The 57,671-nt window shown below is 35.3% G+C and carries 45 protein-coding genes (2 of these 45 running past the window's edge); 28 read left to right on the top strand and 17 right to left on the bottom strand.

The window, feature by feature from the left end; genetic code table 11:
• The 13 genes from F1003_RS14665 to F1003_RS14605 all read left to right on the top strand — a co-directional run.
• On the top strand, nucleotides 1-2,840 hold the 3' portion of the coding sequence (locus tag F1003_RS14665) for a SusC/RagA family TonB-linked outer membrane protein (RefSeq protein ID WP_155090185.1). Its footprint begins 178 nt before the window's first position; 2,840 of the gene's 3,018 nt are visible here — the last part of the coding sequence; its start codon lies off the left edge, out of view; its stop codon occupies nucleotides 2,838-2,840.
• A 7-nt stretch (nucleotides 2,841-2,847) separates the two neighbouring features.
• A complete protein-coding gene (locus tag F1003_RS14660; protein WP_155090184.1) occupies nucleotides 2,848-4,311 on the top strand; it encodes a RagB/SusD family nutrient uptake outer membrane protein in 1,464 nt (487 codons plus the stop codon).
• Between the two features lie 11 nt (nucleotides 4,312-4,322).
• Nucleotides 4,323-6,374: a PKD domain protein gene (locus F1003_RS14655; protein ID WP_155090183.1), complete on the top strand. Its 2,052-nt coding sequence runs from the start codon at nucleotides 4,323-4,325 to the stop codon at nucleotides 6,372-6,374.
• 30 nt (nucleotides 6,375-6,404) lie between these two features.
• Entirely contained in the window at nucleotides 6,405-7,319 is a 915-nt protein-coding gene (locus tag F1003_RS14650; protein ID WP_155090182.1) for a glucan endo-1,3-beta-D-glucosidase, read from the top strand.
• A gap of 14 nt (nucleotides 7,320-7,333) precedes the next feature.
• Nucleotides 7,334-8,722, top strand: a complete 1,389-nt coding sequence (locus F1003_RS14645) for a glycoside hydrolase family 16 protein (RefSeq protein WP_155090181.1) — start codon at nucleotides 7,334-7,336, stop codon at nucleotides 8,720-8,722.
• Between the two features lie 137 nt (nucleotides 8,723-8,859).
• Nucleotides 8,860-12,324 (top strand): 1,3-beta-D-glucan phosphorylase, GH149 family, encoded by a 3,465-nt coding sequence (locus F1003_RS14640; RefSeq protein WP_155090225.1) that lies wholly within the window; start codon nucleotides 8,860-8,862, stop codon nucleotides 12,322-12,324.
• A gap of 13 nt (nucleotides 12,325-12,337) precedes the next feature.
• Nucleotides 12,338-13,627, top strand: coding sequence for a glycosyl hydrolase family 17 protein (locus F1003_RS14635; RefSeq protein WP_155090180.1), 1,290 nt, complete (start codon nucleotides 12,338-12,340; stop codon nucleotides 13,625-13,627).
• The gene (locus tag F1003_RS14630) at nucleotides 13,624-14,643 is read left to right on the top strand and encodes a glycoside hydrolase family 2 TIM barrel-domain containing protein (RefSeq protein ID WP_368732367.1); all 1,020 of its coding nucleotides are present in this window, start codon (nucleotides 13,624-13,626) and stop codon (nucleotides 14,641-14,643) included. Before F1003_RS14635 ends, F1003_RS14630 begins: the two co-directional genes overlap by 4 nt.
• Nucleotides 14,644-14,654: 11 nt before the next feature.
• Nucleotides 14,655-16,157, top strand: a complete 1,503-nt coding sequence (locus F1003_RS14625) for a glycoside hydrolase family 30 protein (RefSeq protein WP_155090179.1) — start codon at nucleotides 14,655-14,657, stop codon at nucleotides 16,155-16,157.
• Nucleotides 16,158-16,159: 2 nt separating this feature from the next.
• Nucleotides 16,160-17,800 (top strand): MFS transporter, encoded by a 1,641-nt coding sequence (locus F1003_RS14620; RefSeq protein ID WP_155090178.1) that lies wholly within the window; start codon nucleotides 16,160-16,162, stop codon nucleotides 17,798-17,800.
• Between the two features lie 17 nt (nucleotides 17,801-17,817).
• On the top strand, nucleotides 17,818-18,702 hold the full coding sequence (locus F1003_RS14615; RefSeq protein ID WP_155090177.1) for a glycoside hydrolase family 17 protein: 885 nt from the start codon (nucleotides 17,818-17,820) through the stop codon (nucleotides 18,700-18,702).
• A 172-nt stretch (nucleotides 18,703-18,874) separates the two neighbouring features.
• On the top strand, nucleotides 18,875-19,780 hold the full coding sequence (locus F1003_RS14610) for a T9SS type A sorting domain-containing protein (protein WP_155090176.1): 906 nt from the start codon (nucleotides 18,875-18,877) through the stop codon (nucleotides 19,778-19,780).
• Nucleotides 19,781-19,846: 66 nt separating this feature from the next.
• Entirely contained in the window at nucleotides 19,847-20,848 is a 1,002-nt protein-coding gene (locus F1003_RS14605; protein ID WP_155090175.1) for a LacI family DNA-binding transcriptional regulator, read from the top strand.
• An 89-nt stretch (nucleotides 20,849-20,937) separates the two neighbouring features.
• Here F1003_RS14605 and F1003_RS14600 read toward each other — a convergent pair whose 3' ends face one another.
• From F1003_RS14600 to F1003_RS14590, 3 genes are all read right to left on the bottom strand, one after another.
• On the bottom strand, nucleotides 20,938-21,171 hold the full coding sequence (locus tag F1003_RS14600) for a hypothetical protein (protein ID WP_155090174.1): 234 nt from the start codon (nucleotides 21,169-21,171) through the stop codon (nucleotides 20,938-20,940).
• 37 nt (nucleotides 21,172-21,208) lie between these two features.
• Entirely contained in the window at nucleotides 21,209-21,439 is a 231-nt protein-coding gene (locus F1003_RS14595) for a hypothetical protein (protein WP_155090173.1), read from the bottom strand.
• Nucleotides 21,440-21,538: 99 nt separating this feature from the next.
• Nucleotides 21,539-22,774 carry a 3-deoxy-D-manno-octulosonic acid transferase gene (locus F1003_RS14590; RefSeq protein ID WP_155090172.1) on the bottom strand — a complete coding sequence of 412 codons (1,236 nt, stop codon included), beginning with the start codon at nucleotides 22,772-22,774 and terminating at the stop codon, nucleotides 21,539-21,541.
• A gap of 121 nt (nucleotides 22,775-22,895) precedes the next feature.
• Here F1003_RS14590 and F1003_RS14585 point away from each other — a divergent pair, with 121 nt between their 5' ends.
• The 4 genes from F1003_RS14585 to F1003_RS14570 all read left to right on the top strand — a co-directional run bounded on the left by F1003_RS14585 (nucleotide 22,896) and on the right by F1003_RS14570 (nucleotide 26,736).
• Entirely contained in the window at nucleotides 22,896-24,056 is a 1,161-nt protein-coding gene (locus tag F1003_RS14585) for a DegT/DnrJ/EryC1/StrS family aminotransferase (RefSeq protein WP_155090171.1), read from the top strand.
• Nucleotides 24,057-24,058: 2 nt separating this feature from the next.
• Nucleotides 24,059-25,081 (top strand): UDP-glucose 4-epimerase GalE, encoded by a 1,023-nt coding sequence (gene galE, locus F1003_RS14580; protein WP_155090170.1) that lies wholly within the window; start codon nucleotides 24,059-24,061, stop codon nucleotides 25,079-25,081.
• A 6-nt stretch (nucleotides 25,082-25,087) separates the two neighbouring features.
• The gene (locus tag F1003_RS14575) at nucleotides 25,088-26,368 is read left to right on the top strand and encodes a metal-dependent hydrolase family protein (protein WP_155090169.1); all 1,281 of its coding nucleotides are present in this window, start codon (nucleotides 25,088-25,090) and stop codon (nucleotides 26,366-26,368) included.
• 176 nt (nucleotides 26,369-26,544) lie between these two features.
• Nucleotides 26,545-26,736, top strand: coding sequence for a hypothetical protein (locus F1003_RS14570; protein WP_155090168.1), 192 nt, complete (start codon nucleotides 26,545-26,547; stop codon nucleotides 26,734-26,736).
• Here the strand turns inward: F1003_RS14570 and lspA are convergent.
• From lspA to F1003_RS14555, 3 genes are read right to left on the bottom strand one after another with little or no spacing between them, the layout of a single operon-like run.
• Nucleotides 26,733-27,239: a signal peptidase II gene (gene lspA / locus F1003_RS14565; RefSeq protein ID WP_155090167.1), complete on the bottom strand. Its 507-nt coding sequence runs from the start codon at nucleotides 27,237-27,239 to the stop codon at nucleotides 26,733-26,735. The genes F1003_RS14570 and lspA overlap by 4 nt on opposite strands.
• 10 nt (nucleotides 27,240-27,249) lie before the next feature.
• The gene (gene fabD, locus F1003_RS14560) at nucleotides 27,250-28,143 is read right to left on the bottom strand and encodes an ACP S-malonyltransferase (protein WP_155090166.1); all 894 of its coding nucleotides are present in this window, start codon (nucleotides 28,141-28,143) and stop codon (nucleotides 27,250-27,252) included.
• 35 nt (nucleotides 28,144-28,178) lie between these two features.
• Nucleotides 28,179-29,111 carry a dihydrofolate reductase gene (locus tag F1003_RS14555; protein WP_155090165.1) on the bottom strand — a complete coding sequence of 311 codons (933 nt, stop codon included), beginning with the start codon at nucleotides 29,109-29,111 and terminating at the stop codon, nucleotides 28,179-28,181.
• 285 nt (nucleotides 29,112-29,396) lie between these two features.
• Between F1003_RS14555 and F1003_RS14550 the strand changes: the two genes are divergently transcribed.
• Complete coding sequence (locus F1003_RS14550; protein ID WP_155090164.1) at nucleotides 29,397-29,693, top strand: isoamylase early set domain-containing protein; 297 nt, start codon at nucleotides 29,397-29,399, stop codon at nucleotides 29,691-29,693.
• An 80-nt stretch (nucleotides 29,694-29,773) separates the two neighbouring features.
• Here F1003_RS14550 and F1003_RS14545 read toward each other — a convergent pair whose 3' ends face one another.
• The 5 genes from F1003_RS14545 to F1003_RS14525 form a co-directional block, all read right to left on the bottom strand.
• Nucleotides 29,774-30,598: a thymidylate synthase gene (locus tag F1003_RS14545; RefSeq protein WP_155090163.1), complete on the bottom strand. Its 825-nt coding sequence runs from the start codon at nucleotides 30,596-30,598 to the stop codon at nucleotides 29,774-29,776.
• Between the two features lie 180 nt (nucleotides 30,599-30,778).
• Nucleotides 30,779-32,491: a nucleoside transporter C-terminal domain-containing protein gene (locus F1003_RS14540; protein WP_155090162.1), complete on the bottom strand. Its 1,713-nt coding sequence runs from the start codon at nucleotides 32,489-32,491 to the stop codon at nucleotides 30,779-30,781.
• Nucleotides 32,492-32,505: 14 nt separating this feature from the next.
• Nucleotides 32,506-33,120 carry a bifunctional nuclease family protein gene (locus F1003_RS14535; protein WP_155090161.1) on the bottom strand — a complete coding sequence of 205 codons (615 nt, stop codon included), beginning with the start codon at nucleotides 33,118-33,120 and terminating at the stop codon, nucleotides 32,506-32,508.
• A 112-nt stretch (nucleotides 33,121-33,232) separates the two neighbouring features.
• Nucleotides 33,233-34,195, bottom strand: a complete 963-nt coding sequence (locus F1003_RS14530; protein ID WP_155090160.1) for an electron transfer flavoprotein subunit alpha/FixB family protein — start codon at nucleotides 34,193-34,195, stop codon at nucleotides 33,233-33,235.
• An 84-nt stretch (nucleotides 34,196-34,279) separates the two neighbouring features.
• The gene (locus F1003_RS14525; RefSeq protein WP_155090159.1) at nucleotides 34,280-35,026 is read right to left on the bottom strand and encodes an electron transfer flavoprotein subunit beta/FixA family protein; all 747 of its coding nucleotides are present in this window, start codon (nucleotides 35,024-35,026) and stop codon (nucleotides 34,280-34,282) included.
• Between the two features lie 245 nt (nucleotides 35,027-35,271).
• Between F1003_RS14525 and F1003_RS14520 the strand changes: the two genes are divergently transcribed.
• From F1003_RS14520 to F1003_RS14500, 5 genes are all read left to right on the top strand, one after another.
• Nucleotides 35,272-36,249, top strand: coding sequence for a pyruvate dehydrogenase complex E1 component subunit beta (locus tag F1003_RS14520; RefSeq protein ID WP_155090158.1), 978 nt, complete (start codon nucleotides 35,272-35,274; stop codon nucleotides 36,247-36,249).
• A 78-nt stretch (nucleotides 36,250-36,327) separates the two neighbouring features.
• On the top strand, nucleotides 36,328-38,838 hold the full coding sequence (locus F1003_RS14515; protein ID WP_155090157.1) for a DUF5686 and carboxypeptidase-like regulatory domain-containing protein: 2,511 nt from the start codon (nucleotides 36,328-36,330) through the stop codon (nucleotides 38,836-38,838).
• An 80-nt stretch (nucleotides 38,839-38,918) separates the two neighbouring features.
• Entirely contained in the window at nucleotides 38,919-39,446 is a 528-nt protein-coding gene (locus tag F1003_RS14510; protein WP_155090156.1) for an inorganic diphosphatase, read from the top strand.
• A 126-nt stretch (nucleotides 39,447-39,572) separates the two neighbouring features.
• Nucleotides 39,573-41,987 (top strand): sodium-translocating pyrophosphatase, encoded by a 2,415-nt coding sequence (locus F1003_RS14505; protein ID WP_155090155.1) that lies wholly within the window; start codon nucleotides 39,573-39,575, stop codon nucleotides 41,985-41,987.
• A 161-nt stretch (nucleotides 41,988-42,148) separates the two neighbouring features.
• The gene (locus F1003_RS14500; protein WP_155090154.1) at nucleotides 42,149-43,417 is read left to right on the top strand and encodes an MgtC/SapB family protein; all 1,269 of its coding nucleotides are present in this window, start codon (nucleotides 42,149-42,151) and stop codon (nucleotides 43,415-43,417) included.
• Nucleotides 43,418-43,419: 2 nt separating this feature from the next.
• On the opposite strand, the gene F1003_RS14495 is transcribed toward F1003_RS14500, so the two are convergent.
• On the bottom strand, nucleotides 43,420-45,960 hold the full coding sequence (locus F1003_RS14495) for a S9 family peptidase (protein WP_155090153.1): 2,541 nt from the start codon (nucleotides 45,958-45,960) through the stop codon (nucleotides 43,420-43,422).
• Between the two features lie 175 nt (nucleotides 45,961-46,135).
• Here F1003_RS14495 and F1003_RS14490 point away from each other — a divergent pair, with 175 nt between their 5' ends.
• Nucleotides 46,136-47,140: an App1 family protein phosphatidate phosphatase gene (locus tag F1003_RS14490; RefSeq protein ID WP_155090152.1), complete on the top strand. Its 1,005-nt coding sequence runs from the start codon at nucleotides 46,136-46,138 to the stop codon at nucleotides 47,138-47,140.
• Between the two features lie 8 nt (nucleotides 47,141-47,148).
• Here F1003_RS14490 and ppk1 read toward each other — a convergent pair whose 3' ends face one another.
• The 5 genes from ppk1 to F1003_RS14465 form a co-directional block, all read right to left on the bottom strand.
• Nucleotides 47,149-49,173: a polyphosphate kinase 1 gene (ppk1, locus tag F1003_RS14485; RefSeq protein WP_155090151.1), complete on the bottom strand. Its 2,025-nt coding sequence runs from the start codon at nucleotides 49,171-49,173 to the stop codon at nucleotides 47,149-47,151.
• Nucleotides 49,174-49,226: 53 nt separating this feature from the next.
• Nucleotides 49,227-49,841, bottom strand: coding sequence for a deoxynucleoside kinase (locus tag F1003_RS14480; protein ID WP_155090150.1), 615 nt, complete (start codon nucleotides 49,839-49,841; stop codon nucleotides 49,227-49,229).
• A gap of 3 nt (nucleotides 49,842-49,844) precedes the next feature.
• Nucleotides 49,845-50,552, bottom strand: a complete 708-nt coding sequence (locus tag F1003_RS14475) for a hypothetical protein (RefSeq protein WP_235898390.1) — start codon at nucleotides 50,550-50,552, stop codon at nucleotides 49,845-49,847.
• Between the two features lie 154 nt (nucleotides 50,553-50,706).
• Nucleotides 50,707-51,390 (bottom strand): response regulator transcription factor, encoded by a 684-nt coding sequence (locus F1003_RS14470; RefSeq protein WP_155090148.1) that lies wholly within the window; start codon nucleotides 51,388-51,390, stop codon nucleotides 50,707-50,709.
• Nucleotides 51,383-52,912 carry a sensor histidine kinase gene (locus tag F1003_RS14465; protein WP_155090147.1) on the bottom strand — a complete coding sequence of 510 codons (1,530 nt, stop codon included), beginning with the start codon at nucleotides 52,910-52,912 and terminating at the stop codon, nucleotides 51,383-51,385. The genes F1003_RS14470 and F1003_RS14465 overlap by 8 nt, the downstream gene beginning before the upstream one ends.
• A gap of 125 nt (nucleotides 52,913-53,037) precedes the next feature.
• On the opposite strand from F1003_RS14465, the gene F1003_RS14460 reads away from it, so the two are divergent.
• The 4 genes from F1003_RS14460 to F1003_RS14445 form a co-directional block, all read left to right on the top strand.
• A complete protein-coding gene (locus F1003_RS14460) occupies nucleotides 53,038-53,895 on the top strand; it encodes a GLPGLI family protein (protein WP_155090146.1) in 858 nt (285 codons plus the stop codon).
• Between the two features lie 97 nt (nucleotides 53,896-53,992).
• Nucleotides 53,993-54,874 carry a GLPGLI family protein gene (locus F1003_RS14455; protein ID WP_155090145.1) on the top strand — a complete coding sequence of 294 codons (882 nt, stop codon included), beginning with the start codon at nucleotides 53,993-53,995 and terminating at the stop codon, nucleotides 54,872-54,874.
• A gap of 161 nt (nucleotides 54,875-55,035) precedes the next feature.
• Nucleotides 55,036-55,938: a GLPGLI family protein gene (locus tag F1003_RS14450; RefSeq protein WP_155090144.1), complete on the top strand. Its 903-nt coding sequence runs from the start codon at nucleotides 55,036-55,038 to the stop codon at nucleotides 55,936-55,938.
• Between the two features lie 80 nt (nucleotides 55,939-56,018).
• On the top strand, nucleotides 56,019-57,671 hold the 5' portion of the coding sequence (locus F1003_RS14445; protein ID WP_155090143.1) for a TonB-dependent receptor. The gene runs 1,137 nt beyond the window's last position; 1,653 of the gene's 2,790 nt are visible here — the first part of the coding sequence; it begins with the start codon at nucleotides 56,019-56,021; its stop codon lies off the right edge, out of view.

The following is a 57,671-nucleotide window of genomic DNA, read 5'->3' as shown; positions in this document are numbered from 1 at the left end:
CTTTTAATGATGTGCCCCTAAATTCAGTTTTAGTAATTTCTTATCTTGGATTTGTATCCCAAGAAGTTACCATAACAAATAATCAACCGATTAATATTGCGCTTCAAGAGGATACCGAATCTTTGAACGAAGTTGTAGTAATAGGTTATGGTACACAAAAGAAAAAGGAAATTACAGGAGCTGTTTCTGTAGTTTCTAGTGAAACCATTGAAACTTTAAAGCCAACAAGAATAGAGCAAGCCTTACAAGGGCAAGTTGCAGGTGTTAATATTGTATCCAATTCTGGTTCGCCTGGTGCGTCTTCTACCATTAGTATTAGAGGGATTTCAACCAATGGTGATAACAGACCATTAATATTGGTAGACGGAACGGTAGTGGAGGATTTGAGTGTAATCAATCCTAATGATATAGAATCTGTAAATGTTTTAAAAGATGCAACGGCAGGTATCTATGGTGTAAGAGCAGCAAATGGTGTAATACTTATTACTACAAAATCTGGTAGAAAGGAGATGCCACTAACCATTGAATATAATGCCTACGGTGGAGTTCAGGAAACAACAAGAAAATTGCCAATGCTCAATGCAACAGAATATGCATTGTTATTGAACGAAGCTTTTGCTGCAAATGGCGAGAGTTTACCATTTCCAGATGTTTCTGGTTTAGGTCAAGGCACAGATTGGCAAGATCAGGTTTTTCAAAATGCACCAATTTTCAGTAACGCCTTAACTCTTAAGGGTGGTGGTAAAGAATCAACTTATGCTTTTGGTAGTTCCTTCCTAACTCAAGATGGTATAGTTGGTGGTAATAAAGCAAAGTTTACTAGATTAACAAAGCGATTGAGCTATGGACTAGATTTCTTAGAGAACTTTAAGTTAAACTCGGGTATTACTTGGACGCACACTGTAAGAAGAACACTTCCTGAAACAGGTATTGGTTCAGTATTGTTTAATGCACTTAATATGGCGCCAACAATTAGACCTAATGGAGCAGCTGAAAATCTTGGATTTGAAGTTGTAAACCCAAATAAACAAATCGATAACACCTATAATAGAGGATTAGTAGATAAGATTAACGGAAATATAAACCTATCATATAACTTCTTAGAAAACTTTACGGCCCAGGCTAGTTATCAATTCAACTATGCACAAACAACAGGAAGAACATTTTCACCAATTGTAGATTATGGTATTCAAGGTACTGTTGATAAGGTATTTGATATTGAGCGTAACCAGGTTGTAGAGAGTAGAAACTATTTTAGAGACTATACGTTTGATGCTTTTATTAAGTATGAAAACAGTTTCAACGATGCACATAACCTAAATTTGCTTTTGGGTACATCTGTATTTAAGACTACAGGGAACTTCACAGGTTCTGTAGGATTTGAAATTCCAGATAACTACGTTGGAAACGCTACAATAGAAAATTCAACGGGTGTTCAGAATATTGTTCCATTTGAGTCAACATTTGACTCTAGACTTTTGTCTTACTTTGCCAGATTACAATATGATTATAAAGGAAAGTACTTGTTGTCTGCCGTTGTAAGACGAGATGGATCAAGTAACTTCGGTCCTCAAAACAAGTTTGGTATTTTCCCATCAGGCTCAATAGGCTGGATTGCTTCAGAAGAAGCATTTCTCGAAGATAGTTCACTTATTAATTTTTTAAAGTTCAGAGCTTCCTATGGTATATTGGGTAATGATAGAATTGGTTCATTTAGATTCGTTTCTCTGTTAACAGGAGAAGGAGCATATGTGTTTGACGATGTATTGACTTTTGGCACAACACCAGGTGCTATAGCTAACCCACAAATTAAATGGGAAAAGCAAAAAACATTTGACGTAGGTTTAGATGTGCGTTTTTGGGATAACAGGTTCGACTTAACCGTAGATTATTTCAAAAGAAGAACAGAGGATTTATTAGTGTCTCCACCAGTATCCGGAATTTTAGGTGCGGCAGCACCAGGTTCTGGTTCACCTTTCATTAACGCTGGTATAGTTGAAAACAAAGGTTTTGAATTTGCTATTGGTTATACAGAAGAGTTGAGTGATAATTTTAAAATGAATCTTAAGTATAACCTAACAATGTTAGATAATAATGTCATCTCAGTAAGTAGTTCTGGTGATTTTATTCCAGGAGGTGCATTTGGTATAGGGCAAGATCCACCTGCAAGAATGGAAGCTGGTCAGCCTATAGGTTATTTTAGAGGTTTTAGAACCAATGGGATTTTCCAAAATCAGGCACAAATAGACAATTCGCCAGTTCTTAATAACAACACACAACCTGGTGATTTAATATTTGTGGATATAAACGGTGATGGTGTTATAAATGATGATGACAGAACTAATATTGGTGATCCTATTCCTGATGCTACAATGGGTCTTAATCTTACATTTGATTATAAAAACTTCGATTTTGGTGCTTATGCATTCGCCTCAGTAGGTAATGACATTGTAAGGAATTACGAAAGAAACCTACCACGTACTAATAGAACAGTACAGTATTTAAACCGTTGGACGGGAGAAGGTACAAGTAATACGTTCCCAAGAGTAACAACTGGCGCAACTAACAATACGTTATTCTCAGACTTCTATGTAGAGGATGGTTCTTTTGTTAGGTTACAGAATGTACAAATAGGGTATTCTATTTCGCCAGAAACGGCAGAAAAATGGGGAATACATAAATTGAGATTATATGTGTCCGCTAGTAATTTGGTCACATTAACTGAGTACAGTGGCTATGACCCAACGGCTTCTACAGGAGAGGCTATTGGCGGAGGTATAGATTACGGATTCTATCCTAATCCAAGAACATATTTAATAGGAATGAACTTAAAATTTTAAATAGACCATGAAAAATTTAAAAATCACATACATTTTTATTGCATTATTTATCATGGCTTCATGCAGTGATGATTTTGTAGATGTCGAATCAAATGCAGAAAACTCAGAAAACTTTTTCAATTCAGAAGAAGATTATCAAAATGCCTTAATAGCTGCATATGATTTATTGCAAACTACATACTTAAGTGTAATGTTGGGTGATATAGCGTCTGATAATACGCTAGCGGGTGGCGAAAACGCTAATGACGTCCCAGGCATTCAAGAAATTGATGATATGATTCATACACCAATTAATCAGCAATTAAGAGATATTTGGCAATGGATGTATGCGGGTGTTAATAGAGCTAATTACATAATGGAGTTTCAAGACAAAACTGACTTTGCTGGTAAGGAAGGCGTTTTGGCACAAACAAGATTTTTGAGAGCTTATTATTATTTTGAATTAGTAAAGTTTTTTGGAGATGTACCTTTTGCAGTAGATACAAGATTGCAATTTGGTGATCAATTTTCAATAAATAGAACACCTAAAGAAGAAATTTACCTGCAAATGGAGCAAGATTTAATGTTTGCGGCAGATAACCTTCCTTATGTGCAATCCCAAACAGGTAGAATAACTAAGGGTGCAGCTCAGGCTATGTTAGGTAAAGTATATCTATACCAAGATAAATTTACTGAAGCCGCAGCAGTTTTAGAAGATTTAATAGATAATGGACCTCATGATCTTATTACAGATTATAGCACCATGTTTGAAAACGATAATGAAAACAATATAGAATCCGTTTTCGAAGTACAATATACAGACGTAGAAGGTGCAGGTTTTGGGTGTTTTCAATGTAGTGAAGGTAATATAGCAGTAGGGTTTAATGGTATAAGAAATTATAACGGACCGCTTTTTGAATCAGGTTTTAGTTTTAATGTGCCTACTCAAGATGTGGTTGATGAGTTTGAAGAGGGAGATATGAGATTAGAGACTGCTATTTTGGATATCGACGCTTGGGCTGCAGAAACAGGTGCTACCTTCAGTACTGGTTTTGAGCACACAGGATACTTCAATAGAAAATACATCTCTAGACAAGGTGATTTAAATACAGGTGATGCTAACTTAACAAATCCAAATAACTACAGAGCAATAAGGTTTGCAGATGTGCTATTAATGGCTGCAGAGGCCTTAAATAGAGGTGGTATAAGCGATTCTAGAGCACAGATGTACTTAAACAGAGTTAGAGAACGTGCTTTTGGAAATTCAGATAATAATGTTAGTGCTACAGGTAGCGCACTTACTGATGCGATTTATCATGAAAGAAGAGTAGAGTTAGTTGGTGAAGGACATCGCTTCTTCGATTTAGTAAGAACAGGAAGAGCAGCTTCAGAAATTAATGGTTTCCAATCAGGTAAGCATGAGTTGTTCCCTATTCCTTTAATAGAAATTCAGTTAGCTGGGAACCAGTGGGAACAAAATCCAGGATATTAAAAAAAAGTGATATGAAAAATATAAGATTAATTTTAGTTAGTTTTCTTCTTATAGCCTTTGTAGGTTGTGAAGAAGATGAACGTGGAACTCAATTTGTAGATAATGCAGATGCTCCAAGCGATGTATCATTACAATTTAGAACTACCCAAGATAACTCTGGGTTAGTAACAATTACACCTACAGCTGTAGGTGCTACACAATTCGAAATTGCACTTGGCGATGGAACAGGAGATACTATAAGTTTAGAGCCAGGCGAAAGTATTGACAATGTTTATGCAGAAGGTACCTATACAGTTGGTGTAACTGCGACAAGTATTAATGGCTTAATAACACAGGCTGAGCAACAATTAGTAGTGTCTTTTCAAGCTCCTCAAAATCTTGTGGTGACTATTGAAAATGATGCCGCAATATCAAAACAAGTAAACGTAACTGCAACCGCAGATTTTGCTATGAGTTACGATGTTTATTTTGGTGAGCCAGGTAATGATACTCCATTAAGTGCTAATATAGGTGAAGGAGTCTCATATATATATCAAGAAGCAGGTACTTATACCATTACAGTAATTGCAATGGGATCTGCAATTGAGACTACGACGTACACAGAAGAGTTTGAAGTAACAGCAATTGAAGCACCAGTGGCTTCGGCGCCTACACCTCCAGCGAGAGCTGAGAGTGATGTTATTGCATTATATACTGAAGCTTATACAGACATAGAAGGAACAGATTTTTTTCCAAATTGGGGCCAAGGTGATTGCTGCGGAAGTAGTTGGGGAACTTATGATCTAGACGGTGATGAAATGCTACAATACACAAATATTAGTTATCAAGGTAACCAATTGGCAGCACCAGTTGATGTTTCCGATATGGAATTCATACACTTAGACGTTTGGACTGCAGATGTCTTAGAAAGTATTGAGGTTTCACTTATTAGTGTTTCAAATGGAGAAAGACCTGTAGTTGTTGATTTGAATCCTAATGCTTGGACAAGCATAGATATTCCAATTTCAGATTTTACGGATCAAGGAGGTTTTACAGTAGCTGATATACATCAATTAAAATATGTAGGAGACCCTTTTAGTGGTGGCGGAACTGCGTTTATTGACAATATATATTTCTATAAGGAAGCTACAGGTGTTGTAACGGCAATGATTGAAGATTTTGAAGGTGCAGAACCTGCTTTTACAGTATTTGGTGATATTGCGCCTACTGAAGTTGTTGCGAACCCAGACGCCTCTGGTGCTAATACTACGAGTACAGTTGCTAAGTTAACTAAGTCATCTGGTTCTCAGCCATGGGCAGGAACATTCTTTGAAACGGCTGCTCCTATTGATTTAGTGAGTTATGGAAAAATAAATGTAAAAACTTGGTCGCCAACTGCAGGTGCTGTTGTTAAACTAAAACTTGAAAATGCCGATGCTAGTATAACGCATGAAGTCGACCTCAATACAACTGTAACAAACCAATGGGAAAACTTGTTGTACGACTTTAGTGCTGCACCAATAGCAGATTACGTTAGAGTAGTTATATTCTTTGATTTTGGTAATGCTGGGGACGATTCAATGTATTTCTTTGATGAGATTGAATTAGTTAATGATTCTGGTGCAGGCTCATTAGGCTTTCAGGATTTTGAAGGTGACGCACCTGAATTCACAGTATTTGGTGATATAGAAGGAATCGAAATTTTGGCTAATCCAGATGTCTCAGGAGTTAATACAACAGCTACTGTTGCAAATTTAACGAAGACCTCTGGTTCTCAACCATGGGCAGGAGCATTCTTTGAAACGGCTACTCCATTGGATTTTAACACATATTCTAAAATCAGCGTAAAAACCTGGGCACCAGATGCAGGCGGAGTTGTGAAATTAAAATTAGAAAATGCAGACGCAAGTATTACTCACGAAATAGATATCAATGCTTCAGTTGCCAATACTTGGGAAGAATTAGTGTATGATTTCTCAGGTGCACCTGCAGCAGATTATGTTAGAGTTGTAATTTTCTTTGACTTTGGTAATCCTGGTGATGATTCAGAGTATTACTTTGATGAATTTGCATTAACTAACTAAACATAGTCTAAAACATTAAAATATATAATTATGAAAAACTTAAAATATATAATGTACAGTATGGTAACTATGTTTTTATTAGTTACTGGTTGTCAAGAGGACGATGTAGAGTTTGGTGATATTGTTGCTCCATCCAATATTCAAATCGAAGTTGATATTGTTGGAGCTGATGCTGCCAACCCAAATGGAGACGGTAGTGGTGTAGTCAATTTTAGAGCAACAGCTAACAATGCTATATCGTACCAATATACTTATAATGGCGCAACATCCTCTGCTCCTAACGGAATGCAGACTTATAATTTTGCGACTTTAGGATTAAACACCTATACCGTGACCGTTGTGGCTTATGGTACAGGAGGTGCATCATCGAGCCAAACGATTGATGTTGAGGTATTGTCCTTATATGAACCGCCTGCAGATTTAATTACAATGCTCACAAATGATAGCTCTAGAACATGGAGGATTAAAAGTGAAGCAAATAGTCATTTTGGTTTAGGCCCTGTTGGTGGTATATTCAATGAGTTTTTTGGAGCTCCACCATTTGACAAGGAAGGTGTAGGTATGTATGATGATCGTTATATCTTTAATGTAGATGGCACGTTTACTCATATCACTGATAATACTAATGATGAAGGTGGAGATGACCCTTCAGGAACTGTGTTCGGACGTGAAGTGCTTATCAATGAACTAAACGGACCTGGTGAAGGAGTTCAGAATGGTGCAGATATTGAAAACTATCCATATTCAGATTATATTGAACAATGGTTTATTACTGCTCCAGGTGGTGTCGAAACATTGAACTTAACAGGAATAGGATTTTTAGGCTATTATATTGGTGGAGATCATACGTATAAATTCGAAATGCGTTCTGCTAATGAAATGGTGTTAAGATCAACTGATGGAAATAGTCAATTTGATTGGGGATTCATCTTAATTGCAGAATAATAAGTAGTTAGAAGATGAGACTATTCAAGTTGAAAGCATATTCAATCTTATTTATAACGGTATCACTTTTGATATTGTGGAGTTGCTCCAGTGATAGTTCCGGTGATGGTTCTGGAGGCAACACGCTGTCTAATTTAGTGGTGACTATTGATATTGTTGGTGCGGATGCTACGAATCCTAATGGTGATGGTTCTGGTGTGGTAAATGTTTCTGCAACAGCTACTAATGCGGTCAATTACGGATTTAAATTCGGAAGTGGCGCAGAAGTACAAAATACCAGTGGTACCATTCAACATATTTTTACGGATGAAGGAACAAACACCTATATCGTAACGGTTAAAGCCTATTCAAGTAGTGGAGAATCTATTAGTGAGGTAGAAAGTTTCTCGGTTTACGTAGAAGAAGATACAACCGTTATTGTACCATCAAATCTTGTGGTAACTGCTACAATTGAAGGTGCAGACACTAATAACCCTTATGGTGATGGTTCTGGTGTTGTCAATTTTAATGCGCAGGCAACAGATGCTGTGTCTTACGGTTACATTATCGATGGAGGCAACGAAGTTCAGAGTGTCGATGGCACTTATCAATTCACTTTCAATAGTGTAGAAGGTATAGACAATTATGAAGTGACTGTAGTAGCCTACTCAAGTACAAATAACACTATAGACACGTCAGAAACACTTGCAGTATCTTATTATGTTGGAGATCCACCTGTTTGGGCTGATGAGTTTTTTCAAGATGGAGCTCCTAACAGCGAAAACTGGACCTATGACTTAGGTGCAGGAGGTTGGGGAAATAATGAAGAGCAGACCTATACCGACAATTCTACTAATGTAAAGGTTGAAGATGGACGTCTTAAAATTATTGCAAAAGCCAATGGCTCTAGCTACACCTCTTCGCGTTTAAAATCCATAGGACTTTTCGAATTTAAGTATGGTAGAGTTGATGTAAGGGCTAAACTACCTTCTTCGCAAGGGACATGGCCAGCAATTTGGATGATGGGAACCAATTTCCCATCCGTTGGTTGGCCAAGATGTGGTGAGATTGATATTATGGAACAAACGGGTTGGGACAAAAGTAAGGTCTTAGGAACCTGCCATTGGTTCAATACATCAGATTCTAGTCATGCAAGCTATGGTTTAGAAACTAATGTGACTAACGCTTCATCTGAATTTCATGTGTATTCTTTAGAATGGGACGCTAGTAGCATAAGAATTTTTGTAGATGATGTGCAATACTTTGTGATGAATAGTAGTAGTTCTGCTATCCCAAGTTCACCATTTCAAGATGATTTTTTCATGATACTTAATGTGGCAATGGGAGGTACACTAGGTGGAACAATCGATCCTAGCTTTACTGAAGATAGTATGGAGATTGATTATGTAAGACTTTATCAATAAAAAATATTGTTTTTTCATAAACCTTTTAATGAGTTGTGTTTACTAAAACAATCTAAAGGTCGAGCTGTTGTTCGGCCTTTTAACTAAATGAATTCAAATTGCAATTAGTTCAATCAAATTATTTTAAAGAAGAAAGAATGCATTCGCATAACGACAATATATATATAGGGAATCAACCGGCTTCATTTGATGATGCTGAAGTGCAAGGGCAACTTGTGAAATTGAATGGTGAAGATTATTACAAAATTTCTAATTGTGATAATATCCGACCATTTTTCATGAGCCTTGTAAGTGACTCTAGCCATTGGATGTTCATTTCTAGTAATGGCGGCTTAACTGCAGGAAGAAAAAATGCTGAATATGCTTTATTTCCATATTACACGGACGATAAAATAACCGAATCGGCTGAGGTTACTGGAAGCAAAACTATTTTCAGGGTTCATAAAGATGGCAAAACACATTTATGGGAGCCGTTCTCAGATCATTACGTTGGCATATACAATGTTAAAAGGAACCTTTATAAAAACAGTTATGGCAACATGGTTGTATTTGAAGAAACTAACAATGATCTTGGATTAACTTTCAAATACCAATGGAGCTCTAGCAATGCTTATGGGTTTGTTAAGACGTCAACATTGATAAATAATAGTTCCGAAGGAATTGAGATTACGGTATTGGATGGGTTGCAAAATATTATCCCTTATGGTGTTGGCGCAGATCTACAAAATCAATACAGCAATTTGGTTGATGCTTATAAGAAAAGCGAATTGCAAAGCGATTCAGGTATAGGAATCTATGCCCTAAGTGCTATCATTGTTGATAAGGCAGAACCTAGTGAAGCCTTAAAAGCTAACATAGTATGGTCGCTCGGTATTGATAACCCTAAAATATTACTGTCTTCTCGTCAACTTAATAATTTTAGAAAAGGAAAGGGAATCCATCAAGAAGAAGACGTACGAGCAGAAAAGGGAGCCTATTTTATATCCTCAGAAATTAAATTAGAGGCTAACGAGACAAGCTCTTGGGACTTCATTGCAAATGTCAACCAAACTGTCAGCGATATACAAGCTATCTCAGTTAAGATTAAAAATGAAAATCAACTTTTAGAGCAAGTTCAAAATGACATTGATCAAGGAACTGAAAAGTTAATTGCCATTGCTGGCGCCGCAGATGGACTTCAATTAGGAAGTGATCAGCTTAGGAATACGAGGCATTTTGCCAATACGCTTTTTAATGTAATGCGTGGCGGAATATTCGATGACAACTATACCATTGAAAAAGAAGATTTTGTAAAATACATTGCTAAAGCCAACAAAACTGTTGCAAATAACAAAGCTGATGTATTAAATGGACTGCCTGAAACATTTAGCGTTCACCAACTAAAAACCTTAGCTAAAGACGATAACGATTCAGACTTTAAACGACTGTGTTTTGAATATTTACCGTTAAAATTCAGCAGAAGACACGGAGATCCGAGCCGACCTTGGAATAAATTTTCCATTAACACACATAGCGAAATTGATGGTTCAAAAATTCTCGATTATCAAGGGAACTGGAGAGATATCTTCCAGAACTGGGAAGCTTTGGCACATTCGTATCCTGAGTTTATTCAAGGAATGATTCATAAATTCCTTAATGCTTCAACTTTTGAAGGTTATAACCCATACCGAGTGACCAAAGATGGTTTCGATTGGGAAGTTATAGAAGAGGATGACCCTTGGTCTTATATAGGGTATTGGGGCGACCATCAAATTATTTATTTGTTGAAGTTCTTAGAGTTTAGTGAGAAGCACTATCCTAAAAAATTGGCAAATAGCTTCGATAAAAACATTTTTGTTTTTGCCAATGTGCCTTATAAAATTAAGAGTTATGAAGACACTTTAAAAAATCCAAAAGACACTATAGATTTCGACTATGAACTCAATGAAACTATTGAAAAATCAAGAGAAAAGATTGGAGTAGATGGTGCGTTGTTGAAAGCTAATAACAATGAAATTTATAAGGTCAATCTCATTGAAAAACTTTTGGTCACAGTATTAGCGAAAGTATCTAATTTTATTCCTGAAGGCGGAATATGGCTAAATACGCAACGACCAGAATGGAATGATGCTAACAATGCACTAGTTGGTAACGGAGTGTCAATGGTTACGCTTTATTATCTGCAACGCTTCTTAAGCTTTTTTGAAAAGGTGGTTTCAAGTTCAGATATGGAAACTGTTGCTATTTCAAGTGAACTACATCAATTCTTCAGTACAGTTGTTGAAACCTTAAATGAAAATAAAAATATCCTAAACGGAGCGATTTCAGATAAAGACAGAAAAACGGTATTAGATGGTTTGGGCAAAGCGGGAAGTCATTACAGATTATCTATCTATCGTTCTGGATTTAAAAATGAAAAAGAACAAATCTCTAAATCTGACTTGCTGAATTTCTTCAACATTACAAAATCATATTTAGAGCATACTATAAAAGCCAATAAGCGTTCAGATAATTTATATCACGCCTATAATCTAATGACGGTAGAAAATGATACCGAAGTTTCGATATCATATCTGTCCGAAATGCTAGAAGGGCAAGTTGCTGTATTAAGCTCAGGATTCTTAAGTTCAAAAGAAGCTTTAGGTTTGTTGAATGGATTAAAAGCAAGTGCCTTATTCAGGCCAGATCAGTATAGTTATATACTTTATCCGAATAAAGAATTATCTCGTTTTGTAGATAAAAATAACATTCCAGAAAGCGCAGTCAAAAATTCAGAATTGCTACAACAACTTATCAGTGATGGTAACAAGCAAGTCATAGAAAAAGATGTGTTGGGCAATTACCATTTTAATGGAAATTTCAACAATGCGGATAGTTTGAAATCAGCAATTAAGGAACTACCAGAACAATACAGGGAACTTGCCAAAAAAGAAGAACAACAGATTCTCGAAACCTTTGAGTCGGTCTTTGACCATAAATCATTTACAGGACGTTCAGGTACCTTCTACGGCTACGAAGGATTGGGTTCTATTTATTGGCACATGGTATCTAAATTATTACTGGCTGTACAAGAAAATTGCATAAAAGCCATTGAGAATAATGAAGATGATAAAATCATTGGAGGTTTACTGGACCATTATTACGAAATCAATGAAGGTATTGGTGTACATAAATCACCAGAACTCTATGGAGCATTTCCTACAGACCCTTATTCCCATACACCAGCAGGTAAAGGTGCACAACAACCTGGTATGACAGGTCAAGTAAAGGAGGATGTGCTTTGCCGATTTGGGGAACTTGGTGTTTTTGTTGAAGACGGTATCATTTGTTTTAATCCAAGTCTGTTAAGAAAAGAAGAATTTCTGAATGCATCAGAGGTGTTTAATTATACAACTGTCGATGGAAAAGCAAAATCGATTCAATTAAATCAAGGAGAGTTGTGCTTTACGTATTGCCAAATGCCGATTGTATATAAGCAAGATGGCAGTACAGGAATAGAAGTTAAATGGACTAATGGTTCTGTAACAACGTTTCAAGAATTAAAACTAGATGCAGATACTAGTGATAATATCTTCAAACGTAAGGGAGATGTAAAACAGATTATTGTGTCATTGAATAAATAGAAAGTTGAAAACCATGAAGAACAGTATTAAAATAGGAGTCTTCTTTTTAGTAGTACTGTTGTTTTCATGTAATGTTGTCAAGAAAAACAATAGCAATTCAACAAATACAAAAGCAAAACAAAGTTTGAGCGCAGAAGATATTTTAGGAAATCCAGAGTATTTAGCAATTTCTTATGGTGGCTATAGGTCCCAAAGTAGAGATATACAACCTACTATCGAAGAAATTAAAGAGGATATGAAAATCCTCAATGCTATGGGAATCAAAATACTGAGAACGTACAATGTTCATTTGCCTCACGCTTCAAATGTGCTTAAAGCTATAAATGAACTTAAGCAGGAAGATTCAAATTTTGAAATGTATGTCATGCTCGGTATTTGGATTGATTGCAAAAATGCTTTCGATTGGTCAAATGGCGAACCAGACCATGATGAGGAGAGTGAAAGAAATCCTGTAGAAGTAAAAATGGCTGTTGAACTTACAAAAGAGTATCCAGAAATTGTAAAAATTCTTGCAGTTGGTAATGAAGCCATGGTAAAATGGGCAACAGCATACTATGTGCAACCTGGTGTCATTTTAAAATGGGTCAACCATTTACAGGATTTAAAAAAGCAAGGAGAATTACCTAAGGATCTTTGGATTACAAGCTCAGACAATTTTGCATCTTGGGGAGGCGGAAGTGAAGAATACCATGTCAAAGACCTAGAAAAATTGATAAAAGCGGTCGATTATATTTCCATGCACACCTACCCAATGCACGATACGCATTATAACCCAGTATTCTGGGGAGTTTTAGATTCTGAAACTGAATTGTCCAAAACAGAAAAAATAGATGCAGCGATGCTACGTGCAAAAAAGTATGCTGTTTCTCAATACGATAGTGTTGTAGCTTATATGAAAAGCCTAGGGGTAAATAAGCCAATCCATATTGGTGAGACAGGTTGGGCAAGTCATTCAGCTGAACTTTACGGAGATTCGGGCGCTATGGCAACTGATGAGTATAAGCAAGCTTTGTATTATAATCATATGAGAGATTGGACAAATGCAGCAGGTATGTCTTGCTTCTATTTTGAAGCTTTCGATGAGAACTGGAAAGATGCTAAAAACCCTAAAGGCTCAGAAAATCATTTTGGCTTATTCACCATAGACGGAAAAGCAAAATATGCACTTTGGGATTTGGTAGATAAGGGAGTTTTTAAAGGATTGGGAAGAAATGGAAAACCTATTACAAAAACATATAATGGAAACAAAAGCAGATTGATGAAAAATGTTTTGGTTCCTGAATTAAAAAAAACCGCACAGTGAAAAATTTTCTAACTTTTTTGGTCATAGCATTTGTACTACTGTCTTGCGAGAGTAAATCCCAAAATACTACGGTTACTGTAAAAGGCCGTCATATTTATGTTAATGACGTGCAATACATCATTAAAGGTATTTGTTACCATCCCGTACCGAAGGGCAGTGGCAACCAACGCGACTTTGGAAATCTTACACAAGATCTTGCTTTAATGAAAGAAGCAGGCATCAATACCATTAGAGTTTATGCGCCCATTGAAGAAAAAGAAGTACTAGATGAAATTGATAAAGCAGGCATTAAGGTAATCATCGGCTTCGGATATAATCAAGGTGGTAAAAACGACATCGTGTCTGGTACATTCATAGATTACATCAATACATATAAAAATCATAATGCCATTTTAATGTGGGAATTGGGTAATGAATATAATTATCACCCAGAATGGTTTGATGGACAAATTAAAAATTGGTACAAAGCCATGAATGATGCAGCTAATCTAATCCATCAAAATGATAAGTCTCACCCAGTAACGACAGCCCATGGCGATTTACCAGATACTTTGGCACTAACTATGAGCCCTAATATCGATGTTTGGGGAATGAATGTTTATCGCTCAGTAAGACCAGAAACGATTTTTAAAGAGTGGAAAGAAGTCAGTGATAAACCGATGTATTTATCCGAAACAGGGGCAGATAGTTATATGCAAGTTGCTAATGAAGGTTATGAGCAAGGTGTGAATGAAAAAGCACAGGCAGATGCTACCGAAATTATTTTAAAAGCAACTTTTGATGGTCAAGATATCTGTTCGGGTGTCACATTGTTTTCATTTACTGATGGTTGGTGGAAAGCTGGTAACAATGACGTGCAGGATACTGGAGGAACTGCACCTAATAGTACAGGAGTTCCTTTTGATGGAAGCCCTAACGAAGAGTATTGGGGAATTGTGGATATAGACAGAAATAAGAAAGAAGTGTTTTCAGTCGTGAAAAGTATTTACAGAAATGTAAATAAATCTGATAATTAAAATTACATCGTATGAAAATATTCAAGTGCAGTCTAGTGGTTATTTTAATGTTTGCTGTTATGAGTTGTAATTCTGAAAAAAATGATAACCTAAAAGTTGAGGTTTATGAAACTTCAGCAAGCGGTAATAAACTAACAAAAATAACAGAACATTCGGAAGTGGATTCTGCTGCTGTGATTAAAATACTGCCAGAACAAAAATTTCAGACTATTACAGGGTTTGGTGGTTCGTTCACAGAATCCTCTGCGTATTTGTTGAATAAGCTCAGCGAAAAAAATAGAGATACAATTCTTCAAGCTTATTTCTCTGAGGATGGTGCAAACTATTCATTAACTCGAACTCATATTGCTTCATGTGATTTTTCATTAAACAATTACACATATGCACCTGTTCCTGATGATATGGAATTGAAAAATTTCTCGATAGAAGAAGATCGAGAGGATTTAATCCCAATGATAAAGGATGCTATGGCAATTTCAAAAGATGGTTTTGGTATTATTGCTTCACCATGGACAGCACCACCATGGATGAAAGATAATAAGGCATATGTAGGTGGAAAATTACTACCAGAATATTACAATGTCTTCGCACTCTACTTTTCAAAATACTTAGATGCCTATAAAGCAGAAGGAATTGATATTTGGGGATTAACACCAGTTAATGAACCACACGGTAATGGCAACAATTGGGAAAGTATGCACTTTTCACCCGAAGAGGAAACTGATTTTGTTCAAAACCATTTAGGACCAAAATTAGAAGCTGACGGAAAAGGTGAAGTCAATATTTTGGGTTATGATCAAAATAGAGATGGCTTAAAAGAATGGGTGGATGTAATGTTTAAAGATGAAGCATCCTCAAAATATTTTGATGGTACAGCAATTCATTGGTACGAGAGTACTTATGATGTTTTCCCAAAAGCATTACAATATGCACACAATAAAGCACCGAATAAATATTTAATTGAAACTGAAGGTTGTATAGATTCTGAAGTACCGGCTTGGAAAGACGATTCTTGGTACTGGAAAAAAGAAGCAACAGATTGGGGTTATGATTGGCGAGAGGACGAAAAAAAATACTTGCATCCTAAGTATGCGCCAGTTAATCGATATGCTAGAGATATTATTGGTTGTTTGAACAATTGGGTAGATGGTTGGGTAGATTGGAATATGGTTTTAAACCGACAGGGAGGCCCAAATTGGTTTGAGAATTGGTGTGCGGCACCAGTTATTGTAGATGAGGAAGCGGATGAGGTTTACTTTACGCCACTTTACTATACGATGGCACATTTCAGTAAATATATAAGACCAGGAGCAGAAGTTATTGGCGTGGACAATTCAGCTGAGACACTTCAGGTTACTGCTGCTAAAAATCCTGATGGCTCAATAGCTGTAGTGGTGTTTAATGAAGGTAAAGAACCAAAAGATTTTATGTTGTCTCTTACTGAGGACAGTGTAAAAGTAAGTATAAGTGCGCAGGCAATTCAAACGATAATAATTCCATCTAAACTCAAATAGATATGTCAAACATCAAAACGGCGAAGCGAGATAGAGTTCCTATAGGTCAAAAAGCGGCCTTTGGTTCAGGACACTTGGTTCTTAATTTATTACCTGGAGCTTTAGCGGTTTTCATGTTTTTTTTAGTAACAGCTTTTGGAATGGATCCCTTTTTGGCTGGATTGTTAGGTGGATTACCTAGAATATTTGATGCGCTCACAGACCCGATAATGGGTTTTATTTCTGATAATACTAAATCTAAATGGGGAAGGCGAAGGCCTTATATTTTCATTGGAGCTATTCTAAGTGGTATCCTCTTTGCATTATTATTTCAAATGAGCGAGAACAACTCAGTGATGTTCAATTTTTGGTATTTTCTCCTTATGTCATTACTGTTTCTAGTCGGTAATACAATGTATGCTACACCGTTAGTGGGATTAGGATACGAAATGACTTCAGATTATAATGAGCGTACACGCTTAATGGCATTTGCTAATACTGTCGGACAAATAGCTTGGATGCTAGTGCCTTGGTTTTGGGTGGTTATTGCTGATCCTACCGTATTTTCATTAAGTGATGAAGCTCTTAGGGCTATAGGAGAAATGGGTCTTACAGGAGATGATTTACAAAAAATAACGGACGAAAAATTACAGGCTAATGGTGTTCGTAAATTGTCTTTAACAGTTGGTTTAGCATGCGCAGTACTTGGTATTCTGCCAGCATTATTCTGTAAAGGAATTGATGCCGGTAAAATGGAAAATAGAAAAAAAATTAGTATGAGTACACTAGGCTCTAGCTTTAAAGATTTGTTTCAAGGTATTAAGGAAGTGTCAAAAAACAAACCTTTTATGAAGCTGTGTGGAGCGACATTCTTGGTGTTCAACGGGTTTCAAATGGTAGCTTCCTTCAGTTTCTTCATAATTGTTTTTTATATATATAATGGTAACTATGGTGATGCTGGTACATGGCCTGCTTGGTTTGCTTCCCTCACTGCGGTAGTTACTGCTTTTATGGTAATCCCAATTATTTCTCGCATAGCAAACAAGTTTGGTAAGAGAAAAGCTTTTATAATATCTACTGTTATTTCTATTGTTGGGTACATTCTTAAATGGTGGGGCTTTGATAATGAATTGAATAGGCAATTTAATGAGACAAGTCTAGGCCAAGGACTGAACAATAGTGTAGTCTCAATATTTAATGCTATAAATCCTTTTTTAGACAGTATAGGTATGTCTTGGTTTAGTATGGATACGAGCCAAGGAGGTCCTTGGTTAATGTTTTTACCAATACCTTTTATGGCTTTTGGTTTAGGTGGATTATTTACATTAATGATGAGTATGACAGCAGATGTATGTGATTTGGATGAATTAGAAAATGGAATGCCAAGAAAAGAAGGGACTTTTGGTGCAATATATTGGTGGATGGTAAAGTTAGGTCAGGCCATTGCTCTAGTACTTGGTGGGGCAATTCTAACATTAGTTGGATTCGACGAAGGAGCCGTATCTCAAACGGCCGAAACAATGACAAAGTTACGATTGGCAGATATCATTATACCAGCTTCAACAGCAGCAATAGCGATATGGGTAATGTTGAAGTACAGCCTAAATGAGACTAGAGCAAGAGAAATAAAAGAAAAATTAATAGAACGAAGAGGCGAGTTATAATTTTAATAAAATAAGACATGTCGTACAGAGAAGAAAAGCATTTCGCACTGGCATCATTAGATTATGCCAATAAAGACATAAAAGAGATAAAAAAGGCTTACATAAAGATTTTAAATCAAGGAGTACATGGCTTATGCTTTAGTCCTTATATGGAGGGGCAAAAGCCAGGTAATCAATTATCTGAAAAACAAATAAGAAGAAGAATTGAGATTATAAAACCATACACTAAATGGATTCGTTCTTTTTCTTGTACAGAAGGTAATGAAATGATACCTAAGATTGCGAAAGAACATGGCATTAAAACGCTTGTTGGTGCATGGCTAGGTGATGATCTTGAAATCAATGAAAACGAAATTGCTGGATTAATTGATTTGTCAAATCAAGGTTACGTCGATGTTGCCGCAGTTGGTAATGAGGTCTTGTATCGTGGAGATTTATCAGAAGAGGAATTGTTAGAACATATATATAGTGTAAAAAGAGCAATTAAAAATGTTCCGGTAGGCTATGTCGATGCTTATTATGAATTTACTGATCGTCCAAACATTACTGAAGCTTGCGATATAATATTAGCAAACTGTTATCCGTTTTGGGAAGGCTGCGACCAAGATTACTCGTTATTGTACATGAAAGATATGTACAACAGAGCTTTAAAAGCAGGAAATGGAAAAAAAGTAATAATTACAGAAACGGGCTGGCCAAACAAAGGTTCAAAATTAGAAGGCGCACACCCATCAGAAGAAAATGCGTTGAAGTATTTTATAAATGCACAGAAGTGGTCTAAGGAAGACGACGTTGAGATGTTCTATTTCTCTTCTTTTGATGAATCGTGGAAAGTTGGTGCCGAAGGAGATGTTGGCGCTTATTGGGGAATTTGGGACAAAAACGAAAAACTTAAATATTAGCATCAAACGCTTAATAATTAATAATCTAGATGCTAAATATTATAAAAAACATTAAAATTTAACATTTTTACAGCGGTTGTATAGTTTATGTAGTGGTGAATAATTACGCTTCATAAGACTTGCTAGGTATTTTTATAAAATATTAATTTCTAATAACTAAATAATAATAACTATGAGAAAAATTACTTTATTACTAGCATTGTTAACTTTTACATTTGGGTTTTCCCAGACGGTAATAAATTTTGATGCTACGGCTTTTAGCCCTGACCCTATAGGAACAGGTCTAGGTTTTATGAATGTGTTTGAGAATCCAAAAGATGGAACTGTTGGTGCAGGTGCATTTAGTTCAGGTTGGGGAATTCCAGATTTAATTGCCGAATTAGACACAGGTGCTAATTCAGTAACGTTAAAACCAAACAGAGTGGGTGATACTGCAGACCCCTTTTGGATAACAACAGGCGTGTTTGAAGGTAATAAGATAATGGAAGCAAATCTTTACATCCAAGACCCAGCTTTAAATGGTACTGTATTTTCTTTTACAGGAGAAGTAACATCCAACACTCTTGATGATTCTAGCTTAAGTTTCGAATTTGTTACCGTCGTTTTTATCAAAGTATTTGCTTCTGATTTTTCGTCTGTTTTAGCTGAAGATTCAGCTGTTTTGGCACCAGGAACTTTTCTTTTAAATATGGATGCAACATCGTATACTTCTGGTGAGAATATTCAATATGGTTTTCAGATTATTGGTCCAAATATTAATTCAACATCACAATTTGATACAGAATATAACAACTTAGGTAACATCGTTGTACAACCAGCGGTTTTATCTACTGAAGAATTTGAATTATCAGACGTTAGTGTTTATCCTAATCCAACAACTTCAGATTGGACAATTAAATCGAATAGTCAGACTATTAATAGTATCGAGATATTCGATTTGCTTGGAAAACAAGTTATGGAATTAGAGCCTAACAAAACAGATGTTAAGATTGATGCCTCAGAATTAAATGTTGGTGTGTACCTTGCTAAAATTTATTCTGAAAACGGAACCAAGACCATTAAGTTGGTTAAAAACTAAATACCTTATTTTTAGATAAGCAAAATAAAAGAGCGTAAATTATACGCTCTTTTTTATTTTATAATTATGGCAACATTAAAAGAATTAGCAAAACTCCTTAATATTTCAGTGTCCACAGTTTCTAAGGCACTCAACGATAGCCACGAAATAAGTGAGATAACAAAAAGGCGTGTCAATGAACTTGCAGAAAAGGTTAATTATAAACCCAATCGAATTGCGCAACAATTAAAAACCAATAAAACCAAAACGATTGGTGTTATTTTACCCAAGGTAACCAATCCGTTTTTTGCTGAAGTTTTGCATGGTATTGAGACTACGGCTACCAATAGCGACTATGATATTATTGTTTGCTTATCTAATGAGTCTTTTGAGAAGGAGCAGCGTAGTTTAGAGTTATTGTCTAATGGTAGTGTTGATGGTTTTATTATGGCCGTTGCCAGAGATACTCAGGTTAAAGAACAATCAGAACATATTAAAGCAGCAATTGCAAGTAAAATTCCTGTACTGATGTTCGATAGAGTAATCAATGAAATAATTTGTAATAAAGTTATTGTAGATGATTTTAAGTCTGTATATGAAGCAACAGAGTTCTTAATAAAAAAAGAAAGAAGAAAAAACATCTTATTGGTAAGTAATGTTGAAGAGCTTAGTGTTGGAAAACTAAGAATTAAAGGATATCAAAAAGCCATTGAAGAAGCCAAGTTGCAATCACAAATTTTAAAACTTGCAAATGTTGATGATGTAGATGAAAGTGTCTACAATTATTTAAAGGATAATACTGGGATTGACGCTATAATATCCATAGATCATATTACAGGAATAATCGCTATTAATATGGCCAAAAAACTAGGGAGGAGCATTCCTGATGACTTATCTATTATTGGTTTTGGTTATGAGCATACACATCTACTAGCTAGTCCTAAGATTTCAATTATCCATCAGAAAGCATTTGAAATAGGTGAGGTGGCAGTAAAATTATTAATAGAACAACTTAATGATGAAGAACACCAACAGAAAACCTTGATAGTGCCAAGCGAATTAAAACTTTGGGAGTCAACAAAAAATTAACAATAAAAAAAAGCCTGATAATTTATCAGGCTTTTTAGTTTTTATGGAATAATAAAGGAAAACTAGTTCGCCTTTATTTGGTCATCAATTTAATTAGCATCATCAACTGCATCCTCCATGTCATCAGCTGCGTCTTCAGCAGCATCACCAGCGTCGTCAACAGCATCTTCCATAGCCTCACCTGCTTCTTCCATAGCATCTTCTGTTTCTTCTACAGCTTCTTCTATTTGGTCCTCAACCTTTTCTTCTTTAGTTTCTCTACAAGAATTTAACGATAGGCCTAAGAATGCAACTAGAGCCAAACTTAAAATTACTTTTTTCATTTTTTTGTTTATTTATATGATTAGTGATTAATGTAAATTAGTTATCGTCGCCGTCGACTTCGTCAACAGCATCTTCCATGGCTTCACCCGCTTCTTTGGTTTCCTCAACAGCATTGTCCATAGCCTTTCCAGCTTTTTCCATAGCTCCTTCAGTTTCTTTTTCAACGTTTTCAACTGCCGCTTCGGTTTCTTCTTTAGTTTCTCTACAAGAATTTAATGATAGGCCTAAAAATGCAACTAGGGCCAAGCTTAAAATTACTTTTTTCATTTTAATAGTTTTAGTGTTAATTATTAGTTATATGCACTAAATTAACAATTTAAACGAAACTTTAACAAAATTTCGCTCTTTATTGATAGTGCAGCACTGCTATATACGTATGTAATTAAGGATTTGGATGATAGCACCTTTATTTTTTTCGATAAATGCTTTATTGATTTCACCTTGTTTTTTTCTAAAAGTGAGGTCTGATATTAAAGTATTTAAAATCGATTCGAAACCAGGAACCGAAGAAACGGTATTGACACCACCCAAATTTATAAGAGCTTTAGCTTCGGGAAATTTACTATGGTTTTTGCCAATTATTATGGGGATTCCAAAAACAGCAGGTTCTAATATATTATGTAATCCTGTTGTTCCAGCTGCACCACCAACATATGCTATATCTGCATAACTATAGACTTTACTTAGATAACCAATCGTGTCTAGAATAAAAACACCGTAGTTTGATAAATTTTCATTCTGCATTTCTGAAAAATAAATAGTGTTAACCTTAAGTTGAGACTTTAGAGACGCAATGTAACTAGGTTTTATATTATGTGGCGCAATTATGTACTTTATGTTATCGTTTGAATTATTATTAATATAATCCAAATACAACTTATCATCATCTGGCCAAGTGCTTCCAAAAACAACACATGTTCTACCATTTTTAAAGCTTTCAATAAAATCAACTGTATTATCAGTATCCAGTTGATTATATACCCGATCAAAACGCGTATCGCCAGAAACGGAAACATCGTTATAACCTATTCTTTCAAGTAACAATTTAGAATTCTCATCTTGCGTAAAAATATGATTGAAAGCAAATAAAGAAGATGTCATAAAACTTCCATACCACTTAAAGAAACTTTGGTTTTCCCTAAATACTGCAGAAATAAGTATAGCATTTAGGCTTCGTTTTTTTATTTCTGAAAGGAAGTTGGGCCAAATTTCATACTTCACAAAGATGATGTAATCAGGATCCACGATATCCAGAAAGCGTTTGGCATTAGCTTTTGTGTCAAAAGGAAGGTAGACCACCACATCAGCAATTTTACTGTTTTTTCTGACTTCATAACCTGAAGGAGAAAAAAAGGATAGCACAATTTTATAGTCTGAATATTTAGTTCTTAAAGCTTCAAAAACAGGCAAGCCTTGTTCGTATTCACCTAAAGAAGCACAGTGAAACCAAAACGTTTTATCGGTAGGTTTTATTGAGTGTTCTAACTTTTTAAACGTTTCTTTTCTACCATCTACACCTAACTTCAGTTTCTGGTTAAAAAGCGCAATAAGCTTAACAACGAAACTTGCAATATTAATTCCTATGGAATAGAGTAGTCCCAAACATAAAGATTTGTGCTAAAATACATTTCTTTCAATTAATTGCATTGGCATAGCGATTACAATTTTGTATTTTCGCTAAAGACCTAATTCTAGGTTACAGATATAAATTAGAATCTCCGGAATGAAAAAAATCCAAATGGTTGACCTACAGGGTCAATATGCAAAAATCAAGGATGTTGTAGATCCATCAATTCAAGAAGTAATGGATAGTGCGGCATTTATCAATGGTCCAAAAGTACATCAATTTCAAAAAAACCTTGAAGATTACCTTGGTGTTAAGCACGTTATTCCATGTGCCAATGGAACGGATGCACTTCAAATTGCAATGATGGGCTTAGGGTTAAAACCAGGTGATGAAGTCATTACGGCCGATTTTACTTTTGCGGCTACAGTTGAGGTCATTGCGTTATTACAACTAACTCCTGTTTTGGTTGATGTGGATCCTATAACTTTTAATATAGATGTAGAAGCCATAGAAAAGGCCATCACACCGAAAACTAAAGCTATTGTACCAGTACATTTATTTGGATTGGCTGCAGATATGGATGCCATTATGGATTTAGCAAAAAAACATAATTTATACGTTATTGAAGATAATGCACAAGGCATAGGGGCTGATTATTTGCATAGTGATGGAACAAAAACCAAAACGGGGGCTATAGGTCATGTGGCTTCAACGTCCTTTTTTCCTTCAAAAAACTTAGGTTGCTACGGTGATGGTGGAGCAATTTTTACCAATGATGACAATTTAGCGCATACCATTAGAGGTATTGTAAATCACGGTATGTATAAGCGTTATCATCATGATGTGGTTGGAGTAAATTCGAGATTAGATTCTATACAGGCTGCAGTGTTAGATGCTAAATTGCCTCATTTAGATACCTACAATGAAGCTAGACGTAATGCTGCTAGAAAATATTCTGAAGCCTTTAAAGATCATCCAAAAATTACAGTTCCGACAGGAAGAACTGCTTGTGAAGGTATTTGCGGTACATGCGATTGCCATGTATTTCATCAATATACTTTAAACTTAAAAGATGTTGATAGAGACGCTCTGGTGGCACATTTGCAAGAACAAAACATTCCTTGTGGAGTCTATTACCCAATTCCATTGCACCTTCAAAAAGCTTATGCTGACGAGCGTTATAATGAAGAAGATTTTAAAGTGACTAATCAATTGGTGCAATCTGTAATTTCATTGCCAATGCATACAGAATTAGATGATGAACAAATTGAATTTATTACCACCACAGTTTTAAATTTTATAGACGGTAATTCATAAATATGAAAATACTAGTTACAGGCGGTTTAGGATTTATCGGTTCTCATACTGTTGTAGAATTACAGAATGAAGGCTATGATGTTGTAATTATTGATAATCTCAGTAATTCGTCGGTTGAGGTTTTAGATGGAATTACAGCCATTACAGGTAAAAGACCACATTTTGAAAAACTTGATCTTAAAATAAAGGATGATGTTAAATCATTTTTCAATACACATAGTGATATTTCTGGAGTTATCCATTTTGCTGCCAGCAAAGCCGTAGGTGAAAGTGTAAATAACCCTTTAATGTATTATGAGAACAACATTAATACCTTGGTATATGTGCTTCAAGAGTTGAGTCAGCTGAATCAACAAAATTTTATTTTCAGCTCGTCTTGTACGGTTTATGGTCAAGCAGATGAGTTGCCCATAACCGAAAATGCACCAGTAAAACTAGCAGAATCACCATACGGAAACACCAAACAAATCGGAGAAGAAATTATAAAAGACACTTGTAAGGTTAACGAGAAACTCAATTGTATAACACTACGTTATTTTAATCCTATTGGAGCACATCCATCAGCAGAAATAGGTGAATTGCCAATTGGTGTGCCTCAAAATTTAGTGCCATATATTACACAAACCGCTATAGGAATGCGTGAGCAACTTTCCGTTTTTGGTGGTGATTACCCAACACCAGATGGTACCTGTATAAGAGATTATATTCATGTAGTAGATTTGGCAAAAGCGCACGTGGTAGCCTTACAACGTCTAATGTCTGGTAATAATGATTCAAATTTCGATTTTTTTAACCTTGGTACAGGCAAAGGAAGTTCGGTTTTGGAAGCTATTCAATCATTTGAAAAAGTTTCGGGCAAAAAGTTGAACTATAAAGTGGTGGATAGAAGAGCAGGAGATGTGATTTCTGCTTATGCAGATACCAATAAGGCAAATGATGTTTTGGGCTGGAAAACAGAATTAACATTAGATGATGCTATGGCTTCAGCATGGAAATGGGAACAAAAAATTAGAAATAAAAAATAAAGTCATATGAAAACTTTACTTAAAATATTGATGTTGCTGGTCTCAATAACAGTTTCAGCGCAAAACACTTACTTACATTGCGGTAAATTAATCGATACCAAATCTGGAAAACTGCTGACGAAAAAAACCATAGTGGTTTCAGGAGAAAAAATTATTTCTGTTGAAGATGGTTACGTAAATCCACAAAATTCTGAAGATTCAGTCGTGGATTTAAAATCCAAAACCGTAATGCCTGGATTGATAGACATGCATGTTCATATTGAGCATGAGACCAACCCAAAGAAATATCTCCAAGCTTATACACAGAATGACGCTGATGTTGCTTTTGGCTCTGTAAAATATGCCGAGATAACACTGATGAGTGGTTTCACAACCGTAAGGGATTTAGGTGGCTCTGGTGTTAACGTTGCGCTCAGAAATGCTATCAATGCTGGAAAGATTGATGGTCCTAGAATTTTTACAGCTGAAAAAGCTTTAGCAACAACTGGTGGTCATGCCGACCCTACCAACGGAGCAAAGAAAAGTTTAATGGGAAACCCAGGGCCAAAAGAAGGTGTGGTCAATGGAGTGGAAGAGGCCAAAAAAGCGGTAAGACAGCGCTATAAAAACGGAGCGGATTTAATTAAGATAACAGCAACGGGAGGAGTATTGAGTGTAGCTAAAAGTGGCCAAAACCCTCAATTCACTATTGAAGAAATAAAAGCAATATGCGAAACAGCAAAGGATTACGGATTTCATGTGGCAGCACATGCTCATGGAGATGAAGGTATGCAACGTGCTATTTTAGGTGGTGTTAAGACCATAGAACATGGAACGCTTATGAGTGCGGAAACTATGGAACTAATGAAAAAACACGATGTATATTTAGTACCAACAATTAGCGCAGGAAAATTTGTGTCCGACAAGGCTAAAATAGAAGGCTATTATCCTGAAATTATTGTTCCTAAAGCTTTGGATATTGGCCCGAAGATACAAGATATGTTTGGTAGAGCTTACAAAGCTGGAGTCGGAATTGCATTTGGAACAGATGCTGCGGTTTTTTATCATGGGGATAATGGAAAGGAATTTGGTTATATGGTTGAAGCAGGTATGCCAGCCATGGAAACCATACAAAGTGCAACGGTTACCAATGCCATGATTTTAAAAATGGAAGATCAGCTCGGTCAAATTAAATCAGGTTATTTAGCAGATATTGTGGCCGTGGATGATGACCCGACAGAGAATATTTCTACTATGGAAAATGTCACTTTTGTGATGAAAAACGGTAAAATTTATAAAAACCAGTAATTTCCCGATTATCATACTCTCAATGATTTACACAGTGTTTTGAGAATATGTTAATGGTTTTAAGTCTTGATTTTCAATATGATAATCGAAAAAAGGCTTAACCCGATTTTAACACTTATTACTTGACATTGGTTATAAGTCTTTGTTTTTTTGTACTTAATGATAATGGATTTGACATGAAATTGATAAGTATAAAACGTGAGACCAGACAAGAAGGTCGATTTTCAAAAAAGATGGGTGTATTGTCTACAAAAGTCACCTACATCAAAAAGCAATTCTTAAATATACCGATCAAAACACTTCATAAATATCGTGAAACATATTATGGTGAGGTAAAAGATTGTGAAGATTGCCGATTGGCACGCTAAACAGTTTCTTCTGCTTTTTTCTTCTTATTGCTATATATTCCACTGAATAATAACATTATCATTCCTGTGGTGACCGATAGGTCGGCAACATTAAAGATTCCGGTTTTAAAAACGCCTCCTAGATCAATAAAGAAAAAATCCGTGACCTCCCCTCTAGTAATACGGTCAAAAACGTTGGCTATACCTCCACCTATGATACAACAAAAGGCAATAACGCTTAACCGATCTAGTTCTTTTGTTTTTACAATGTAGTACACTACATATAAAAGAACTACAGTAGGTAAAATCAAAAGAAAAATGAGCCTGAGTGTAGGATTCATGTCACTACCCATGCCTAAAAATGCACCTTTGTTTTCAACCCAAATTAATTGAAAGTAATCACCTATTACATCAATTTCACCGTTTCTACCAGGCGTCATTGAGCTTCTAACAATTACTTTCGAAATCTGATCAATAGCAATATTGAATACTATTAAAAGGGCTATAAAAATGTTTCTATTCAAAGTAGAAGATTTAGGCGTTGGTTTCAAAAGTTGCTGAAGCCGTTTCTGCTTCTCTATGTATTTTCTTAACTAGACCTTGTAAAACTTTACCTGGCCCGACTTCTGTAAAATTTGTGGCTCCATCAGCAATCATTTGCTGTACAGATTGTGTCCAACGTACAGGTGCTGTTAATTGGGAAATTAAATTGGCTTTTATTTCATTTTCATCTGTTACTGCGGATGCTGTAACATTCTGATATATTGGACAATTTGGTTTACTAAAGTTTGTGTTTTCAATAGCAGCAGCCAATTCTTCTCTGGCTGGCTCCATCATTGGCGAATGAAAAGCTCCACCAACAGGTAAGACTAAAGCACGTCTTGCTCCTTCTTCCTTGAGTGCTTCACAGGCCTTATTAATCGCATCAATTTCTCCAGAAATCACTAATTGACCTGGGCAGTTGTAATTAGCAGCTACTACAACACCTTCGGTCGTGGCGCATATTTTTTCAACCACATCATCATCTAAACCTAAAACCGCAGCCATTGTACTTGGTTGTAACTCGCAGGCTTTTTGCATCGCTTGCGCACGTTGTGAGACTAGTTTTAAACCATCTTCAAACGTTAAGGCACCAGCAGCAACCAAAGCAGAAAATTCACCAAGCGAGTGACCAGCAACCATATCTGGTTTAAAACTGTCACCTAAAGTCTTTGCTAAAATAACAGAGTGTAAAAAGATAGCAGGCTGCGTTACCTTAGTTTCTTTTAGGTCTTCAGCAGAGCCTTCAAACATTATGTCCGTAATTGAAAAACCTAAGATGTCATTGGCCTTTTCAAACAGTTCTTGTGCTAATGGTGAATTCTCGTAAAGGTTTAAACCCATTCCTGAGAATTGTGCTCCTTGACCTGGAAATATATATGCGTTCATGTGTATCAAAATTTATGCTGCAAAAATAGGAATATTTATTTTCTTAAATAGGTGATAAACGAAAATGCATATTTATGCTTTTCATCAGCATCATGGGTTGTTCTGCTAACTTCTCTCCATTTGGTATCATCGATCTCAGGAAAAAATGTATCCGCATTTTTAAAGGTTGAATGGACACGAGTCATTTCAAGTTTTTCTGCTAAATTAATTGACTGCTTGTAAATTTCACCACCACCTATTATGAAAGGTTGACTGTCTTTTCTGGCAGCATCAATGGCATCTTCAAGATTATTCACCACAATAACTCCCTCAGGAACTTTGTAGTCTGATTGCCTTGTAATAACAATATGTGTTCTATTGGGAAGTGGTTTTGGGAAGCTTTCAAAAGTCTTTCTACCCATAATAATATGGTGGCCAGAGGTTAATTTTTTGAAGCGTTTTAAATCATCACTAAGATGCCAAATAAGGTCATTGTCCTTGCCAATGGCATTGTCTTCACCTGCAGCTACGATAATGGTCAGTTCTCTAAACTTTTTTTTTTCGCTAGTTGGCTTGGAACCAGAAGCCTCGTTATAAGCTTGGGACTGGGCTAGTTTTGTCTCTTCTTTAAGAAAGCCTTGCTTTAATTTTTCTATACGTTCTTTCTGCTGGCTCACCAATTTATCGAGTTGTTGCTTTTCCCAATCCTTACCCATAAACTTATTGGTGATAAACACATTAAAAAAGTGATAAGCAAAAAGAAATAACCACGCTAAAATGGCATAAACAAACCAATCTATTCCGGCTATAGTAAAGTTTTTACCAATACCCAGAACGGTGTTGGCTAGAATTAAAAAAACAGCTCCAATTAAAAAGACAACAAAATGAATGTACAAACGCTTTTTTTGTCTAATGCGTTTTTGGGCGTTTTCTATAAGCTCTAATTGATCTTTATCTATGGTTGAAACTTGTTTTTTCTTTCCGAACATAATTTAAATTTAATAGTATAAAGATACTTTTTTTTAACTAAAACGTTATCGTATTTTTTTGATATGGAAGTGGGATGTTTTTCGAAAACGATATAGTTGATAATCAATAGATAAGCGTGGGTTTTTGGGTTGTTAATCTCATAATTTTAGACCTTTAAAATTATGTAGTTTACTAAAAAGTAAAGGCTATTTTATTAAAATGATAATTCTTTCATTATTAGTAAAGTAAACTATAAATTGTTTGTGATTCTTTTATAGTTTTGACCCATAATTAAATCTATTATTATGGCAATTAAAAAGCAGTATTTAAAAAGTAAGCCGGTTTGTAAGGTAACATTTTCAGTTCCTGCGGAGGAGGCAAAAAGTGTAGCGGTTGTTGGAAGCTTTAACGAGTGGAATACTGAAGCTACAGAATTAAAGAAATTAAAAAACGGAACATTTAAAGGAACCGTTGATTTAGAAAGTAATAATACGTATGAGTTTAGATACGTTGTTGATGGTACATACATCAATGATGACCAAGCAGATACCTATGCTTGGAATGACTTTGCAGCCGCAGAGAACGGAGTATTGAATTTATAATTATTAATGTGCTATTAACCTAAAAAAAGCGTCTCAGTACTGAGACGCTTTTTTTATTTACTAAAATACGTTGTAGCGTTTTATACGGCTACTACACCTTTAATATGTGGATGCGGATTGTAATCTACTAAGGTAAAATCTTCAAACTTAAAGTCGAAAATATCCTTTACCTCTGGGTTGAGAATCATTTTTGGTAATGGTCTTGGATCTCTGGAAAGTTGAAGTTCCAACTGCTCCATATGATTATTATATATATGAGCATCACCAAACGTGTGAATAAAATCTCCAGCTTGGTAACCACAAACTTGTGCCATCATCATGGTAAATAAGGCATAAGATGCAATATTAAAGGGTACGCCTAAAAATATGTCAGCACTACGTTGGTATAATTGACAAGATAATTTACCATTTGCTACATAGAATTGAAAAAACGCATGGCACGGCGGTAAAGCGGCTTTACCATCGGCGACATTTTCTGAAAACGATTTAGAAGTATCTGGTAAAACTGAAGGGTTCCAAGCAGAAACCAACATTCTTCGACTATTTGGATTATTCTTAAGTGTTTGGATAACCTCTTTGATTTGGTCAATATCTTCGCTAGCCCAATTACGCCATTGATGGCCATACACTGGTCCAAGATCGCCATTCTCGTCAGCCCACTCATTCCAGATACGGACCCCGTTTTCTGTTAGGTATTTTGTGTTAGTATCACCTTTTAAGAACCAAAGTAATTCATAAATGATAGACTTTAAATGCAACTTTTTTGTAGTTACCATAGGGAAACCTTCACTGAGGTCAAATCGCATTTGATAACCGAATACACTTTTTGTGCCTGTACCTGTTCTATCTCCTTTTTCGTTTCCGTTTTCTAAAACGTGTTTTACTAAGTCGTGGTATTGTTTCATAATAAGCCCATCTTCCGTCTTCCCAGAGGGAAGAAACTTTCTTATAATTAAGAATATATTGTGGAAACGAATTTAATTAAAATGATACTTATTGAATCGAAATATCTAGTAACAAATATCAAAAGTTATTAACGAGTGTTTATTTTTCCCTTAGGGGAAATGTCCGCAGGACAAAGGGGATTACCCAATTATCATTCCTGCTATAGTCGCAGAAATCAAAGATGCAATGGTACCACCAATCAAAGCCTTCATGCCAAATTTAGAAAGTTGTTTGCGCTGACCTGGTGCTAAAGACCCTATTCCGCCAATTTGGATACCTATTGATGCAAAATTAGCAAAACCACATAGCATATAAGTAGCCATAATAATTGACTTTTCGTAGGTGAGATGTGTAGCATTGGCTACGTTTTTTAAGTCTGCTAATTGAATATAACCTACAAACTCACTGGCAGCTAATTTGATGCCAAGCAATTGTCCCATGAGTGCCATATCTTCTTTAGCCACACCAATAAGCCACATTAGTGGCGCAAAAACATAACCTAAAATAAGCTCGAGCGAAAGATTTTTATATGGTGTGTTGTCTGATATCCAATTATTTAACCCTCCAATTGAACCAATTTTCCCAAATCCATAATTTATCATAGCTATAAAGGCTACAAAAACCAAAAGCATTGCACCAACGTTAACTGCAAGCCTTAAACCTTCTGTAGTACCATTTGCTATAGCTTCTAGGATATTTGATCCTATTTTTTCTTGTGACACAGATACATCTGTATTAATCTTTTCTGTCTGTGGAAATAGTATTTTAGAAATGACAATAGCGCCAGGAGCTGCCATAACAGAAGCTGCCAATAAATGCTTAGCGTAAACAAGTTTTAACGCTTCATCATCTCCACCCAAAAAACCAATGTATGCAGCTAAAACAGCGCCAGCAACGGTTGCCATTCCGCCAATCATAACCAAGAGAATTTCTGACTTATTCATTTTTTCTAAATAGGCCTTAATTAATAAAGGTGCTTCAGTTTGACCTAAAAAGATATTACCAGCAACACTTAGACTCTCTGCCCCAGAAATGCCTAATAGTTTAGTGAGTAGCCATCCCATAGCTTTTACTACCTTTTGAATAATGCCTAAATAAAATAATACAGAAGTTAATGCTGAAAAGAATAATATAGTTGGTAATACTTGGAAGGCGAATATAAAACCGTAAGAGTTTACATCCATAAAACCACCAAATAGAAACTCACTACCAGCTTGAGTAAAGCCTAATATCTTAATAAAAATTTTACCAACAAACTCAAAAATTGTTTTGATAAATCCAATTTTAAGAACTCCTATGGCTATAATAAGTTGAAACACTAATCCAATACCGACAGTCTTCCAGTTAATAGCTTTTCTATTGCTACTGAATAAAAAAGCGATGAAGATTAAGGTAATCATTCCTAAAATACCACGCCACAAACTATTGAAAGAGAAACCTTGACTAGGGATAATGTCAGAATCCGTTAATTCATTAACGATGGCTTCTACTTCGTTTGAGGCAAGTGTTTTAAACTTATAAGAAGTGCCATTTTCAGAAAAAACAAGAGTAGAGTCCGTTAATTCCTGAATTTTATAGCGTCTTATAGTATCATTAGGTTTGTTGTAATAAAATACTAAGAGATTATTCTGAAAAATATAATCACCTGAGGCTTCAAGATTATCTTTAGCTTCAAGATTATATTGAAATTCCCCTTTGTTAAAAACAATGCTATCGTTTTCAGATATATTAAAAAGTGAGTTGCCTTCTGAATTCTCTATGGCTTCAAATTGCCATGTCTTTTCAAGCTCTTGTGCCGTAATTGATGAAAGTCCAATAAAAATAGCAATCAGGGCTCTGAAAAAATGATTCATAAAGGTTATGTTAGTTAGCGCTTAGAAATTTCGTCTCTTATCTTGGCAGCTTTTTCATAATCTTCATTATTAACGGCTTCATCTAAGAGACTGTGTAGTTCTTCTAGGGATTTGTCTTTATAGCTTTCTTGCTCACTTGCTGCCGCTTCAATTTCTTCGGCAATAATGTCATCAACCAGAATACTATCTTGTTCCTCGTCTTCTTTTTTCGGATTGACTTTAAGATAAATACCAGCTTTGTCCAAGATGTTTTTATAAGTAAAAATTGGTGCTTGAAAACGCAATGCTAAAGCAATAGCATCACTGGTTCTGGCATCAATGATTTCTTCAATTTTATCGCGCTCACAAATCAAACTTGAGTAGAAGACACCATCAACCAATTTATGAATAATAACCTGCTTCACCACAATGTCAAAACGGTCTGCAAAGTTTTTAAATAAATCGTGTGTTAACGGTCTTGGTGGACGAATTTCCTTTTCTAGGGCAATGGCAATAGATTGAGCTTCAAACGCACCAATAACTATAGGTAGTTTACGGTCACCATCAACTTCATTAAGAATTAAGGCATAGGCACCATTTTGGGTTTGGCTGTAAGAAATACCTTTAATATTTAAACGAACTAAGCTCATAATTTATAAAACACAAAGAACTGTTTAAATTAGGACTTTACCAAACTGCTTTAGCAGATTTCGATTTTATGCCAATTTAAACAGTCCTTATGAATATTACAAGTTACTAAAATTATGCGTTTTCTGCTTTAAAAGCTTTTAATTTTTCTGTTAGTTTTGGTACAACTTCAAAGGCGTCACCAACAACTCCGTAATCAGCAGCTTTAAAGAAAGGCGCTTCAGCATCTGTATTAATTACAACTTTTACTTTAGAGGCGTTGATACCTGCTAAGTGCTGAATGGCACCAGAGATACCAATGGCAATATATAAGTTAGAAGCCACTGGTTTACCTGTTTGCCCTACGTGCTCACTGTGAGGTCTCCAGCCTAAATCCGATACGGGTTTAGAGCATGCCGTTGCTGCTCCCAAAACTTCTGCAAGTTCTTCAACCATTCCCCAGTTTTCAGGGCCTTTAAGACCTCTTCCTCCAGACACAACGATTTCTGCATCAGCAATGCTTACCTTGTCAGTTGCTTTATCAATTGACTCCACACTTACCCCAGATTCAGGAATTGATGGAGAGAAATCTTCTACAGAAGCACTGCCCCCAGATTCAATGACACCAAAGGAATTGTTAGATAACCCAACAACCTTTACATCAGTTGTAATTTCGGTATTAGCAAAAGCTTTGTTAGTAAAAGCAGTACGCTTTACTGTAAAAGGAGATGTGCTTGATGGTGCTTCAACGACGTTAGAAACATAACCTGCATCTAATTCAACCGCTAAAAGTGGAGCTAAATATTTACTATCTGCGCTAGAGCTTACGACTACAACTTTAGCATCTTCTTGCTTTGCAGCTTGCTCTAAAATAGCAGCATATTTTTTGGCATTGAATTTACCTAAACCATCATTCTTTACTGAAAGCACTTTGGATGCTCCGTAATTCCCTAAGCTATCAGCGTTATCTGCATTGACAGCTACGGCAGTAACCGAAGTTCCCATTTGGTCTGCAATGGCCTTAGCATAAGATACAACCTCTAGAGCTGCTTTCTTAAATTTTCCGTTTTCTGATTCTGTATATACTAGTATTGACATAATATTATCAAGTTTAAAATTTAAAGCACCAAATCCCAAAGTGATCATTTTGGAATTTAGAGTTTGATTTTTTTGGAATTTATTTTAAATCACTTTAGCCTCGTTATGAAGTAAGTTCACTAATTCATCTAAATTATCTGGCTCAACCAGTTTAACAGCGCCTTTTGGAGCTGGCTTTTCAAAGCTTACTGATTTGGTTTCAGCACTGACATCGGTAGGCTCAACCACATTCAATGGTTTTTTACGCGCCATCATTATACCTCTCATATTTGGAATACGAAGATCACTCTCTTCAACTAATCCTTTCTGTCCTCCAATAACTAAAGGTAAAGACGTACTAACGGTTTCTTTTCCACCATCAATCTCTCTAACCGCTTTGGCACTTGTACCGTCAACTTCTAAACCGATGCAATTGGCAACGAAGTTTGCATCAATCATTGCAGCTAACATTCCTGGTACCATGCCGCCATTATAATCAATAGATTCTCTACCAGCTATTACCAAATCGTAACCACCTTCTTTTACCACATTCGCTAATTGTTTAGCTACAGAAAAACCGTCTGTAGCAGGAGTGTTAACTCTAATTGCAGTGTCAGCACCAATAGCCAAAGCTTTTCTTAGCGTTGGTTCTGTTTCTGCTCCACCTACGTTAATGACATCTACACTAGCACCTTGCTTTTCCTTAAACCACATAGCACGTGTTAAGCCAAACTCATCATTTGGGTTAATCACAAACTGTACACCATTGGTATCGAACTTGGTGTCACCATCAGTAAAATTAATCTTTGAAGTTGTATCTGGTACATGGCTAATACATACTAAAATCTTCATATTCTTTATATTATTTAATTTTTAAATTGTAATTCCTTTACACTAAAACGTTTTCGCAACATAATGGTTGTTAATCTGTATTATTTTTAACTTTTAGTGTAAAAAATAGCCCTAAATATTGCGGATACGAAGGTAATTATTTTATTTTGAATATTTACTATGCATGCATAGTAAATTTTAAAGAATTTTGATTTATTTAGTTTTTCAATTATGCTTACTTTTGTTTTTCGTTTAAGAACAAGAGTATGAAGACAATTCAATTTAGAGAGGCCGTTTGTGAAGCCATGAGCGAAGAAATGCGTAGAGATGAGAGCGTTTATCTTATGGGTGAGGAAGTGGCAGAATATAATGGTGCTTATAAAGCGTCTAAAGGCATGTTAGATGAATTTGGTGCGAAGCGAGTTATAGATACACCTATTGCGGAGCTTGGTTTTGCAGGTATTGCTATTGGGTCTACCATGACAGGAAATCGCCCAATCGTTGAATATATGACCTTTAACTTCTCTTTAGTTGGAATTGATCAAATTATAAATAATGCGGCAAAGATTAGACAAATGTCTGGTGGACAGTTTAAATGCCCTATTGTTTTTAGAGGTCCAACGGCTTCCGCAGGTCAATTGGGAGCAACGCACTCGCAAGCATTTGAGAATTGGTTCGCTAATACTCCAGGTTTAAAAGTAATCGTACCATCCAATCCTTACGATGCCAAAGGCTTATTAAAGGCTGCAATAAGAGATGACGATCCTGTGATTTTTATGGAGAGTGAGCAGATGTATGGAGATAAAGGTGAAGTGCCAGAAGGAGAATATGTTTTACCAATTGGTGTAGCGGATATTAAACGCGAAGGGACTGATGTTACTATTGTGTCTTTCGGGAAAATTATAAAGGAAGCTTACAAAGCGGCAGACGAATTAGAAAAAGAAGGTATCTCTTGTGAAATCATAGATTTACGAACTGTTCGTCCTATGGATAGAAAAGCTATTTTGGAGTCTGTAAAAAAGACAAATAGATTAGTGGTTTTAGAAGAAGCCTGGCCTTTTGGTAATGTGGCAACCGAAATTACGTATTTAGTGCAATCAGAGGCTTTTGACTACCTGGACGCTCCTGTAGTAAAAATAAATACAGCTGATACACCAGCACCATATTCACCTGTGCTTTTAGAAGAATGGTTGCCAAATAGTGAAGACGTTATAAAAGCGGTGAAAAAAGTTATGTACAAATAAAGCGCAACTTTTTGCGTTATATAAACTTCATCAAGTAAAGTGTAAGTTTTGCACAATAGTTGATGAAGTTTTTTTATTATGAAAAAGAAACTACTTATACTCTTTTTGTTTTTTGGAATTATAACGGCTTTTGCTCAAACGAAAGTGAGTGGTTATGTCTATGATGAAAACAACGACCCAATTCCTTTTGCTAATGTACTATTCAAAGGCTCAACAGAAGGAACCATAACCAATGAAGATGGAAAGTTCTATTTAGAATCTGATGAAACATGGGAAACCTTAATAGTGTCCTTCATTGGTTTCGAAATTCTAGAAGTTCCACTTACTAAAAAAGTTAACTACGATTTAAAATTTATTCTAAAAGAAGAGGCTTCGTCTTTAGATGAGGTGGTTATTGTAACAGGAAAGCAATCTAAAAAAGCTTCTGAAAATCCTGCGATTCGTATTCTGCAAAAAATATGGGAACGTAAACGACAAAATGGATTGAGTCAATTTAAGCAGTATCAGTATGACCAATATGAAAAAGTAGAGTTTGATCTCAATACTATAGATAGTTCGCTGATTAAAAGTAAACTTTTTAAGGGTATGGAGTTTGTGTTTGAAGAAGTGGACACATCTTCTGTAACAGGTAAAACATACTTACCAATCTTTTTAAATGAGTCTGTAAAAAAAGTTTATGGTGATAATATCCTTAATGAAAAACGAGAGAATTTATTGGGTAATAAGAACTCTGGGTTTAGTAACAACCAGGTTATAATAGACTTTGTTGACGATTTATATTCAGACTACAATGTATACGATAATTACCTAAAGTTTTTTGACAAGAGTTTTGTTAGCCCATTGAGTAGAACAGGTGTCCAAACCTACAATTATGTACTTTCAGACAGTGCTTACATCGACAATAAATGGTGCTATAATATTATCTATTATCCTAGACGAAAAAATGAGTTGACCTTTAAAGGAGACTTTTGGGTTAACGATTCTACCTATGCGATAAAAGAAATTAATATGCAGGCTTCAAAAAGCGCCAATATTAATTGGGTTAAAGAGATTTATATTGAACAAGAATTTGAGGTGCTGAACGATTCTGTGTTCTTAATTAAACGTGATTATTTCCTGTCGGATTTTGCATTAAACAAAAAAGAAAAGTCTAGAGGTGTTTATGGAAAACGAACAACTCTATACGATAACTATCAATTTAACCAGCCAAAGGATGAAGATTTCTATGACAAAGAAGTTTATAATTATGATAAAGATGTTTATAATAGGGAAGATGATTTTTGGGAAAAGAACAGGCTAGAAGCGTTAAATAAAGATGAAAAAGGTGTCTATAAAATGTTGGATACGCTTAAAACTGTAAAAAAATTTAAGCGACTTTATAATATAGGGAGCATTTTGGCTTCTGGCTATGTGGAGTTTCCAAGTATAAATTTCGATTATGGACCGATCTTTTCAACTTTTGGTTTTAACGAAGTAGAGGGTTTACGGTTAAGAACTGGCGGAAGAACGTATTTTGGTCCAAATGACCCATGGAGACTCGAAGGGTTTTTGGCATACGGCTTTAGAGACAATAAGTTTAAATACGGTTTATCAGGTAAATGGTTGTTGGATGAAAAAAGCCGATTGACCTTATTTGGTGGTACGCGAAGGGATGTGGAGCAAATTGGAGCAAGTTTAACAAGTTCTACGGATGTGCTGGGAAGAAGTTTAGCGTCATCTTCAGTTATAAATACAGGAGCTAATGATAAACTCAGCAATATAAAGTTGACCAATTTGGGTATGTCTATTGAGCCTTCCCGAAATTTTGTGGTGCGTCTAGACGGAAGTTTTAGAAATGTACGATCAGCATCACCAACTTTTAGCTTAGATTTTAATGATCCTGAATCACCTACAGGAATCTCCTCTGAAGTAAAACAGTTTGAAACTCGACTCTCACTAAACTTTTATCCAAAACGAGAAATGACGGGTTTTGGTGTAGAACGAAAAACAAAGAATGATAATTTCGCAAAACTATTTGCGCAGGTTACCAGAGGTGATCGTGATTGGTTTGATAGCGATTTTGATTATACAAAACTACAGTTCTCATATATACAACCATGGCAGGTTGGAGGCTTTGGTCGTTTAACCACATCCATAGAAATGGGTAAAACCTTTGGTGAAGTGCCTTTGGCTTTGCTAAGTGTTGTGCCAGGTAATCAAACGTATTTTTCAATTTATAATACATTCTCTCAACTCGATTTTTATGAGTTCGTAACCGACACCTACACATCGATGCATATAGAGCATAATTTTAATGGACGATTGTTCTCTCGTATTCCATTCTTAAAAAAATACAATTTAAGGGCTATTGCAAGTATTAGAGGTGTTTGGGGAGAATTGTCAGATGAGAATATTGCATTAAGCACTACTGGAAATCCAGTAGAATTTCCACTGGTTGCGCCAGACTCTAAAGTATACTACGAGTACAGTTTTGGAGTCGCAAATATCTTTAAGATATTACGGATAGATTTTAATTTTAGAGGTAACTATTTAGATAATCCTGATGCTAGAAAATTCGGTGTAACAGGAAGTTTTGGATTCTACTTTTAACCCTCTTCACTATTTGCGTTTTCATTAGGTATAACTGTATCTAAGTTATATATTTGCAGCCCCTTAAAAAAATAGAGAATATGACTAAGCCTAAAAAACTGACCTTCGATGTATTAATAGAAATACCAAAAGGTAGCCGTAACAAATACGAATATGATTTTGTGTTAAATAAAATACGGTTCGATAGAATGTTATTTTCATCAATGATGTATCCAGGAGATTATGGGTTTATACCAGAAACTTTGGCATTAGATGGTGATCCTTTAGATGTTTTGGTAATGGGATCTGAACCTACATTTCCCATGTGTGTTATGGAAGTAAAACCAATTGGTGTATTTCATATGGCAGACGAAAAAGGGCCAGATGAGAAACTGGTGTGTGTACCTGTAAGCGATCCTATTTGGAACAGCTACATGGATATTATGGATTTAAATCCGCACAGAATGAAAGAGATTACCCATTTCTTTCAGGTTTATAAGGATTTAGAGAAAAAGAAAGTTGATGTTGGCGGTTGGGGAAATGCAGAAGAGGCTTACGATATTCTTAACAAATGTATAGACCGTTACGAAGCTAGTGAACATAAGAAAAACAGAACTTTCACAATATAATTACGATATTGATAGTATAACATCAATAGTGTTGAGCCACCTTTAATTTAAGGTGGCTTTTTTTATCAGGTATATTTTTCTATTTTTGGCAACGTTAAAAAATTAACTTAACTAACACATATCAATATGGAATTATTAATTAAAGGTTTGCCAGCTTTTGGAGTTTTGGCATTACTATTTGTATTCATTAAGAGTGCTTGGGTAAACAAACAAGATGAAGGAAGTGATAAAATGGCACGTATAGCCAAAAACATTGCTGATGGTGCAATGGCCTTTTTAAAAGCTGAATATAAAGTTTTAGCAATTTTTGTAGTAGCAGTAGCGGTGTTATTGTTCTTTAAGGGAAGTAATGAAGAAGGCTCAAACTGGATGGTAGCAATATCATTTATAGTTGGAGCGATTTGTTCAGCTTTGGCTGGATTTATTGGGATGAAAGTTGCTACTAAAGCAAATGTTAGAACTACACAAGCTGCGAGAACGTCTTTAGGTAGAGCATTAGAAGTTGCTTTTGCAGGTGGGTCTGTAATGGGCTTAGGTGTTGTAGGCTTAGGTATTTTAGGATTAAGTGGCTTATTTGCAATATATCAAAGTATGTGGCCTGGATCAGAAAATTTAGGTATGGTACTAAATGTACTTTCAGGATTTTCTTTAGGTGCATCTTCAATTGCTTTGTTTGCACGTGTTGGTGGAGGTATTTATACAAAAGCGGCTGATGTAGGTGCTGATTTAGTTGGTAAGGTAGAAGCTGGTATTCCAGAAGACCACCCTTTAAATCCTGCAACAATTGCAGATAATGTTGGTGATAATGTAGGTGATGTTGCTGGTATGGGAGCAGATTTATTCGAATCGTATGTTGGTTCTATTATAGGTACTATGGTATTAGGTGCTGTTATTATAACTCCTAATTTTGATGGCTTAGGAGCGGTATATTTACCTTTAGTTCTTGGTGCTGTTGGGATTATAATGTCTATCGTAGGTACGTTTTTTGTAAAAGTAAAAGATGGAGGAAACCCTCAAACAGCCTTAAATATTGGAGAATTTGGTTCAGCAGGATTGATGGCTGTTGCAACATACTTCCTAATTCAAGAGTTTATACCAGAGACATTTAATTTAAATGGAGTAGAGTATACATCTTTAGGAGTGTTTATTGCTGTAATAGCTGGTTTAATAGCTGGTTTAGCTGTTGGGAAAATAACCGAATATTATACTGCTACAGGTAAAAAGCCAGTAATGTCTATTGTTAAACAATCAGAAACTGGTAGTGCAACTAATATTATAGCAGGCTTAGGTGTTGGGATGATGTCAACAGCTATTCCTATTATTTTAATAGCTGCAGCTATTATTATTTCTCATCATTTTGCTGGTTTATATGGTATCGCAATCGCAGCTGTAGGTATGTTAGCAAATACAGGTATTCAATTGGCTGTAGATGCTTATGGACCAATTTGTGATAATGCAGGTGGTATTGCTGAAATGGCAGAATTACCGAGTGAAGTTCGTGAGCGTACAGATAAATTAGACGCTGTTGGTAATACAACTGCGGCTGTTGGAAAAGGTTTTGCAATTGCTTCTGCTGCATTAACGGCATTGGCATTATTTGCCGCTTTTATGCAGACAGCTGGAGTAATTGCTATTGATGTATCTCAACCAAAAATTATGGCTGGATTATTAGTTGGTGGTATGCTACCATTTGTATTCTCAGCATTATCCATGAATGCTGTTGGTCGTGCTGCTATGGCAATGATTGAAGAAGTTCGTCGTCAGTTTAGAGATATTCCACAATTAAAGGCTGCTTTAGAAGTAATGCGTAAATACGATAGTGACATGTCTAAAGCATCTGAAGCAGATAGAAAAATATTTGATGATGCAGATGGTGTTGCAGATTATGGAAAATGTATTGATATTTCTACAAAAGCATCAATTAAGGAAATGGTATTACCAGGTTTACTGGCAATCGTTGTTCCAGTAGCAGTTGGTTTTATTGGAGGTGCTGAAATGTTAGGTGGGCTTTTAGCAGGTGTAACAACTTGTGGTGTGCTTATGGCAATTTTCCAATCGAATGCAGGTGGTGCTTGGGATAATGCTAAGAAGACTATTGAAGAAGAAGGCAGAAAAGGAACAGAGGCTCATAAAGCGGCTGTTGTAGGTGATACCGTTGGTGATCCATTTAAAGATACTTCTGGGCCTTCGTTAAATATCTTATTGAAGTTGATGTCTGTAGTGGCATTAGTAATAGCTCCAAGTATTGCATTATCTTCAGACGATTTGTCTGCTTATGCTTCTAATAATATGAACATTGAAAAAATGGAAATATCTAAGGAAGTAAAGGTAAATATGGAAAGCAATGATGACGGAACCGTTAAAGCTGTTGTGACCACTGTAACTTCTGAAAACGGTGAAGAATCAACAGATACTCAAACTTTTGAAGGTACTAAAGAAGAGGTTGAAGCTAAACTAGACGCCATGAATGAAGTTTCGGATGATGTAGAGGTGAAAGTCAAAAAAGTAATTAAAGAAGTAAAGGAAGAAGTAAATAACTAATAGTTATTACTGACCAGTTTATAGTTTAAAGCCTCATCAATTGATGAGGCTTTTTTTTTATCGTTTACGTTAATAAATTTAGTTATTGAAACGAGATGTTTTTTGGATTTGCTCTAAATTTCGTCAGAAATGTGTAATTTTCTAATAGCCAAAAAAGACATATGGATTATTCAGATTTATCGACATTAGGTATTGCCTTTGGTTTAGGGCTATTGGTTGGATTGCAACGTGAAAAAACTGATAACCATATGGCAGGTGTGCGTACCTTTACGCTTATTACAGTTCTAGGTACCGTTTCAGGTTTATTAACTCTAGAATTTGATAATCCTTTTATTTTACCTGTGTTGGGCTTGTGCATGGCGGCAATGCTTTTGATGGCTAATTATATAAAACTTAAAAAACTCAATCAAGCAGACATTGGTCAAACTACAGAGGTTGCGGCTTTATTGATGTTTGCCGTTGGTGCTTATCTTGTTATGGGAAGTCAACTTATTGGTGTTCTTATAGGTGCTTCTGTTGCCATTTTATTGTATGTTAAAGAACATTTACACGAATTTATAGAAAATCTTAAGGAGAAAGATTTATCTGCAATAATGACTTTGGCTGGTATAAGTTTAGTCATTTTGCCAATTCTTCCTGATAAAACCTTTGGGCCTTACGATGTTATCAATCCTCGGAATATCTGGTTAATGGTTACACTCATTGTTGGGATTAGTGTCGTAGGTTATTTCATTTACAAGTTCGTAGGGAAAAAGGTAGGCGTGATCTCAAATGGTATTTTGGGTGGTTTAATAAGCAGTACGGCAACGACGGTTAGTTATGCGAGGAAAACTGCAGATAATGCGTCAATTAGCAAAACGGCTGTGTTTGTAATTGTCACAGCATCAGCCATATCTTTTGTGCGAGTTTTGTTTGAAGTCGGTGTAGTTATTCCGCAGTACCTCAATATTATTGCTGTACCTATAGGAGCAGTAATTATTTTTATGGCGTTGACTGCAGTCGCTCTTTTCTATCTAATCAATAAAAAAGATTCAGAAGAAGAAAAAATGCCTGAACCTAAAAACCCAGCACAGTTTAAAAGTGCATTGGTTTTTGGATTGCTCTATGGTTTTATACTCTTGGCTGTAGCATTTACCAAAGAAAAATTTGGAAATAATGCATTGTATATTATTTCAATAATAAGTGGTTTAACAGATGTTGACGCCATAACACTATCATTATCCCAATTGATAAAGGAAGGAACTCTAAAAGCTACCGTAGGGTGGAAACTTATACTATTGGCAGGACTCTCTAATATGCTCTTTAAAGGAGTTATGGCCATAGTGCTTGGTGCCAAAGAAATAATGAAATGGATTATTATTTCTTTTGGACTCACAATCGCTTTCGGATTACTAGTTATGTTCCTTTGGCCTGAATCCTGGTTTTTTTAATACTAGGATTTAGTTTTAGGTTTATCCCTGTTTATTTCCGTAATATCTACTTCAGTAGCTTCTTTTCCTAAAAGATGTTTGCTAAAATGATCTGCTCTTAGCCAAAATGAGTATTCCGTCATACTTCCAAAACCATGACGCTGTCCTGGCATCAACATAAAGTCAAAACGCTTGTTGGCTTTTATTAAAGCATTAGCCATTCTAATTGTACCACCAGGGTGAACGTTATTATCTACATCTCCCGTAATCAACATTAACCTTCCTTTTAGGTTATCGGCAAGTGATTGATTGTTGTCTATGATATACTTGTATTTGGTATTACCATCTTCATCAGTTTCTTCTTGTACTCCATGGTGCGTTTCACTCCACCAGCTATTATAAATAGCATTATCATGATTACCAGCTGAAGACACAGCTGCTTTAAAGAAATCTGGATAAACCAAAATAGCTGCGGTGCTCATAAAACCACCACCAGAGTGTCCGTAGATTCCAACTTTTTCAATGTCAATAAAATCATGTTTATCCGCTAACTGCTCTGCTACATGACGTTTATCTGCCAAACCATAATCCCTTAAATTCCCGTAACCATAATTATGATACCACTTAGAACGATCAGGATGACCACCACGATTACCCATGGTTACAACAATAAATCCTACCTGTGCCATACGGTCTAGTCTATCCATACGTACAGAGAAAGATTTATTGACCGCTTCAGTTTGAGGGCCTGGATATACATATTCCAGTAAAGGGTATTTTTTAGTAGAATCCATTTCAAAAGGTCTATACATTACTCCGTAAATATCCGTAATACCGTCGTCAGCTTTCATTTTAAAAGGCTCTGGAAACTTATAACCTGTAGCCATAAGTTGTGACAAATCAGCTTCCTCTAATTCCAAAACTACCTTGCCTGCACTGTTTCTCAATTCTGATTTTGGTACTGTATTTACCCTTGAATAATTACTAACAAAAAAACCATTGGAGTCAGCCATATCTGTTCTTGTGTTAAAGTTACCAGGATTCAGTGCTTTCAAGCCAGTCCCATTTAAATTAACTTTATATAAATGTTCGTAATATGGATCTTGGTCTTTTGGTATACCATGAGCTGTGAAGTAAAGTGTACGTGATTCATCATCTACTCCAATAGCACGTTCAACATGAAAAGAACCATTAGTTATCTGATTTTTTAAGTTTCCATTAATATCATAGAGGTAATAATGTGCCCAGCCTGTGCGTTCTGCCCAATGCAACATTTCTGTTTCATCATTTAATAATACTAAGGGACGTGATTCTATATAGGTATTAAATCGCTCTTCTATCAATACTTTAGATTCTCCGGTATTTATATCAGCGACACAGATATCGAGCTTTTTTCGGTCTCTACTGATTGTGTTATAATAAATTTTTCCTTTTTTTGAGAGCAGCAAGGCAGGGTTAAAATCATCATCGTAATTTGATTTTTTCAAGGGTTCGCGATAGACTTGGACACTTTGCTGTTTTACTGTATCTAATTGAACCTGTAAGCTACTTTTGGTGGGCATATCAAAAACATGAAGTTCGGTTTTGTAAAATTCATCTTCACCTGGCATGTGATATTTATAGGTTTCTAAAGTTGGTCTTTTGCTCGCCGTGGTATTGATAACCCATAACTCATTTATGTGTCTTGAATCTGTTCGTTGAAACACAAACTTTTTAGAATCATGTGACCATAGACCATAAATACGTTGTCGTTTGTCTTTGTTTTTCTTCATGGACTCGTTGGTTTCACCTCTTCCGCTACTTCCTCCATAAGAATAATATAGTTCTCCGTCTGTAGTCCATTGGTTTTCAACTATTGTGCTGTCTTTTTCGTTTTCAACGGCTTTCAGAAAGTTCTCTTTATCCATCCAATACAAATTATAGTTCTTTGAGAACAAGACTACAGAACTGTCAGGAGCAATGTTTGCCCATTTTTTCCACTCTTCTTTACCTTTCTTTTTATTGCTTAAAACAGTTAAGTTATTACTGCCAAGAACATATTCAAAATGATAAACTTTATTTACCATTTTTGGTTTACCCTTTTTCTTTTTCTTGGTTTTAGTAGAATCGGTTTCTTCTTCTCCATTTTCACCTTCGTCTTCAACTTCTTTTTCTTCTTCTACTTTTTCAGTTGAGGTAACATAAAACCGTATCGCAGTTTCGTTTTTTACAAACTCAAAATTAAAGCGTGGTAAATGCTTTGCGTCATAAGGATCTTTGGTTATTTCGGTAAGCCATCTGGCCATTTTTTCATTGTCAAACAGTTCTTTTTTGCTTCGCTTATCGGCATCAACGATGTAGTACTTAGAACCTTCAGTAGTCTTGTATTGATACCAAAAACGATTCCCATTTTTTAACCAATGTGGTCTAACAGAAGTAGAGTGAACCAATTTCCCTAAATTAGTTGGTGAGTATTTAGCAGCGGCTCTATAGTTGGGTGTTGGTGTACTACTTTCTCTAGCAGTTTGAGCATTTAAAAAACAGAATGATAGGCAAAAAAATAGAAGGAGAATAAGATTCTTCATGAATTGAGATGGTTTGAGTATAGTTCTTGATGTTTGTGTTGCTACTAAAATACTTTGAAAAATTATGAACTTAGATAACTTCGATAATTTTTAACATTTATTAAGTTATTTAGTTTGTATTATTATTTCGTATATGCGGATTTTAGTATCTTGAAATTTTTAAAATTTGATTTCATTGGGCTGGTTAAAAAAAGATCCATTACAAATAATTGCATTTCAGGGTTATGGCACGGATTCGCATTTCTATGCGCGTGGAAGAGCTTTGGAGGACGAATCTATTGACCTGGAAGACCAGCATATATGGCACCTTATTGTTAATACATGGAAACGTTTTGAAACCGATGAAATCAAAAATGTTGATATTAATATTAAGCTACCCAATAATAAAATTTTAAAGGGAGTTACGGACAATGATGGATACTACAAAGTCGAAGCAAATCTCCAAGATTTAAAGAAACTGACCAATGAAGAAGGATGGCTGTCTTTTGAGCTCTCGTACAGTGATGTCAATATTAAACGAACCATACAGAATGAAAATAGGTTTCCTGGTGAAATATTAATTCCGTCCACTACCTCACAATTTGGTGTTGCCAGTGATATAGACGATACCATTTTGCATACAGGTGTAGTTTCTATGTTAAAGTGGAAAGTGGTTTACAATTCAATTTTTAAACACGCCAAAAATAGAAGTCCGTTAGAAGGTGCAGCTGATTTCTATCACAGACTCCACAGAGGAGCTTCTGGAAAAAATGCAAACCCGATTTTTTATGTAAGCCACAGCCCATGGAATTTATATCGTTATCTAGAATTATTTTTGAGACAGAACAATTTTCCTAAGGGGCCAATTTTATTACGAAGTCTAAGTAATTTCTTGAAAAGAAAATCTTTGGATGAAAAGCCACAAAAGCAAAAGGAAATTCTTAATCTTCTAAAAACTTATCCTGATTTACCTTTTATTTTAATTGGTGATAGTGGTGAGCACGATCCAGATATATACATGGAGATTGCCGAAGAGTTTCCAGATAGGATACTAGCCATTTATTTAAGAAGTGTGAAGCATAAGAAAAAAATGATAAGGGTAAAAGGGTTGATAGAAAACTATAAAACCACGCAAGTTTTAATGGTTGAAAAAAGTGCTCAAGCCATTGACCATGCCAGAAAAAATGGATTTATACAATAGCTTGTTTATTAAAGCTTATTCTCAAAATACTCATAAGTAGCATATTGTGCCCTTACCTTTTTTTTGGAATTGTCGACGTATTCATTTTTCTGTTCAGCATCTATAATTCTGGCCTTTGTGTTGTCACTTAACTGTATTTCTATTAAGTCTCTTAAGGTCTTATGCACATCCTTATCGTAGATAGGTGTCAGTACTTCTATACGATGGGTTAGGTTTCTGGTCATCCAATCTGCAGAACCTATGTAAATTTTTTCGTCACCACCATTACCAAAAATATAAACACGTCCATGTTCTAGAAATCGATCTAGAATACTTATAATCTCAATATTTTCGCTTTGATTTTTAATGCCTGGCACAAGACTACAGATGCCTCTAACGATTAGCTTTATTTGCACTCCGGCATTACTTGCCTTATAAAGATACTCAATCATGGATTTGTCTTGTAGGCTATTCATCTTCAAAATTATATAGGCCTTGTTACCATTTTTAGCATGCTCTATTTCTGCATTAACTAATTTTTCAAGCTTGTTTCTTGTAGTGTAAGGGGAAACTAAAAGTCTTTTGGTTTTGGGAACTATAGTAACCTTTTGTAAAACTAAAAATACTTTGTTTAAATCTTTGGTTATTTTTTTATGAGCTGTGAGAAGTCCATAATCCGTATAGAGCTCTGCAGTTTTCTCATTAAAATTTCCTGTACTAATATAAGCGTAGCGTTTCTTCTTGTCATTTACTACCCGTTCAATGTATAAAATCTTAGAATGAACTTTTATATCAGGATAGCTATAGATTACCGTAGCACCATTTTTTTTGAAAATATTACCCCATTTAAGATTGTTCTGCTCATCAAATCTGGCTTTTATTTCAATAAAGACAATGACTTCTTTTCCGTTATTTGCAGCTTTGGCAATGGCAGTATTTAATCGAGATTCGTCTGCCAATCTATAGAGCGTCATTTTAATGGTAGTTACCGTTGCATCTTCTGCAGCATTTTCAACCAAATTAATTACAGAATCAAATTGCTGATAAGGATAATGGAGTAATTGGTCTTTTTTATCTATTGCATCAAAAATATTTTCTGTACTTGATAGTATAGGATGCGGTAATGGCTCTAGTTTTTTAAACGATAAATCTTTTTCAGTAGGATTAGGGAAGGCAAAGAAATCCTTAAAATTATGATGCCTGCCACCCATAACCAAGTCCGCATTGTAAACATCCAAGGCCTCTTTCAATACCTCCTGAAATTCCTCTGGCATTCTTTTGTCGATGAGAACTCTTGTGGGCTGACCTTTATCTCTTTTTGGTAACGAATTTTTAATCTTATTCATTAAATTTCCTGAAAACTCATCCTCAATATATAATTCCGCATCACGTGAAATTTTCAAGGCATAGTAAGTGACTTCATCTTCAGGATGGTTTTCGCCGAGATTGTATTTTAAAATATCGTCAATAAAGGTGGTGAAGTGCTTGCCGTTTTTTGTAGGAAACGTAAAAAATCGAGGCTCGGAATCTGGGATTTTTACGAGTTGAAGTTCTCCATTCGATAGAGTAGTTAAGTAGGATGCTTCATTTTCAACAAAAATAGACTCCGGGTTCTTATGAAATGAATTTTCTAGATCTAAAAGAGGTTTTAACTGTTCTTCAAAATAGGTTTTTGCAATTTGTTTTTGAGAATCGGTAAACGCATGGTAGTCAATTAAAACAATACCTTCTTTTTCTAAATCTGGAATTATTTCATTCTTAAATATATGACCAAATTCCTCTTGTTGCTTGTGGACTTGCTTTTTAATTTCCTTTAAAACCTTGTTGGGTTTAGTAATAAGTTTTTTTCTTAAAGGCTTTTTTAAACTTTTAATTTGCCTAATGTCTGAAACCCTTACTCTAAAAAATTCATCAAGATTTGAAGAGAAAATAGCTAGAAACTTTATGCGTTCATAAAGCGGATTTCTCTTGTCAGTTGCTTCTTGTAGCACACGATGGTTAAAGCGTAGCCACGATAGGTCACGATGGTAAAATTTGGAATTGTACAATTTCATTGATGTAAAAATAAAACTATTTAAACTGAAATTGTGTTACTTAATTCATAAGATTAAAACAGACCATGAATTTGTGCGTCAATTTTATTGATAATGCCACCCAAATCTTCAGGATTAGCCACAAAATCTAGATGGTCTACATCTATAATAAGTAAGTTGCCTTTGTCGTATTTGGTAATCCAAGCTTCGTAACGCTCATTTAATCGGCTTAGGTAATCTATGCTAATGGTGTTTTCGTAATCGCGACCACGTTTATGGATTTGGTTAACGAGATTTGGGATAGTACTACGTAAATAAATCAATAAATCTGGACCTTTTACAAACGATTCCATCAACTCAAATAGAGAGGAATAATTTTCAAAATCGCGATTGGTCATTAATCCCATGGCATGAAGGTTGGGTGCAAAAATATGCGCATCTTCATAGATGGTTCTATCTTGTATAATATCCTTTCCACTATTATGAATCTGGTTGACCTGACGAAATCTACTGTTTAAGAAATAGACTTGTAAATTAAAGCTCCAACGTTCCATCTGATTGTAAAAATCATCTAAATAAGGGTTGTCAACAACGTCTTCTAATTGTGCTTCCCATTTGTAATGTTTGGCTAGTAATTTTGTGAGCGTAGTTTTTCCAGCTCCTATATTTCCTGCAACAGCAACATGCATAATTTATTCTAGTTTAAGTTGGTATCGACGTAGAATTTCGTCGTCGTAAATATACAAGGTTTCATTGGTTACCAAAAACTGATTTATTAACAAATATGGATGCTTAATCGGTTGAATTTTATTACCCGTCTTTGATAAAATATGTAATGAATTTTCTTTTTTTAGAATTAAATATGCTTTACTAAAAGCTAAACTCTCGTAACCTTCATTTTTGTGTTTAGAAATTAAACTTCCGAAGTAACTGTAAACGTAAAGGTAGTTTTCGGTAAGCATGTAGCAATTGTTATAATCGCTTTTAAGGTCCAATACGTCGGACTGCACTGGCACCGTTTTTAATCGTACTTTATTAGTTTTGTAATCATATAATTCTAACTGCTGTAAATCTTGATTAAAAATCCAAAGCGTATTGTCAAAGCCTGTAGAAACAAAGCTAACATTTTTATAAGGCTGCACGGTGTTAAAGTCAATCTTAAAAATCTCGGCCAATCGGTTGTCTAAAATGATAACAGTATTGAAATCTCGATAAAAAAGATTGATTTTTAAAGGGTTAAAAGTGTTTGCAGACGTAATCTCACCAAGTTGAAAATTGGAATAGGTAATAGTAGTGTCTTTTGCTTTTTTGTGAAACGTATGATCTTCAGTTGAGTAATATAGTGTGCCAAAAGTATCTACGCCAAAAATCCTTTCGACTTTAATGGATGTTGAATCCATAATGCTAGCTGAAATTTGTTCTTGGGAGAACAATGAAACACTAAATAAAAAAAAGATATAAATAGGCGCTCTCATACGAACGAGAAAAGTACAAAAATTGAACCACTTTCTTGCTAGAGTATTAGGTTTTTAAAACTTGAAAAGTCTACAATGTTCAAACAGTCAATTTATAACCAAACCCTCTAACATTTATAATCTGAATGGTTTCGTCCTTTTTTAGTTTTTTACGCAGTTTAGTGATAAAGACATCCATACTACGTGCCGAAAAGAAATCATCCGTTCCCCAAAGTTTATTGAGTATGACTGAGCGGTCTAGTACTTGATTTTTATTATTTATTAAATGAAAAAGAAGATGCGCTTCTCTGTGCGTAAGTTGAATGGTTTCTTCATCCTTAAATTGAAGTCGTTGTTTAGGGAAATCAAAAATATAGTTTCCAATTTCTAAAATTTTTGACGCTTTCTGAACTTTAGTACGGCTCAACAAATTATAAATCCTAACAATTAACTCTTCCATACTAAATGGCTTTTTAAGGTAATCGTTGCCGCCAATTGAAAAACCCTCAACCACATCTGCAGTCTGCGATTTTGCGGTTAAAAAAATAATAGGAATAGTGTCGTCTATAGCTCTAATCTCTTTTGCTAGAGTAAAGCCATCTTTTTTCGGCATCATAACATCTAACACTAAAATTTCTGGCGATTCAGATTTGTATTTTTCAAAAGCTTTTTCACCATTGTCGCATAAAATGACTTCAAAATCTCTTGTTTCGAGACTTTCCTTTATAATTTGCCCTAGTGCAGATTCATCTTCGGCTAATAATAATTTTATTTTACTAACCATTTGGAAGTGTAATTTTAAAGGTCGTTAAGTTTTTGTTTAAATCTAAAGAGATGTAACCATTGTGCTTTTCAATAATGGTTTTTGTATAATATAAGCCAATTCCAAAACCTTTTACATCGTGCGTATTACCTTTTGGTACACGATAGAATTTTTCAAAAATACGTTCTCTATTGTCTTTGGATAGCGTATTTCCGTTATCCGAAATAAGGATGTCAAACATATTTTTTTTTGGAATTAAATCAATGGAAATTAGCTCTCCACCATATTTAACGGCATTGTCTAAAACGTTATTTAAGGCATTTTCAAAATGAAAGACATCAACGTTGGCCTTTAAGCTTTCGACCTTAAAACTGGTATTAAATTCTTTCTCTGGATATTGAATTTTGTAACGATTAACTAGCGAGTTAAGCAACTCGACACAATCTATCGACTCTTTGTTTAATTCTAGGTTATCACTGTCTAAAGTTGCCGTTTCCAGTAGCTTTTCAACCATTAGGTTGAGCTTACCTAATTGTTCAGAGGACATTTTGATGTATTTTTTTGTCTTCTCTTTGTCTTCAATAGCATTAAAATTATTGATACTTTCTAAGGCGACTCCAATAGTGGCAATAGGTGTTTTAAACTCGTGAGTAATATTACTGATAAGATCATTTTTTACTTCGGCGAGTTGTTTTTGATGTTTTATGATGCGCAGTAGATAAAACAGACAGCTTATCACTGCAATTACCAATATTGTTGATATTAATATACCTGTTAAGCTTCGTTTTAAAATGGTAGAAGTAGAATTAAAAAAATATAGTCTTAGCGAACTGCCCTTAGGTAAAAAAGTCGATTTTGATGTGGTGCTGAGAATGTCCATATGTTTAAGGACAGAGTCTCTTGCTGTATGGATAATTGGTTCAAAATTTTTATTGGGTAAATTTTTATCAAAATAGAGCTTGTGTTGTATGTTAATGTTTTTTCTTTCAAATTCAATTTTCATTAAGCTATCTACCTTTTTTAAGTCTAAAGAATCATTACTTATTGCAACGACGACTTTAGATGTAAGCAACTCAAAACTTGAAGGGCTTATACTGTCAATGAATTTATAATTGCCAACTCTAAGTTTAAATGAGTCTTCGTTAATAGTTTGGTGATCCGTATGATAGCTAAAGACTGCAGAATCGGCTTCTCTAGTGTCTATAAATGTGAAGCTTTTGTAATTATTTGTTTTTAAAGAGTCTATGCTTTTTAGCCCTTTGGAAGGATGGTCAATTTTTTTGAGAAGTTTTGAAATTTCCGTCTCTGGATTTAATGAATCAACAATGTAATTATTGATTAACGAAAAGTTAAGTGTGGTGCGTTCAGCTAAGGCAGCATAATAATCATCTACGGCTTTATCCAAACTTATCTGCACATCATTGATTAATTGCTGCTTATTGGTTTGGTAGTTCTTGTAATTCCAAAACACCTGAATACCAATAGTGATAGCTATCACAGCAATAATTATGTACAGTATCCATTGATATCGTTTATCGTTCATATTTCAAAAGTAAATGTTAAAGTTTAATTATTGACCATTGGTTAACACACGTTAACGTTCATTAACGCTCAGAAAAGTGTAGATTGTAGATATTTGTATTGTAACATTTATAAAATTCAATCAAAATGACAACAATTATTAGAACATTAGTCGTAGCAATAGCGCTTAGCGTAACAGGTTTGCACGCCCAAGATTTTCAGGGTGTGGCAACCTACAAGACACATCGAGATATCGACATTAAAATGGATAGCACTCAGGTAAATGACGAGATGCATGCCAAGATGGTAGAGATGATGAAAAAGCAATTTCAAAAAACATACCACCTAGATTTTAACCGAGAAGCTTCAACCTACAAACAAGAAGAGGAATTGAGTAAGCCGCAAGTTGGTGGAGGAGATTTCCAAATTGTGGTTATGGGCAATGGAGGCGGAGATGATGTGCTCTATAAAAACACAAAGGAAAACCGTTATGCCGAATTGAGAGATACTTTTGGCAAGCTTTTTCTCATTAAAGATGAAATAGAGCCTATTGAGTGGAAGCTAGAGTCTGAAACTAAGTTCATAGGAGAGTATCAATGCTTTAAAGCAACGTACACCAAAATGGTAGAAAAGCCTAGGGTTGTTGTGAGTACGGATGATGAGGAAAAAGAAAGTGATCTAGATAAAGAACCAGAAATGGAAGAGCGTACAGTAACAGCTTGGTATGCACCACAAATTCCAATAAACAATGGTCCGGATAATTACCAAGGTTTACCTGGATTAATATTAGAAGTGCATGATGGTAAGTTAACCATTATCTGTAGTAAAATTGTTTTGAACCCAGAAGAAAAGGTAGAAATAGCTGAACCGACTAAAGGTAAAGAGGTTTCACAGGAGGAATATGAGAAAATCATGGAGAAAAAAGCCAAGGAAATGCAAGAGCGTTATAGACCTAGAAAAGGCCAGAGAGATGGTGAAAGTTTTTCAATAACTATTGGTGGCTAGACCAAAAGAAAATATTTTGATGTTAATATTATGGTAAAGAGAATAGTAATGTTTAATAATTAATTAAATTCGTTAAACAAAAATAAGTTTATCTATCATGAAGTCCATATTATTAAAATCTAGCATTCTTGTTATTTCCGTCTTATTTTCTAGTTCTTTCAAAGATAAAGACCTAACTGATCCACAAAACAAAATAGGTATACAAGAGTTTCAAGGTAAAGCCATTTATGTTTCAAAATCTACTATGGATTTAGGAAGATGGGGAGCAAGAATGAGTGAAGAACAAAAGAAGCAAGTACAAGCTCGACTTAAAGATAGACTTGAAAAAGAATTCATACTGTCCTTTAACAAGGAAGAGTCTCTATTCTATGAAGACGAACAATTAGATGCTATGTCTGGAGCCACAGATTCTTGGGGAAAAAATTTCGCACCAGGAAAACAGTACAAAAATGTTAAAACCAATACTCAAATTCAAAACCAGGAGTTTTATGGCAAGCAGTTTTTGGTTAAGGATAAGCTTCAAGACATTAAGTGGCAGTTAGAAAAAGAAACTAAGCAAATTGGTAATTATACTTGTTTTAAGGCAACGGCTTCCATACCGACGAGTGATTTAACCTGGTACGACTTTTCATGGAGTCGATTGAGAAGCACCAATGATGAGGAGACAGAAAATGATTCTACAAATACAACCATTGAGGAGCCTAAAGTAGCAATGACCGAAGTTGAGGCGTGGTATTCGCCTCAGATACCTGTAGGACATGGGCCTTCAGAATATTGGGGACTACCAGGATTAATATTAGAAGTCAGTGCAGGTAACACAACCATGCTTTGCACAAAACTTATATTAAATCCAGAAGAACAAATTGAGATAGAAGCACCAGATAAAGGAAAGGAAATTACTAAGGCAGAATATCAAGAAACGATTGTTTCTAAAATGAAGGAATTTCGAAATAATAGAATGGGTCGAAGACGAGGTTAATTTTATTAACACAACTTTAACGCAAGTAATTATTACGTTTTGCATCTAAATAAGTCTAATGCAATATCAATTTAGTTGATTGTCGATTTATGTAATACTTTTTTTAATCAATACTTAAAATTATAAAGCTACATTTACCACTCAACATTAACCTTATTAAGATGAAAAAACTAGTTTTTAAACTTACATCATTACTGTTATTTTGCTTCTGTACGGTTTCGTATGGGCAAGACTTTCAAGGCAAAGCGTACTACCAAACCAAAACAACTATGGATTTAGATCAATTTGGTGGAAGGGAGATGAGCCCTGAGCAAAAAAAGCGTATTGAAGAACGCATGAAGAGTTTTCTTGAAAAAGAATACATCTTAACCTTCAACAAAACAGAATCTATTTACAAAGAAGACGAAAAATTAGAGGCACCAGGTTCTGGTGGAGGCTTTGGTGGTTTTAGTAGTAGTTTAACAGGTGGTCCTAAATATAAAAATGTTAAGGATAAGGAGTTGATACAAGATCAGGAATTCTTCGGAAAGCAATTTTTAATTAAAGATGAATTAAAAGGGCTAGAGTGGAAAATGGGAACCGAAACCAAACAGATTGGTCAATACACATGTTTTAAGGCAACAGCCACTAAAACCGTAGATGAGTTTGATTGGAGAAGTATGAGGCCAAGACGAGGGAGAGATCGAGACAATGACGAAAAGAAAGAAGGAGAAGAAGCCAAAGATTCTACTAAAGTAGATAAGGACGATCCAATGAGCCAGATTGAAGTGCCAAAAACTATTGAAGTTACAGCTTGGTACACTCCACAAATTCCAATTAACCAAGGTCCAGATGATTATTGGGGCTTACCAGGATTAATTTTGGAAGTCAGCGCAGATAGAACAACAATACTGTGTACAAAAATTGTAATGAATCCTGAAGAAAAAGAGGAGATTGAAAAACCTGAAAAAGGCGAGGAAGTTACACAGGCCGAGTATAATGAGATCATAACCAAAAAGATGGAAGAGATGCGAGAAATGTACGGAGGTCGTCGAGGTGGCCGTGGCGGAGGACGTAGAAACTAATATAAATGCATCTAAAGTTATATGGGAAAACTTCTATCAAAGAAGTTTTCTCAACCAACCAAAAGAAAACAATCAACAACATGAAAAAATTATTATTGCTACTATGCATAGTAGCATCAAGCAGTTCCTTTGCTCAAATTAAAATGCAAGGTATAGTAAAGGATAGCATTGGGACTCCTTTAGAATTGGCAAATGTTATTGCCATCAACCAAGAGAGCAATACACTTGAGTCTTATGCTACTACTGACGAACAAGGTAAATATATTTTGGCCTTGGGTAAAAATGGGAAGTATAAAGTACAGGTCAGTTACATTGGGTATAAAACCGCAGATGAAACTGTTACTACTCTTGATGCTGACATCACTAAAGATTTTATCCTTCAACCAGACAATTCATTAGATGCTGTAGAGTTGACGTATGAAATGCCTGTGACCATAAAAGGAGATACTATAGTCTATAACGCAGACTCATTTAAAAATGGTAGTGAACGTAAATTGGAAGATGTACTTAAAAAACTGCCTGGTGTAGAAATAAATGCTGATGGACAAATTGAAGTAGAAGGAAAGGTTGTTAACAAGGTTATGGTTGAGGGTAAGGATTTCTTTGATGGAGATACAAAACTGGCAACCAAGAATATTCCATCTAATGCTGTGGATAAGGTACAAGTACTTCGTAATTATGCTGAGGTTGGTCAGTTAAGTGGTGTACAGAATAACCAAGATAATGTGGCAATAAACATTAAACTAAAAGAAGGAAAAAGCAACTTTTGGTTTGGAGATGTTACGGCAGGAGTTGGTACAGCACCCTCACCTAATGATGAGTTGTACTTAGTGCAGCCAAAGTTATTTTACTATAGTCCTAAATACAGTGTCAATGTTATAGGCGACATGAATAATATTGGTGAAGTAGCACTAACCAATAGGGATTTAAGAAATTTTGGAGGAGGCTTTGGATTTAGAGCACCAAGTAGAACAAGTGGTACTAATATTAATTTAGGTAACAATGGTCTGGGAGGATTAACAAATATCCAAAACTCGCAAGAAGTAGTGACAAAACTAATAGCTACTAACTTTAGTTATTCACCTAATAAGGCATTGGATTTAAGTGGCTTCGTCATTTATAACAGTAGTAGACTTAGAACCAGAGAAGAAAGTTTTATCGACTATATAGATATTGAAGACGATCCTAGTACTCCAATTGATGAATCAGCAAGTGTGCCACCAGATGAAGCTACTGTTTCAACAGGTAGGGAAGCGTCTAATCAGGCTATAGCTAAATTAAGTGCTACCTATAAACCTAATGTTAATAATCAATTAGATTATGATCTTTTGGGTCGTATTTCAGATGATAAGGAACGACAGAATTTATTTTCATCAGTCGTTGGCAATACTAATCAATTAGATACTGCTAAGCCCTATAGCATTAATCAAACTTTAAATTATTATTATACGCTCAACGAGAACAACATTTTTGCTTTTGAAGCACAACATTTAATAAAAGATGAAGATCCGTTTTACAATGCATTGTTGATGAACGATCCATCTAATAATGATGACCCAGATAATGATGCTTTTGATGACACAGCTGAAGGCTTAGGTTTAAATAGAGATCAGTTTGGTTATGATATCAACCAAGAAAGACGTGTAAAATCTAACCAGTTAGATGCGAAGTTAGATTACTATAATATTCTGAACACAAAAAGTAACATCAATCTAACCCTTGGGACGATATTG

This window comes from Winogradskyella ouciana, from assembly GCF_009709615.1.
Classification (GTDB): domain Bacteria; phylum Bacteroidota; class Bacteroidia; order Flavobacteriales; family Flavobacteriaceae; genus Winogradskyella; species Winogradskyella ouciana.
This window is presented reverse-complemented; position numbering and strand designations above follow the sequence as displayed.

Coding starts and splice junctions, on each gene's coding strand:
- F1003_RS14660 (WP_155090184.1), top strand. CDS start 2,848: ATGAAAAATTTAAAAATCACATACATTTTTATTGCATTATTTATCATG.
- F1003_RS14655 (WP_155090183.1), top strand. CDS start 4,323: ATGAAAAATATAAGATTAATTTTAGTTAGTTTTCTTCTTATAGCCTTT.
- F1003_RS14650 (WP_155090182.1), top strand. CDS start 6,405: ATGAAAAACTTAAAATATATAATGTACAGTATGGTAACTATGTTTTTA.
- F1003_RS14645 (WP_155090181.1), top strand. CDS start 7,334: ATGAGACTATTCAAGTTGAAAGCATATTCAATCTTATTTATAACGGTA.
- F1003_RS14640 (WP_155090225.1), top strand. CDS start 8,860: ATGCATTCGCATAACGACAATATATATATAGGGAATCAACCGGCTTCA.
- F1003_RS14635 (WP_155090180.1), top strand. CDS start 12,338: ATGAAGAACAGTATTAAAATAGGAGTCTTCTTTTTAGTAGTACTGTTG.
- F1003_RS14625 (WP_155090179.1), top strand. CDS start 14,655: ATGAAAATATTCAAGTGCAGTCTAGTGGTTATTTTAATGTTTGCTGTT.
- F1003_RS14620 (WP_155090178.1), top strand. CDS start 16,160: ATGTCAAACATCAAAACGGCGAAGCGAGATAGAGTTCCTATAGGTCAA.
- F1003_RS14615 (WP_155090177.1), top strand. CDS start 17,818: ATGTCGTACAGAGAAGAAAAGCATTTCGCACTGGCATCATTAGATTAT.
- F1003_RS14610 (WP_155090176.1), top strand. CDS start 18,875: ATGAGAAAAATTACTTTATTACTAGCATTGTTAACTTTTACATTTGGG.
- F1003_RS14605 (WP_155090175.1), top strand. CDS start 19,847: ATGGCAACATTAAAAGAATTAGCAAAACTCCTTAATATTTCAGTGTCC.
- F1003_RS14600 (WP_155090174.1), bottom strand. CDS start 21,171: ATGAAAAAAGTAATTTTAAGTTTGGCTCTAGTTGCATTCTTAGGCCTA.
- F1003_RS14595 (WP_155090173.1), bottom strand. CDS start 21,439: ATGAAAAAAGTAATTTTAAGCTTGGCCCTAGTTGCATTTTTAGGCCTA.
- F1003_RS14585 (WP_155090171.1), top strand. CDS start 22,896: ATGAAAAAAATCCAAATGGTTGACCTACAGGGTCAATATGCAAAAATC.
- galE (WP_155090170.1), top strand. CDS start 24,059: ATGAAAATACTAGTTACAGGCGGTTTAGGATTTATCGGTTCTCATACT.
- F1003_RS14575 (WP_155090169.1), top strand. CDS start 25,088: ATGAAAACTTTACTTAAAATATTGATGTTGCTGGTCTCAATAACAGTT.
- F1003_RS14570 (WP_155090168.1), top strand. CDS start 26,545: ATGAAATTGATAAGTATAAAACGTGAGACCAGACAAGAAGGTCGATTT.
- fabD (WP_155090166.1), bottom strand. CDS start 28,143: ATGAACGCATATATATTTCCAGGTCAAGGAGCACAATTCTCAGGAATG.
- F1003_RS14555 (WP_155090165.1), bottom strand. CDS start 29,111: ATGTTCGGAAAGAAAAAACAAGTTTCAACCATAGATAAAGATCAATTA.
- F1003_RS14550 (WP_155090164.1), top strand. CDS start 29,397: ATGGCAATTAAAAAGCAGTATTTAAAAAGTAAGCCGGTTTGTAAGGTA.
- F1003_RS14545 (WP_155090163.1), bottom strand. CDS start 30,598: ATGAAACAATACCACGACTTAGTAAAACACGTTTTAGAAAACGGAAAC.
- F1003_RS14540 (WP_155090162.1), bottom strand. CDS start 32,491: ATGAATCATTTTTTCAGAGCCCTGATTGCTATTTTTATTGGACTTTCA.
- F1003_RS14535 (WP_155090161.1), bottom strand. CDS start 33,120: ATGAGCTTAGTTCGTTTAAATATTAAAGGTATTTCTTACAGCCAAACC.
- F1003_RS14530 (WP_155090160.1), bottom strand. CDS start 34,195: ATGTCAATACTAGTATATACAGAATCAGAAAACGGAAAATTTAAGAAA.
- F1003_RS14525 (WP_155090159.1), bottom strand. CDS start 35,026: ATGAAGATTTTAGTATGTATTAGCCATGTACCAGATACAACTTCAAAG.
- F1003_RS14520 (WP_155090158.1), top strand. CDS start 35,272: ATGAAGACAATTCAATTTAGAGAGGCCGTTTGTGAAGCCATGAGCGAA.
- F1003_RS14515 (WP_155090157.1), top strand. CDS start 36,328: ATGAAAAAGAAACTACTTATACTCTTTTTGTTTTTTGGAATTATAACG.
- F1003_RS14510 (WP_155090156.1), top strand. CDS start 38,919: ATGACTAAGCCTAAAAAACTGACCTTCGATGTATTAATAGAAATACCA.
- F1003_RS14505 (WP_155090155.1), top strand. CDS start 39,573: ATGGAATTATTAATTAAAGGTTTGCCAGCTTTTGGAGTTTTGGCATTA.
- F1003_RS14500 (WP_155090154.1), top strand. CDS start 42,149: ATGGATTATTCAGATTTATCGACATTAGGTATTGCCTTTGGTTTAGGG.
- F1003_RS14495 (WP_155090153.1), bottom strand. CDS start 45,960: ATGAAGAATCTTATTCTCCTTCTATTTTTTTGCCTATCATTCTGTTTT.
- ppk1 (WP_155090151.1), bottom strand. CDS start 49,173: ATGAAATTGTACAATTCCAAATTTTACCATCGTGACCTATCGTGGCTA.
- F1003_RS14480 (WP_155090150.1), bottom strand. CDS start 49,841: ATGCATGTTGCTGTTGCAGGAAATATAGGAGCTGGAAAAACTACGCTC.
- F1003_RS14475 (WP_235898390.1), bottom strand. CDS start 50,552: ATGGATTCAACATCCATTAAAGTCGAAAGGATTTTTGGCGTAGATACT.
- F1003_RS14470 (WP_155090148.1), bottom strand. CDS start 51,390: ATGGTTAGTAAAATAAAATTATTATTAGCCGAAGATGAATCTGCACTA.
- F1003_RS14465 (WP_155090147.1), bottom strand. CDS start 52,912: ATGAACGATAAACGATATCAATGGATACTGTACATAATTATTGCTGTG.
- F1003_RS14460 (WP_155090146.1), top strand. CDS start 53,038: ATGACAACAATTATTAGAACATTAGTCGTAGCAATAGCGCTTAGCGTA.
- F1003_RS14455 (WP_155090145.1), top strand. CDS start 53,993: ATGAAGTCCATATTATTAAAATCTAGCATTCTTGTTATTTCCGTCTTA.
- F1003_RS14450 (WP_155090144.1), top strand. CDS start 55,036: ATGAAAAAACTAGTTTTTAAACTTACATCATTACTGTTATTTTGCTTC.